Origin of the sequence: Serratia sp. AKBS12 (assembly GCF_024793895.1) — a bacterium.
Lineage (GTDB): Bacteria > Pseudomonadota > Gammaproteobacteria > Enterobacterales > Enterobacteriaceae > Serratia_F.
On the sequence record NZ_JANUSB010000013.1, the window covers coordinates 1 to 56340 of the forward strand.

The window sequence follows — 56340 nt, forward strand, 5'->3', positions numbered from 1 at the left end:
AGCGCGGTGGTCCCACCTGACCCCATGCCGAACTCAGAAGTGAAACGCCGTAGCGCCGATGGTAGTGTGGGGTCTCCTCATGCGAGAGTAGGACACTGCCAGGCATCAAACAAAGTAAAAAGCCCTGAACATGCGTTCAGGGCTTTTTACTTTGTCTGTTATCTGCTGTGCTGCTCGAGCATGGGCATGCGACCCATCCGTCGGGAACGGATGGGAACGCCGCTGGCGGCGGCCCCTCAGGGGTGAGTCTCAGGATGAGACGAATATTGCAGGACACTGCCAGGCATCAAATAAAGTAAAAAGCCCTGAACGCATGTTCAGGGCTTTTTGCATTGGAAAAAACCGTTCCCTGCTGTAAATTTTGGCCGAACTTTACATTAATTTTTTATTGTCATCACAATCATGCGGTTTTCAGAACCACGATGTTTATTTTCTTCGCCTGCTAACTTTATTGTTGTTAACTTATAACCAACAATAAAGTCACAATTAACGGCAGGATGCCTTTTGACCTCATTTGGCTTGGAGAATATGCGATGACAGAAACAACCTCAGATGTAGCGGACAATACGGTAGCGGAGGCGCACGATAAGAAACGGCGCATTTTTGCCATTGTGGGGGCTTCATCAGGCAATCTGGTGGAGTGGTTCGATTTCTACGTTTACTCCTTCTGTTCGATTTACTTTGCTTCATCCTTTTTCCCTGCGGGTAACAGCACCACCCAGTTATTGCAAACCGCCGGCATATTCGCCGCTGGCTTTTTCATGCGTCCGATCGGTGGCTGGCTGTTTGGTTATATTGCTGACAAACATGGTCGTAAGAATTCGATGATGATTTCAGTATGTATGATGTGCGCAGGATCGTTGGCCATTGCCTGTTTACCGGGCTATGCCACGATTGGTTATTGGGCGCCGGTGTTGCTGCTGGTCGCACGGCTGTTTCAGGGACTGTCGGTGGGAGGCGAGTACGGAACCAGCGCCACCTATATGAGTGAGGTAGCGATTGCCGGTCGTCGCGGTTTTTTGGCTTCTTTCCAATATGTTACCCTGATTGGCGGTCAGTTGCTGGCGTTATTGGTTCTGGTGGCGTTGCAACAGGTGCTGTCTGCCGATGAATTGAAGGCTTGGGGCTGGCGCATCCCGTTTGCGCTCGGCGCGGTGTTGGCGATTGTCGCGCTGTTTCTGCGTCGCGCGTTGAACGAAACCTCTGATGCCAAAACCCGTAATCATAAGGACGCGGGGTCGTTAGCCGGGCTGTGGAAGAATCGTCGCGCCTTTTTGATGGTATTGGGTTTTACCGCCGGCGGCTCGCTGAGTTTCTATACCTTTACCACCTATATGCAAAAATATCTGGTCAATACCGCGGGCATGGACGCCAAGCTGGCCAGCGGGATCATGACCGCCGCCTTATTTGTCTTTATGCTGCTGCAACCGGTGATTGGTGGTCTGTCTGATCGTATTGGTCGCCGCAATTCAATGCTGACCTTTGCCACCCTGGCAACGCTGCTGACGGTTCCTATCCTGTTTACGCTAAAAAGCGTCACCAACCCGTATCTGGCGTTTGGCTTGATCGTCGTGGCATTGCTGATCGTCAGTTTTTATACCGCCATCAGTGGGCTGCTGAAGGCCGAGATGTTCCCACCGGAGGTGAGGGCACTTGGCGTGGGATTGTCTTATGCGGTAGCCAACGCCATGTTTGGCGGCTCGGCCGAATACGTGGCGCTGTCGTTGAAGTCGTTTGGTATCGAAAATGCCTTCTTTTGGTATGTGTCCGGCATGTGTCTGTTGGCGTTGATAGTCTCACTGCGGCTGCATGCCAAAGGTAAAGAGATCCAGCTCTAGCTTAACGTGTGGCGTGGTAGAGACTATAGCCGGTTGCGGCACCTGCCACGTCCCAGGCGAAGTCCTTCCAGCTCCAGCCGGAACCGCCTGCGCGACTGTCATACAGCTCTTTGGCGGCGCCTAGCCCGATGGAAAACGCCAGGCCGACGCTGCGGCTGTGAGGTTCACTCCAGCCCTGGCGATCGCCATAGGCGCTGCCGGCGGCGGCAAAGGCAGCGGAGGCGATGAAATGTTGTGCCTTGTCTTTCCCCGTCCACTCATCGTTGGCCCAATGGCTACAGCCAGTGAGCAGCAACAGGGGAAGCAGAACAGCCGATCGCAGCGAACGCATAATGAAAACATCCTGTTGTCATGGCGCATAAAAAACCCCAGCCTCGCCGGGGTCGATTAAAACAAGTATAGCTGGATTAAAGTATACGACTTATCAATCGGTCAATGCGGATCCGACGCAAACGGCGGATTAGCTTGCGCACTTTGATCGGATACTGCTGAATACTTTGCAGTTCCTGGAAGTGGCTCACCACGGTGGTATGGGTGCGGATGCATGCCAACTCTCTGTGGCGCTGCTCGCGCATTTCCTGCTTGGGATCGTGGATCAGGATGGCATTTTCCAGATCGAGGCGCCAGGCGCGCGGATTCAGGTTATTGCCGGTGATCAGCTGCCATTCATCATCAACCCACATGCCTTTTAAATGGTAGCTGTTCTCTCCGTCTTTCCACAGGCGAACAATCAGTTGCCCAGTATCGATATAACGCTGCAAGCGCGTCAGAAAGCGGCGCAGGTTGATTTCGTACAGATATGGCAGCGCGCCGATGATCTTGAACGGCTGGTCTTCCGGGATATAAAAATCGTTGGCGGTTTTATCACCGACGATAATTTCTACCTGTTTACCCTGGCGCAGCAGATAAATGATATTGCGCACCAGCAACGCCGGCAGGTTGAAGTACGGCGTGCACAGCGTCAGTTTTTGGTCGGCACAGGCCATCAGGTGATGAATGGTTTTGTTCAGTACGCTTTGCTTGCCCAGGCCCACCAGTGGCGTGACTGCCAGTTCATCATTACCTGCCTTGCCACGGAAGTGATAGCCCGCTCGGCGTAGCGCAAAGCGAAAGTTCCGCGTTTCGTTTTTGATCTCCGGGCTGGTGGGACGATCGCAGCGATCGAGGCGTTGCACGGCACCTGCGGTCAGCAAATGCTGTTTGATGTAATCGATCATGGTATCAGCCAGCACGTCGTTGGTAATCAACTGGTAACGATCGTAACGGTATTTTTCATGCTGATGCAGATACACGTCGTTAATGCTGGCACCGCTATAAATCACGGTGTCATCAATGACAAAACCCTTCAGGTGCAGTACGCCCATTGCTTCGCGGGTATTCACCGGCACGCCGTATACCGGGACCGGTGCGTCAGGGTGCTGGTCTGCCATTGAACAGTACCAATCGGCATTGGTATTGGTCGCCTCGGCGCCAATGCGTCCACGTTGTGCGCGGTGCCAGTCGACCAGCACGCAAACTTCCAGTTCAGGGCGGTTTTGCTTGGCAAGATACAGCGCGTTCAGAATATCGCGGCCGGCATCATCGTGTTCCAGATACAGGGCTACCAGATAAATGCGTTGCGTCGCGTTGGCGATAGCATTGAGCAGGGTGGCGCGATAATCAGACGGCGTGTATAGAGTACGGACATCGGCCACCGTCTGGGGGAGTTTTGGCAATTGTGCAAGGTGTTGTTGATGTTTGCTACGTTTAAATTTTGACAACATCACAGTGCGCTTCTTCTCTCATAATTAGATGGCCGGAACGCCACATGCATTAAAACATTAAAATAAATAATCGGGCGATAATACCACTAGTTGCCTCGATTGTGCGTATGTTTTGGCGTTAAGTAATGGATTCGTAGCGCATTGCGACGCCGGTCACTTCTCCGTGCCAGTCCGTAGCGGCAGGGTCAAATTGACGATGCCGTCTTCAAGCTGCACGTCAACCGTAAAGCCCAGCTTTTCGGCCAACGCCACCATACCGCGATTATTCGGCATGGTGATGCCGGTAAGGCGCAGCAGGCCGTGACTGTGCGCGTAACCGATCAGCTTTTCCAACAGCTGACGACCCAACCCCAACCCCTTGAGGTCAGAACGCACCAGGACGGCGAATTCGGCATCGGTGTTGTCGGGGTCAGACATCGCGCGCGTTACGCCGATAATTTCGTCCCCCTGGCGAACGGCAACAAAAGCCATCTCCCGATCGTAGTCGATCTGCGTCATGTTAGCCAAATCGTCATGAGTGAACTCGTTGATCTCGCTGAAATAGCGATAATAAAGATCTTCTTTGGTGACGCGATCGATAAAGTGTTTCAACGCCGGCTCGTCTTCCGGCAGGATCGGCCGGAACAGACAGTGCGATCCGTCTTTCAGCGTGATGGTTTCTTCCAGTTCATGCGGGTAGGGGCGTATCGCCAGTCGGGCCTGCGGATCGCCGCTAAACGGTGCCAGCTGCATGGAAACGTCGAGTAAGGTGAATTCGTCGCCAGCGGCCAGCACCGGGTGAATATCCAGCCGAGTAATTTCCGGGCAGTCGAGGATCAGGTTGGAAACCTGCACCAATAGTCGGCTGAGGCCGGGGATATCCAACGGGCGCAAGGCGCTGCGACCACGGATCTTGCCGCCTTTCACCGCCTGCAACACCAGATAGCGCGCCAATGCCATGTTGAGCGGCGGCAGGGCAACCGCCACCTGATTTTCCTGACGCCATTCGAGGCCGCCTTCGCCCAGCATAATCAGTGGACCGAAGATCGGATCCTGCTCCACCGCGATACGCAACTCTTGCGCTCCGGCGCGATTCGCCATGCTCTGCACCAACAGGCCGTGGATCCTGGCCTGCGGGTAGGTACGTTTCACTCGATCGAGGATGGCGTCTGCGGCGCGCTGCACTTCAACCGCCGTACGCAGATAGAGCATTACGCCCTGAACCTCCGACTTGTGCGGGATATCAGGCGAACGCAGCTTCAATGCGACCGGATAGCCAATCTGCTCGGCGATATGCACCGCTTCGGCGCTATCACCGGCAATCCAGGTGGGCAACGTGCTGAGACCATAGGCTTGCAGGATCGGCTGTACCTCATGCGTATCGAGCTGGCTGGCGCCCTCCGCCAGCGCCTGGTGAATCAGCTGATGTGCTTCGGCAGCGTTGGCCGTCAGGCCGATGGGTAGCGCGGGCGTTTCCTTCAACTGCTTCTGATTGCGGCGATACTCCACCATATGCATAAATGCCGTCACCGCCCCTTCCGGAGTGCGGTAGGTGGGAATGCCAGCTTCGGTAAACAGCCGCCGTGCCTCCTGTGAAGAATACTCGCCGCACCAGTTGGTTAACAGTGTAATGCGTTTGCCACGTGGATGGCGGCGGATGGCATCAATCAGCGTCTCGGCGGTGTCGGTGCCCGGTGCGGCGGCGCTGGGGGCATGGATCAGCAGCAATGCATCGTAATCCGTACTGTCGAGCAGGGCTTCGAGTGCAGCCAGATAACGGGCCGGCGTCGCGTCGTCTCGCAGATCGAGCGGGTTGCCGAGGTGGCTAAACTCCGGCAGCGCTTTGCCGATTGTTGTCTGGGTGGCCTCGCCCGGAACCGCCAGTTTGCCATTGCGGCGCAGCAGTTCATCCAGCGCCATTGCCGCCGGCGCTGCGCCGTTACTGACAATCATCAGGCGTTCGCCACGCAGCGGGTGCATGTGGCTCAGGGTTTCCACCGCAGAAAACAGCTCGTGGGTGTCCTGTACCCGCAACAGCCCGGCGCGTTGTATTGCCGCATCGTAGGCTGCGTCCAATCCTTGCTGGCTATTGAGCAGGCGCTGTGCCTGCTGGCTACGGCCACTCTTGATCACCAGAATGGGTTTATTGCGTGAGGCGCTGCGCGATGCCGACAAAAAGCGGCGGGCATCGTTGATATTTTCCAGATACAGCAAAATGGCGCTGGTTTTACCGTCGCGTGCCAAAAAGTCCAGCAGATCGTCAACGTCGATATCCAGGCTATCGCCGAGTGCGATGAAATAAGAGAAACCGACTTCACGCTGCTGCGCCCAGTCAAGAATGGTGTTGGCCACCGCGGCGGATTGTGAAATAAACGCCAGTTTGCCTTTTTGGATTGGTACCGGCGAGAAACTGGCGTTGATGCCTTGCCACGGCGCCAGCAACCCCAGGCTATTGGGGCCGAGCAGACGCATGGCGTAACGCTGTGCACAGGCTTTCAGTTGCGGGAACTGCTCCGGCGGTGACGACAGCACAATGGCAGTTTTGCAGCCGCGTTCGCCGAGCGCTTCAAGGATCTCCAGATTACGGCGAGCGTGGGTGCAGAGTACGGCGAGGTCGGGCGTTAACGGCAGGCTGGCGACGTCAGGATAGGCCATTACGCCACATACTGCGTGATAACGCGGTGTGACCGGTAATACCGGGCCGCTGAAGCCGCCGTTCAACAGATTGCGCATCATCAGGAATCCGGCACGTCCAGGCTGTTGAGATGCGCCAACCACGGTAATCGATTTTGGACGCAAAAGCGCTTCCAGGCCTCGCTGGCTCATAACCTCACTCCTTAGCGGAAACGTTGTTGCCTGATTCTATACCCTTCATTCCCTGCGCTGTATCTTTGTTGGTCACCTTTGCTCGCTCCGGTCACAGAGTTGACGTCGTTTTGCTGACGTGCCCGGTTTCGCGCGGTGGTTCAGTTCAGCAAGGAGCGCTTTGCGATGCTGGTCGGGTTGGTTTACCAGCCAGATATTGCTGGCGGAAATAACTGAAGTGTTGACTGAGACCCAGCGCCGCGGCGCTGTCGCCCGCCTGGAACAGCAAGGCTGCGGCTACTTCGGCGGTACAATGCTGTTCTGCGCGGCTGGCTTCGCGCAGTTGGTAGTCGGAGGCGGCGGCGACGTTCAGTGAAAACACCGGGAAGCGATCGAGATACGGGCTTTTGCGAAACATTTTGCGCGCCTCGGCCCAGGTACCGTCGAGCATGATAAACAGCGGCGGTTTGCCGTTGGCGGGCAATTCGCTGCATACCGGGCGTTGAGGATCGGCGTAGGATGCCGGGAACACCACATAGGGCTGACGCTCAGGATCGTTGATCGCAGCCAGCAGCGCAGGATCGATGTCGGTGCGGGACCAGAGAAACGCCTGGGTTTCCGGCAGAATATCGGCGATTAGCCGGCCGGTGTTACTGGGTTTTAACGGTTCGGCGCCAAACATGACCAGGCAGAAGCGGCTGGTGGCCTGCTGCGGGGTGATGGTATCGCAAAGGCAGTTCTTTTGCGGCAACAGGCAGCCCTGACAACGCGCCACGCGGCAGCCGCGCGCCAGAAACGGGCGGGTGGAACGGTCCAAACGGAATTGTCGCAGGCGAAGTACGGCGTTGTCGGTCATAGCAGTCCTGAATAAAACCGCCATTGTAGCGTAGAAAAAAGCCCGGCGGGAGAGTGCGCGGGCTTAAGTTCGCCTGGCCGCCGTACATAAATGGGCGGCGGCGTGCAGGGGTTTTTTGCGTTAGACTAGCTCATTGAGCCAATTGTCAAATGGCGCTTTGGGCAGGGCACCGTTGAGCATGTCGACCATCTTCCCGTCACGGAAGAGCATAATGGTCGGAATGCTGCGGATGCGGAAATGGGCACTCAGCTCTGGTTCGGCTTCGGTGTTGATCTTGACGAAACGGACTTTGCCGGCGCGTTCTTCGGCCGCGTCTTCGAAAATCGGCGCAAAGTTGCGACACGGCCCACACCACGGCGCCCAGAAATCGACCACGATCGGCAGATCGTCTTTTAATAGTTGATCAAAGGTCGCGCTGGTGGCGTTGATGACCTCACCGTCGAATAATTCATGGCCACAGCGACCGCACTTGGCGCCGTCAGCCAGACGATCTTCCGGGACGCGATTGGTGGCATTACACGCTGCACAAACTGTATTCATGGTTACCTCGGATACGCAAGCTGGCATACCGCCCCGGCAGGGCGCAGGTATGTTTCTTTAATGGTATTTATTATCGTTAAAATGACGTGATAGAACAAAGCGGTTTGTTCAATGAATTTAATAGTCGGGGGCTTTTATAGCCGTCATACTGCGCATGTATCTCGGTCGGCGCCGATGGCTAGGCTCGGCAAGGGATCCTGCCCCGTGCGGGCAGGGATACGCGCGGGTGCTGCGGCGATGCGGCGTGAATTATGGCGCATGGTGCAAGTTAGTGGCTAAGTGTACCGACATCAGGTAATCTTCGCGCCCTGCGCGTTGGTGGAGAAGACAATGAACGATTCATTTAGTGGCAAGAACGGTAAAGTTAAAGTGATGTACGTCCGCAGTGACGACGACAACGGCGACGACCGTAACAAAAACAAACGTCCGGCAGGCAAGGGCCGTCCGGCAGACAATGCGCGCGGCGCCCGTAGCGGCCAGGATAAACCGCGTGGCGGCAACGATCGTCGCACCAGCGATTCGCGCCGCAGTGATGGCGATCGTCCTCGTCGCCCGGCGCGCAGCGAAGAGCGCGGTGGCCATGATTCACCGTGGAAAACCGTGTCCCGCGCCCCGGACGACGAAGCGGCGTTCGATCACGGTGGTATCAGCGGCAAAAGTTTTATCGATCCGGAGCAGCTGCGCCGCCAACGCGCGGAAGAAACGCGCGTCTACGGTGAAAATGCCTGTCAGGCCCTGTTCGCCAGCCGTCCGGACGCCATCGTGCGTGCCTGGTTCGTGCAGTCGGTCACGCCGCGTTTCCGTGAAGCGCTGCGCTGGATGGCGGCCAACCGCAAGGCTTACCACGTGGTGGATGAAGAAGAGCTGGCGAAGGCGTCCGGTACCGAACACCACGGCGGCGTGTGCTTCCTGATCAAAAAGCGTCAGGGGCTGGATGCGCAGACCTATCTGCAAAGCGCGCCGGCAAAAGACTGCGTGCTGGCGCTGGAAGAGGTCGGCAATCCGCACAACCTGGGCGCTATCGTGCGTTCATGCGCACATTTCGGTGTGAACGGCGTATTGTTGCAGGATCCGGCGCTGCTGGAGTCTGGCGCAGCGGTGCGTACTGCCGAAGGTGGTGCGGAGCACATCAAGGCGATCAATGCGGATGATTTCCTGTCGGTGCTGGATACCTTCCGTAAGGCTGGCTATACCATCGTCACTACCTCCAGCCATAAGGGTACCACGCTGGCGCAGGCCAAGCTGCCGGCCAAAATGGTACTGGTGCTGGGTCAGGAGCGCGACGGTCTGAGCGACAGCGCATGGCAGCAGGGCGACATGAGCATCTCCATCGGGGGGACCGGCAAGGTGGAAAGCCTCAACGTATCGGTGGCAACCGGCATTCTGCTGGCCGACTGGTGGCGTCAGAACCAGGCATAATTGCGGTTTTCGCATAAAGAAACGGGCGCTCTTGAGCGCCCGTTTTATTTGGTTTGCGATCAGTGCGCGCCACCGCCACCGCCGCCGGAACTGAATGGCGGTTTGGCGAACCACACCAGCGCCAGCAGGATCAGGAAGACCCCTGCGGCGAGCCAGAAGATCTCGTTAGCCGAGATAATCAGCCCCTGCGCGGTGATTTCGTTGGCGATGTAGGCCGACGACTGCTGCTGGCTCATGCCGAGCTGCTCCAGTTTGTGGTACATCTCCTGCGACTGCGGATTGTAAGGGTTTACAAACTCCGCCAACTGCGAATGGTGTTGCGATTCACGCTGTGTCCACAGCGTGGTGGTGATCGAGGTACCAATCGAGCCGGCCAGCGTACGCACAAAGTTCGACAGGCTGGATGCTGCCGCCATACGTTCCGGCGGCAACCCTGACAGCGTGATGGTGGTCAGCGGCATAAAGAAGCAGGCAATGGCGAAGCCCTGGACAAACTGCGGCCAGGCCGACGCGCCAAAGTCCATGCCCGGTTCAAAGGTGTAGGCGCGCCAATAGAAGCACACGGCATACATAATAAAGCTGAACGTCACCAGGCGACGCATATCCAGCCGGTTACCGAACTTGCCGATGATCGGCGACAGCAACACTGGAATCAACCCGATAGGTGCCGACGCCAGCCCGGCCCAGGTGGCGGTGTAGCCATATACCTCCTGTAACAGCTGCGGCAACAGCACGATGGCGCCGAAGTACAGCATATACGCCAGGCTGATACAGAGCACGCCGATGGTAAAGTTGCGCGACTTGAACAGCGACAGGTCCACCACCGGATGATCATCCGTCAGCTCCCATACCACCAGGAACAGCAGCGCCACTACCGCGACCACCGTCAGGGTGATGATCTCGGTCGAATTGAACCAGTCCAGTTCCTTGCCCTGATCGAGCATCACCTGCAGCGAACCGATACCGACCACCAGCAGAATCAGGCCGACGGTATCGATAGGCTTGATCTCGGTTTTGGTTTCCCGCCCTTTCAGCGTCGCCATGGCGGCCAAAATCACGAACAACCCGATCGGGATGTTGATGAAGAAGATCCAGCCCCAGTGATAGTTGTCACTGATATAACCGCCGAGGATCGGCCCGAAAATCGGCGCGACGATCACCGTCATCGACCATAGCGCCAGGGCCATGGCCCTTTTGGCCGGCGGATAGTTGTTCAGCAACAGGCTCTGCGACAGTGGAATTAACGGCCCGGCCACCAGACCCTGCACCACGCGGAAGAAGATCAGCATGCCCAGACTGTTGGAGATGCCGCATAGCCACGAGGCGAGGGCGAACAGCGCCGTTGACCACAGGAACAGGCGTACTTCGCCGAAACGCTTCGCCAGCCAGCCGGTGATCGGAATGGAAATGGCGTTGGCCACCCCAAACGAGGTGATTACCCAGGTGCCCTGGGAGTTGGATGATCCCAGATTACCGGCGATGGTCGGTATCGCAACGTTGGCAATGGTGGAGTCCAGTACCTGCATAAAGGTCGCCATGGCAAGCGCGATCGTCATCCAGGTTAGCTGGGCGCCCTCAAGCGGTTTTTGTGCCAAGGTAGCCTCCCGCGCGCTTAACCGGCGTTCGCATGAATGACATCGGCGATCAGCTGGTCAACCGGCGCCAGGTTCAGAGCCAGCGCATCGCTCTGATAGCGTGGCTTGTCGCGCACCACGTCAGACAGTACACGACCGTCGAGATCGGTGGTGTCGACCGTCACCAGCGTAGACAAACCGATACGCAATGGGTGATCGGCTACCTGCTTGGCGTCCAGTTCGATACGTACCGGCAGGCGCTGAACCACCTTGATCCAGTTGCCGGTGGCATTTTGCGCTGGCAGCAGCGAGAACGCGCTGCCGGTGCCCATATCGATGCCGGCCACTTTACCGTGGTAGACCACGTCGTCGCCGTAGACATCGCTGACCACGGTAGCCGATTGACCGATGCGCATATTGGCGATCTGGGTTTCTTTAAAGTTGGCGTCAACCCAGACGTGATCGGCCGGTACCACCGCCATCAACGGCGAACCGGCGGCGATTTGCGCGCCAACCTGCACGCTGCGGCGCGATACGTAGCCGGTGATCGGGCTGATGATCCTGGTACGTTGCAGCGCCAGCCAGGCATCACGCATTTGCGCTGCCGCCTGTTTGATCGCCGGCTGTTGTTCCAGCGGCGTATCCAGCACCATCGCCTGATTGGCGTTGTACTGTTGCACCGCCACGTCGAGCGCGGCCTTGGCACTGGCGACTGCATCACGCGCGTGTTGCAGTTCTTCGCGGCCGATGGCGCCGGCGTTACCCAGTATCACACGGCGCTTGAGGTCATTTTCCGCCTTGCTCAGGTCAGATTTGCGCAGGGCAATATTGGCCTGATACTGTTTGTTGTTGATGATCAGCTGGTGGGTTTGGCGCACGCTGTTGGCCAGCGCGGTTTGTGCCCGCTCGAACGCCTGTTGGGCATCGGTCGGATCGAGCGTAACCAGCACATCTCCCTGCTTGACGTAATCGGTGTTATCGAAATTAACACGGTTTACGCTGCCAGAGACCTGAGCCATGATCTGGACCTGGTTGCCGGCAACGTAGGCATCATCGGTTTCCTGATGGTGACGCAGCACCAGGAACCAATACACTAAATAAGCCACCCCAATAACAATGAAAATAACCGTCAGCAGCAGCAGCCAGAATTTACGCTGCTTCTTTTTGCCTTTCGGTTGTTGCGGGGTTTGAGTCTCCGCGCTTACGCTCATGGTGTTCTCCACGCTCTAATTCCCTTGAAGGGATATCTATTATTATGCTTTCGAATCCGCATTGGTTGGGGCCTGATAGCCACCGCCCAGGGCGCGGATCAATCCTATCTTCGCCTGCATCATATTGCTGCTGGCGACAACTTCCGCCTGTTGCTGCTGAATCAGCTGCGTCTGGCTGGATAACAGCTCGTCGCGCCCGATAATCCCTGCCTGGTATCGAGCGTTTGCGACACGGTACACCTGCTGCATCGATTGGGACGCTGATGCCGCCTGCTGCAACTGCTGGGCAGTGCTTTGCTGAACGGTAATGGCATCGGCGGTTTCCTGTACGGCATTCAGGATAGTCTGGTTGTAGCCTTCTACCGCCTGATCGTACAGAGCGGACTCTTCGCCCAGTTTGCTGCGCAGCGCGCCCGCGTGGAAGATCGGCAGCGAAAGGGCCGGTGCGATATTCCAGGCCTGGCTGGCGGCTTCAAACAGATTCGGACTGGTACTACTGGAGTTGGTGGTGGTCAGGCCGGCGAAGGCGGAAATGGTCAGACTGGGGTAAAACTCTTTGCGTGCGGCAGAAACGCGCTGGCTATATGACTCGACCAGCTGGCGCTGCGCCGCAATATCCGGACGTTTACCCAACAGATCGGCGGTCAGTTCCCCTTTCGGCGCCAGCAGGCTGTCTGCCGGCAGGCTCACTGGACGCAGTTGCTGCATGGCGTTCGGCCCGTGACCGGTCAGGGCAGCCAACTGGTGCTTGAGCTGTTCTATCTGCGATTGCAGTTGCAGAATCTGTTGCTTGACGCCGTCAGACTGCGCCTTGGTTTGTTGTGGCACGTCCACGCCGGACAAGCCGGCCTGATATTGCTGCTGGCGCAGCTGGGTCAGGCGGTCATTGTTATTGACTTCCTGCTGGAGCAGTTTTTCCTGTGCATAGTTGCTTTGCAACAGATAATAGGCCGAAGCCACCGAACTGGTCAGCGTGAGTGCGGCCTGTTCCTGCTCGGCGCGTGCGGCGTCAACCTGGGCTTTGGCAGCGTTGACCTGGTTGCGGTATTTCCCCCACCAGTCAAACTCATAGGCCAGATTCAGCCCCAGTGAGTTGGAGCTTTCATAGATCGGCCTGTGCGGATAACCCAGTCCCATATTGACGTTCTGTGGAATACGCTGACGGGTGATGCCGGCGTTAAGGTCCAGATTCGGCCCGTTGGCGGCGCTGGCTTCACCCATCACGCTCTGGGCTTCGCGCACGCGTGCGGCGGCCTGTCTCAGCGAGGGGGAGCTTTGCAGCGCCTGGGTCATCAACCTATCCAGTTGGGGATCGTTGAGTGAGCGCCACCATTGTGGGCTGATGGCCAGCGAGCTGACTTTCGGCTGTGCCAATTGCAGCTGCTGCGTATCCATCAAGGTCGATTGGGGAGCTATATTGTCGGTAGATGCACAACCCGCCAGCAGTAATACTGCGAACAGCGGGGTGAATCTCCAGTTAAATGGGGATCGCATAAGTTGGTTACCTGAACAGAAATTGAGGATTAGGTTAACTGTTCTGTGACTTCCATTTGATCCAGACGTGCCAGCAGCTTGCGCGTCAATTGCTCAAGCTGTTGCTGTTCATCGTTATTCAAGGTGGACCAAAGGAAATGCAGACATTGGTGCTGTGGCGGCAGCAGTTGAGCCAGGAATTCTTCCCCTTGCGGCGTCAAATGCAGATGCAGACAGCGGCGGTCATTGTCGCTTTCCCGGCGTTCAATCCACCCGCGTTTTTCCAGTTCGTCGGCGATGCGCGTAGCATTGGTGCGCGACGAGCCGAGCGCCGAGCTGAGCTCGGAAGGCTGGATGCTATGGTTTTCCTGCGCATCCAGGGTAATCAGTGCCATAAACAGAGTTTCGTTAATCCCTTGCGCCTTCAGCATTTTATTGCGGTTTTCCAGCAATTTGCTTTGCATATGCATGCAAAGGCGCGTCAGCAGAATTTCCTGATAGGGGAAGTTTTTCTGACGTTTTGCACGGCAATTCAGCATGTTTTCAATGGGAGTAAACGAGCTTTCCATAGTTTTTGGCCTCATTAATTTCGTTCGGTATAGTAACGGTAGTGATTAATAATGTAAATGTTCAGCGCGGTGAATAATTTAGCAATTAGTGTTATTTGTAAGCCGTCTGTAAATGTTCAGTAGTGGAAACGGCAAGTTTTTGGGAGCTGGCGCACGTAATTGCTCATCACCTTAACTGAAAATCATAAGTATCTTTAATGTAACACCAAACAGGAGCGCACCAACCAAGGTGGAGAAAATGATGCTTTTGCTGCGATAGAAGCAGAGGCTTAATGCGGCAAAACCCACCAGCGTTGGCAGCAGCTTGTCAGGTTCGCGCATCACCACCGGGGCGCTGGAGACGACCAGTAGCGCACAGATCGACGCGATGCCGATGCTGTCGAGCAGCAGCGCCGTTTTGCCCCGTTTCAGGCCGGGCTGTTGCTGGCGAGCAGAGGACAGGCGCAATGGCAGATAACGGAACAGATAATTGGCTGCGCCCACTAACAGACTGATGACGATCACTTCAGTTTTCATCGGCGATCTCCACCTGCGTCGGCTGCAGTAGCGCTGCCAGGCAGCCGCAACCGATGCCGGCCAGAATGGCCACCGGAATCGAGAAAAACACCAGACCGAGCAGGGCGCCGGTCAGTGACAGGGTGATAATCAAACTTTGCGGTCGTGTGAACGCCGCCAGCAAAAAACTGAGAAACAGCGCCGGCAGCATAAAGGAAAGGGACGCTTCGATAACCGGGAACTGCTCCAGCGGGCCGTTGCCAAACACTGCGCCAAGCGCGGTGCCGGCCACCCAGGACAGCCAGGAGCATAGCGCAATGCCGAGCATCCAGTTTTCGCTCCAGCTGCGGTTGTTGCGTATCAGTTTGGCAGTGGCGGCAGCGAATACTTCGTCGGTCAGGCCAAAGGCCCAAAGCGCAGTTTTGCCGCGTGACATGCGTGAAACAATGCGGTGGCGTAGCGCCGGGCCATACAGAATATGACGAATGTCCATCGCCATTACCGTCAGGGCGGCGACCCACAGCGACATGCCGGCGCTTAACAGCGCGGTAATCACGAACTGGCTGGCACCGGCGTAAATGATGCAGGAAAACAGCAGACTTTCCAGCGGGGTGAAGCCAAGTTTGACGGCACTGAGGCCAAACGCGAAAGCGACCGGGATATAACCAACCACGATCGGCAGGCTATCGACCACGCCATTGGCGAAGGTGGAACGAGCGGCTGGGGGAAGCAAATTCTCTGCGGCTTGGCTTTGCATGTTATCGGACACAGGGTAGATAGGAGGTCAATAGTTTATCTCCAGAACATTACCAGAGTGGGCGTAATGTTTATACCCTGTGTCGCTAATAAATTTCTGCTGTGATTGTTCGCTTGCTAATCAGATGCTGGCGGTGTCTGGTGCCTCATGGCGTTTACCGCGCCACCAGGTCAGCAGGTTCAATACGCACAGTACGCCGCCCGCCGCCGCCACGCCGTTCCAGCCGGCATGTTGATAGGCAAAGGCCGACAGCAGCGAGCCCAGCGCCCCACCGATAAAATAGCTGGTCATGTAGCCGGCCGTCAGCCGGTTACGGGCTTCGGGCATGATACGGTAAATCACGCTCTGATTGGTCACGTGAACCGCCTGCACTGCCAGATCCAACACCACAATGCCGAGTAATAGTGACCACAGTGATTGTTTAGCCATGGCTATGGGTATCCACGACAGCAGCAGCAAAATCAAGCCGACGGTGGTGGTCAGCCCACCTTTGCCTTTATCAACCAGGTGCCCGGCGCGCGTGGCGGCCAATGCCCCTGCTGCACCCACCAGGCCGAACAGGCCGATGGTCGCTTCGGAATAGCCAAACGGCGGGGCTGCCAGCAGAAAGGCCATCGAGGTCCACAGCACGCTGAAGTTGGCGAACGACAGTGCACCTAGCAGCGCTCGGGTACGCAGCAGCGGCGTACCGCCGAACAGGGCAAAAATCGACTTCAGCAGTTGCGGATAATTCAAACCGCTATGCTGCTTGTAGCGTGGCAGGGCACGCCACAGGATCAGCGCCATGGCAAACATCAGCACGCTGGCTACCCAGTAAATGGTTCGCCAGCCGCCGAGGGTGGCCAAGGCGCCGGCGACGGTACGCGCCAGCAAAATGCCCAGCAGCAGCCCGCTCATGATGATGCCGACGGTTTTGCCGCGTTTTTCCGGATGGGCCAGCGTGGCGGCCAACGGCACCAGAATTTGCGCTACCACGGAAAACAGGCCAGTCAGCGCGGTGCCCAGGATCATGATCGGCAGGGTGGTAGAACTGGCGGTAATCAGCATGCCGCCGGCAGCCAGCAGTGTCATGAAGACGATCAGCCCGCGTCGTTCGAACATGTCTCCGAGCGGCACCAGCAACAGCAGACCGACCGCATAGCCCAACTGGGCGGCGGTGACGATAAAACCGGCCTGATTGACCGACAGGTTGAAATGCTGCGCGATGGTTTCCAGCAACGGCTGGGCATAGTAGTTGCTGGCGACGGCCAGACCGGTGGCGACGGCAATCAGGGCGATCAGCACCGGGCTCAGGCCCGGCTGTGAAGGTTGTTGGTTCATAAGATATCAATCAAGGAAAAAAGTTAGCCGAAGTATCAGGCAGGACGGCGTGCGAAACCAATGTATAATTTTCATTTGATCAATCTCATTTTGCGATAAATGCCATGAACCTGAAACAGATCCGCTTTGCGCTGGCAGTGGCCGAAGAGCAGAGCTTTACCCGAGCGGCACAACGCTGCCATACGGTGCAATCGGCTCTGAGCCATCAGATTGCCAAACTGGAGGAAGAACTGGGATGTGCATTGTTCGAGCGTACTTCGCGGCGGGTCACGCTGACCACCGCCGGACAGGCGTTTATTCAACCGGCGCAACGGCTGCTGGCGGCGAAACAGACGCTGGTCGAGGAGGTGGTTGCGGCCAGCGGCACGGTGTCTGGCACTTTGACCATAGGCACCATATCAACCATAAACGCGATTGATCTGACCGAGAAACTGGGTAATTTCCACCGCCATTATCCGGCGGTGAATATCCGGCTGTACGTGGGGATGAGCGAAGCGCTGCTGGAAGATGTCCGCCAGCAAAAAACCGACGTGGCGTTTGTTGGTATCTGGCCGGGAGATATTGACATGCTGCCGGTGTCGCATCGGCGGTTGACCGATGAGCCGCTGGTAGCATTGGTGGCGGCGCAGCATCCGTTGGCCAGCTGTCAGCAGGTCAATCTGCACACCCTGTCACAAGTGCCGCTGGTGGACTTTTACAGCGGTACCGGCGCCAGGCGGCAGACCGACCGCGCATTTCAGGCGGCGGGTATCAAGCGACATGTCAGTTTTGAAATCGACCATATCGAATGGCTGGAGAATTTGGTGCGGCGAGGACTGGCGGCGGGCATTGTACCGATCTCGACGGCGCAGCGCCTGAAGTCGCTGGTGTCGATTCCAATTGAGGATGGACCGCGGCGGCAGGTGTATTGCGTGTGGCCGCAACCGCAGTCCAGAACCGCCGAGCGCTTTTTACAGTTCAGCGGGATAGATATGGCGCAATAGCGTTGGGGGCGCAGCAACCTGCGCGCCCCGCGGTGATTATTGTTTCGCGGCCTGTTCCGCCGTTTTTACCCAGCCATCAAAGGTGGCCTGGTGCGCCTTGATCCAGCCATTGACGTGGTTTTCGATATCCGCTTCGGACGACTGGCCTTCGTGCATCCGCAGGTTTTGCGCATTCACGTCGGCAATCGGCAGTTTCATGATGGCAAACAGTTTGGCGGCAGCCGGGTTGGCCTGTGCCCATTGCTTGTTGGCGGCGATACGCATGGTGTTCACCGGGAAGCCGTAGTTGGCGCCGTTAGGCAGCTTGGTATCGACGTTTTTCTGTTCGCCAGGCAGAGAGGAGAACGGCACCTGCAGCCATACCACATCGCGGCCCGGCACCAGCACGTCGCTGACCCAGTACGGAGTCCAGGTGTAGTACAGGATCGGCTTGCCTTCTTTGTAGCGGGTGATGGTATCGGCGATCATCGCCGCGTAGTTGCCCTGATTGTGCTCAACGGTGTTGCTCAGGTCATAGGCTTTCAGATGGTGATTGATTACCGCCTCACAGCCCCAGCCCGGCGTACAGCCGGTCAGATCGGCCTTGCCGTTGCCGTTTGAGTCGAACAGCTTGGCGATTTTCGGATCCTTTAACTGCTCGACGTTGGTGATGTGATATTTTTCGGCGGTTTTCTTGTCGATCAGATAGCCCTGCGCTGCGCCGTCGACATAAACGCCTTCACGGTAGAACTTGGCGTCGCCGCCTGCCGCCTTGTACTGGTCGGCATGCAGCGGATCCCAGTTTACTGCCAGGAAGGTGGCGTCGCCGGAAGCGATCGAGGTATAGGCGACGTTGTAATCCACTTCACGCGGTGCTTTGACGTCGTAACCCAGCTTTTCCAGCGCTTTGCTGACCAGCAGCGTCTGGAAGGTTTCTTCAGAGATGGTGCTTTGTACCGGCTGTACGCTGACGCCCTTGCCGGGCAGATCGGCGGCGTAGGTAAACTGTGAACCGATAAGTGTGGTGAGGGCCACGGCCCATATTCCTGTCTTGCGCATAGTGAAATACCTTTAATAATGATGTTAAGCCGGGATTTCCGGCGCGTAAGGGTTATTTCGCTGCCGCAGCAGCCGTACTGATCCAGCCGTCAAAGGTGGCCTGATGGGCCTTGATCCAGCCATCTACGTGGCGTTGAATATCGTCGGCGCCGTTTTCCCCGTTATGCATCCGCAGATTTTGCGCGTTCACGTCCGCCAGCGGCAGCTGCATGATGGCGAACAGTTTGGCTGCTGCCGGGTTGGCCTGTGCCCACTGTTTATTGGCAACGATATGCTCATTGTTGACCGGGAAGCCGTAGTTCTTGCCGTTCGGCAGCGCGGTATCCAGATCCTTCAGCGAGCCGGGATTGGCCGAAAACGGCACCGTCAGCCATACCACGTCGCGGCCGGGAACCAGCTCGTCGCTGACCCAGTAGGGGGTCCAGGTGAAGTACAGCACCGGTTTGCCCTGCTTAAAGCGCGACAGGGTATCGGCAATGATGGCGGAATAGTTGCCCTGATTCTGCGTGACGGTGGCGCTCAGGCCGTAGGACTTGATTTGCGTGTCAATCACCCGGCCACATACCCAACCCGGCTCGCAGCCGGCCAGGTCGGCCTTGCCGTCGCCGTCGGCATCGAACAGCTGTGCCAGCTTGGGATCCTTCAATTGCGAAATGTCGGTAATGTGGTATTTGTCGGCGGTTTTTTTATCGATCAGATAGCCCTGTGCCGCACTAGTGATATATGCGCCTTGACGGTAAAACTTTTGCTCGCCGCCGGCGTTGTTGAACATGTCGGTCTGCAACGGATCCCAGTTCACCGCCATGTAGGTGGCGTCACCGGAGGCTATCGAGGTATAGGCGACGTTGTAATCCACTTCGCCGGTTGGCTGGACGTCATAGCCCAGTTTTTCCAACGCGCGATTGACCAGTTCGGTTTGAAAACTTTCTTCGGCAATGGTGCTTTGCAGTGGTTTCACCGTGACGCCTTTGCCGGGGAGATCGGCGGCGAACGCCTGTGTGCCTAGCAATGAAGTCAGGGCAAAGGCCCAAATTCCTGTCGAGCGCATAGTGGTTCCTCACGTTTTAACGATGCTGCCGCTGCCCCCGGGGCTAATGCCGGCCGGGGGCAGAGCCGGTCAAGACTTTTTGATGAAGGGGCGGCTGAGCAAGCCGATTGGACCATGAGCGTACCAGCGGCTCATGCCCTTGGAGCGGCGATCGCGCCCCAGCGACTGGGTGAGGCGATCGAGAATGATTGCCAGAATGACGATACCAACACCGCCAACCGCCGCCAGACCCATATCCAGGCGGCCAATCCCCCGCAGCACCATCTGGCCCAGACCACCGACGGCAATCATCGAGGCGATCACCACCATCGACAGCGCCAGCATCAGCGTTTGGTTGACGCCGGCCATGATGGTCGGCATCGCCAACGGCAACTGGACTTTGAACAGCAGCTGCCGCGGGCTGGAACCAAAGGATTCTGCCGCTTCGATCAGATCTGCCGGCACCTGGTTGATCCCCAGAATGGTCAGACGCACGATCGGCGGCAGCGCAAAGATAATGGTCACCACTACGCCCGGTACGTTACCGATACCAAACAGCATGACTATCGGCACCAGGTAGACGAACGCCGGGGTGGTTTGCATGGCGTCGAGCAACGGTCTTATCACTTTGGCCGCATGCCGACTGCGAGCCAGCCATATCCCCAACGGCAGGCCGATAATGATACAGAAGAACAGGGCGGTCAGTACCAGCGCCAGCGTCACCATGGCCTGCGACCAGGCGCCAATCGCACCGATGGCGATCAGCGACACCAGCGTTGCCGCCCCCATGCCGAGGCTCGACAGCTGCCAGGCGATCAGCGAGAACACCAGGATGGCAATCGGAGCCGGCATGCCAAGCAGCAACTGCTGAAAGCCGCTGAGAATGAAATCGACCGGGACGCGAATGCCCTGGAACAGCGGGCGGAAATGCAGCACCAGCCAGTCGATGCCGTGCGTAACCCAGGAGTCCAGCGGCAGCCAGGTTTTATGGAACGGATCGAGCAGATTAAAGTGTTCCGGCTGAGCCGGCGCGCTGTTGAGCCAATCTGCCCCCTGCGCCGCAGGGTGGCCGGCATCCGGCGTCGCCGGCGGCGGGTTGGATGACCAGGCATCGGCACCGCCGCTGGTGGCGGGAGTTTGCGCCGGCGCGTCGGCCGCGGCGGCATTTGACCAGGGATCGCTATTGGTGGCGGCAGGCGCAGCCTGAGCCGCGGCATCCTGGGTTGGGGCGGCGGAAGTGGCCGCCCAGGGATCTTGGGTAGTATCACTCATTCGCTGGGCCCTCTTTATCTAAAGCCTGCAACAGCTTGGCTTTGGAAATGATTCCGATATAGTTGTTTTCGTCGTCGACTACCGGCACGGCGCAGGGCGCCTGTGCAACCAGCGAAATCAGTTCGCTGAGCGGCATATCGGCCGGTACCGGCGCGGGGGCATCCAGCAACGCGTCGTCGAGCTTTTTGTTCTCCGACAGTGCCTTTTTCAGCGAGTCTATCGACACCACGCCGATAAACCGCTTGCCGCGTTCGAGAACGTAACCATAATCGCGGTCTTCGTCGCGCAGCAGCTGCAAGGCCGAGCGCGGCCCAAAGCCGGGGGTTTTGCGAATCAGGGTGACCGGGCGACGCTGGGCGATATCTTTTGCGCTGAACACGTGGCTGATATCGACGCCGCGGAAGAAGGTGCGGACATAGTCGTTGGCCGGATTGTTCAGTATTTCATCCGGCGTACCGACCTGAATCACCTCGCCGCCCTGCATAATGGCAATACGGTCGCCAATACGCATCGCTTCGTCCAGATCGTGGGAAATAAACACGATAGTGCGCTGATGTTTGGCCTGCAGTTTTACCAGCTCATCCTGCATTTCGGTACGGATCAACGGATCGAGCGCCGAAAAGGCTTCATCCATCAACAGAATATCCGGGTCATTGGCCATGGCGCGGGCCAGGCCGACGCGCTGCCGCATACCGCCGGAAAGCTCGTCAGGATATGAATGGGCGTAGTTGTCCAGCCCCACCTGGCGCAATGCTTCCAGCGCTTTTTCCTGCCGCTCCTGCTGCGGCACGCCGGCTAATTCCATACCGAACGCGGTGTTATTGAGCACGTTCATGTGCGGCATCAGCGCGAATGACTGGAATACCATGCTGATCTTATTTCTGCGTACGGTACGCAGCGCGGAGTCCGATATTTTGGCAATATCCTCTCCGTCAATCAGCACCTCACCTCGAGTGGGTTCTATCAGACGATTGAGAAGGCGTACCAGGGTGGATTTTCCGGAACCGGAAAGGCCCATGATGACAAATATTTCGCCTTCTTCAATGGCCAGATTGGCATTTTTAACGCCGAGCGATAATCCGGTTTTTTCAAATAGCTGGTCTTTATTGAGACCTTTGTCTATCAGTTTAAATGCCCGTTCCGGATGCTCGCCGAATATTTTATATAAGTTCTTTACTTCGAGTTTAATTGCCATGCAATTTGCTGTTTCCTCTGGTGTATTTCAAACGATAAAAAACTTCCTAGTAGAAAATAATAGTGCCCTATACCCTATCACAGTGAGTATCTGAGACAAGTCTCAATATCCCGCAAATGTGTCGAACGGTGGTTTACATCAAACTTTTCATTAGTTATGGTAATGTGGCGAGCAATCAAAATTATCGCGCTTCATCGGGTGGAATAATGGACGTGAAGCGGCGGTTTTTTAACGAAAATAATTGTGCGGCCCACAAAGGATATTTCGCCATTTCTCCGACGTTACAGGCAATAAAAAACCCGGCAAACGGCCGGGCAAAATTCATCAGTATTCAACGACAGATAGCGACACCGGGGAGATATCGCGGCACCGATGCTAACAGGCCAATATGACAGTCAGATGTCACCTCACGCCTTACGATATAATCGCCTCGGATGACCAATATTACCGTATACCATTTCCACTCGGACAAATTGCGTATTGGCGCAATATTCCAGATAGCGCCGGGCGGTGGTCTTGCTGATCCCTGCCTGCTCGACGATATCCTCCACCGCCAGGGCGCGGCTCGGCTGATTAACAAACAGCGTCTGTACCCGTTCCAGCGTATTGGGTTCGATGCCCTTGGCACTGGGCTCGTTGGAGAATTGCTTGGACTGCAGGTTATACAGCGCGTCGACGCTGCTTTGGTCGATCACCTTGAAACTGCGCTGGGTCTGCACGAATTGCATAAAACGCTCCAGGGAATTGCGCAGCCGCTTATAGGACACCGGTTTGATGATGTAGTCGAAGGCGCCGTTGCGGATAGCCTGGCTACAGGTATGCATGTCGCTGGCGGCGGTGATGAAAATCACCGAACAGCCGGGCGTTTTCACCGCTGGCTGTTCCATCAGTTCTATGCCCTGGCCATCAGGCAGATAGTTGTCCAACAGGATCAGACGCGGTTGATGGCTGATGACCCGGCTTTTTGCTTCCGCCAGGGTGGCCGCGTAGGCCACTACGCGCAGGTTAAAATTATTTTCGATAAATTCTGCGTGCAGCGTTGCCAGCTGTGGCTCGTCTTCGACGATCAGAACGTCGAGTGCTTGATGATGCATCATTCATTCTTCCAAATGTTCAGGCTTTCGGGATAAACAACGAAAAAATGGCCCCGTGCGGATCGTTGTCCGACACTTCTATGCTGCCATGGGCCTGCGCCACATGGCTGGCTACCAGGTGCAGGCCGATGCCATGATCGCCTTTTTCCTTGGTGGTGACGCCGTGTTCAAACAGGGTTTCACGGATCTCCGGTGCCAGACCGCTGCCGTGATCCGCCACTTCAATCACCAGTTCATTACCATTGTCATTGATATAAAGTTCTACCGCGTCATGCGGCGCGGCGCAACGCAAGGTTGCTTCCACCGCGTTGTCCAGCAGGTTGCCGACGATCGACATCAGTTCGGTTTCGTTCAGCGCCGCCGGGATGTGCTGCAGTTGACAGGCGGGGTCAAATCGCAGTTCTACCCCTTTTTCGCGTGCGGCGGCATACTTGCCCAGCAACAGCCCCGACAACGCCGAGGAATTGAAGCGCTGCGAGATAAAGTCGAGTACCTCCTGGGCACCTTCCGACTGTGCCTCGACGTAGCGAATTGCCTCGTCGTAACGCTGCATATGCAACAGACCGGCCAGGGTTGCTGTCCAGTTCAGCTGTTCATGACGCAGTATGCGCAGAGTATCGGCATAGCGTTTAACCTGGCTGAGCTGGCTGCTGAGGGTATTGATGTCGTTTTTATCGCGGAAACTGATCACCCAACCCTGCAAGCTGTCGGCTTCCATGATGCGCACCCGGCTGGCGATCACCCGGATACCGTTGAAGCGGCACGCCTCATCGTGGGTATCGTGGCCAAGCTGCGCGGCAGCAAGAAAATCCGGCTGTGCCTGAATCACTTCGCCGATGCTACGGCCGATCGGGTCGCCATCCGAGTGGCGAAAATTCAATAATTCGCGCGCCGCACGGTTGATGGTAATAATGCGCAGCTGTGGATCGATGGCAATTACACCTTCGTAAATCGCCTCCAGCAGCGCTTTTTGCTGGCGTACCAGCAGCGCAATTTCTTTTGGCTCCAGCCAGAACATTTGCCGCTTCAGGTTTTTTGACAGCAGCCAGGAAAAAATAAACAACGCAACCAGCAGCAGGGCGATAGCGCCGACAATTTGTGTCAGGGTGCGAGCATTTACGTTGTCGATATGGGATTTAAGGTAGCCGACGGAAACAATGCCGATCACCTGATTATTTTCGTCCATAATAGGTGCTTTACTACGTAACGATATTCCTATGCCACCTTTGCGAATCGAAATAATACTTTTTCCTGCCAGGACGTCTTTATTATCCCCGCCGATCATCGGCGTGCCGAGACGATCCTGATACTGCGAATGGTATAAATGTCGTGCCTGTCGATCGCCAATGACAATATAACTGGCATCGCTGCGGGCGCGGATTTTTTTCATCAGCGTATCGATGGCAATAATATCGTGCCGTTGCACCGCCGCGCTTAGGCTCGGGATCAGCGCGATTTCCCGCGCCTGTACCTGGGCACGGGCACCCAGCTCGCGGTGCAACTGGGCATCCAGCCGATAGTAGCTATAGGCGCCAATCAGCGTCAACAGCAGGCTGGAGAACGCTACCAGGCAAATAAATAGCTTGATCTGAAAGGACAAATTTAAACGCATGTCGGCCGTTCACCCTCAAGAGCGCCAAGAGACTGGCAGGCATGATACACGCCTGAGGCAACGTTGAGGGCGATCAAATTGCGTTTGTGCGTGCTGCGTTATACTGAGCATGCGTCGCAGTCTGCGACGCGTTAATAAACCTGCAATATTTACGTTATCCGTAGCATTAACGCCATAGAAACCGCGCTGTATTTTACATAACAAGAATAAACACCATACAATCCATTAACACCATTAAAAACCCTTTTTAACTTTGAACAGCATCACAATCGATGATCCTTGCCTTTTCTTATGATGGCCGCACAAACCAATAAGAGGCCGGAATATGAGCACAACCGATGATTCTTATCTCGTCGCCAAGGATAAAACCGCAGAGGTTCCCCTGCGCGAAAAGTGGTGGCGGGCGTTGGATAATTACAAGATAGGCATCATTCCGTTGCCGTTCTTTATTCTGGCTGGCGCACTTATTTTACTCGATTGCCTGGCCGGGAAACTGCCGAGCGATATTGTGGTTATGGTCGCTACGCTGGCATTTTTTGGCTTTGCCTGCGGTGAGTTTGGCAAGCGCCTGCCGCTGGTTGGCAAGATGGGAGCAGCGGCGATTTGTGCCACCTTTATCCCGTCGGCGCTAGTGCATTATGGCCTGCTGCCGGACGTGGTGGTGCAATCGACCACGCTGTTCTACAAATCGACCAACATCCTGTATCTGTACATTTGCTGCATCATCGTCGGTAGCATCATGAGCATGAATCGTCAGGTATTGATCCAGGGTTTCCTGCGTATCTTCGTGCCGATGTTGTGCGGTGAGGTGGTGGGCATGCTGGTGGGCATGGGGGTCGGTATGGCGCTGGGGCTGGAGCCGTTCCAGATCTTCTTCTTCCTGGTATTGCCGATCATGGCCGGCGGGGTAGGCGAGGGCGCGATCCCGCTGTCGATGGGTTACGCGGCGATCTTGCATATGGAACAGGGCGTGGCGCTGGGGCGCATATTGCCCATCGTGATGCTCGGTAGTCTGACGGCGATTGTGATTGCCGGCCTGCTCAACCAACTGGGTAAGCGTTATCCCCACCTGACCGGCGAAGGCAGCCTGATGCCAAGTAAAACCGCAGACGAGGTGGCGTCGGCCACCGATAAAACCAGTGGTAATGTCGATGTCAGCACCCTGGCCTGCGGTGCGCTGCTGGCGATACTGCTGTATATGGTCGGCATGTTGTTGCACCGAATGATTGGGCTGCCAGCGCCGGTCGGCATGCTGTTTGCCGCAGTGGCGGTAAAATTGGCGCACGGCGTTTCGCCGCGTATTCAGGAAGGTTCGCAGGTGGTGTATAAATTTTTCCGCACCGCGGTTACCTACCCGATTCTGTTTGCCGTCGGCGTGGCGATTACCCCGTGGCAGGAACTGGTGGATGCGTTCACCCTGCAAAACCTGGCGGTGATTGTCTGTACCGTCGGCGCGCTGGTGGGAACCGGTTTTATGGTGGGTAAAAAGATCGGTATGCATCCCATTGATGTGGCGATTGTTTCTTGCTGCCAAAGCGGTCAGGGCGGTACCGGCGACGTCGCCATTCTCACGGCGGGCAACCGGATGTCGCTGATGCCGTTCGCCCAGATAGCTACCCGTATCGGCGGGGCTATCAACGTCTCGCTGGCATTACTGGCACTGTCGCACTTCTTCTAGCCAACCTTTTCTTTGCCTTGCCTCGCCCCCGCGGGGCTTTTTTATGTCTGATTGCGCGCGGCAAACGCCTGGCTGAACCAGTCGATAAATACGCGCACCCGCGGCGACAGCTGGCGGTTACGCGGATACAGCAACGACACCGGCATCGGCGTTGGCGGGTATTGCTCCAGCAGCGGTATCAGCGAGCCGCGAGCCAGATCGTGCTGCAAGTGGTAACGTGGCACCTGAATGATCCCCAATCCCAGCCGCGCCGCCGTCACCATACTGTCGCCGCTGCTGACGGTCAGCGTGGTTGGCAGCGTGATAGAGCGTGGCTGGCCATCGACCAGAAACTCCAGCGGCATCAAACTGCCGGTGACGGAAGAGCGGAAGCCGATCATCCGGTGATTGGCCAACGCCTCAAGTGAATCCGGTACGCCGAAACGCTGCAGATAGTCCGGCGAGGCGCAGGTAGTTTCGCTCAGGGCGCCGATATGACGCGCCACCATATCGCTATCCTTCAGCTTGCCGACGCGCACCACGCAGTCGACCCCTTCACGCAATGGGTCGATCAGCCGATCGCCTTCGCTCATAAACAGCTCGATGTCCGGATAGCGGGCTAAAAAGTCCGGCAGTCCCGGCAGAAGAAAATGACGCGCCAGCGTACCGTGCACGTCAATACGTAACAGGCCGCGCGGTTTGGCGCCGGCAAACGCCATTTCGGCGTCCTCGATATCCGCCAGAATGCGCAGGCAGCGCTGATAGTACGCTTCGCCATCCAGCGTAGCGCTGACGTGGCGCGTGGTGCGTTGCAGCAGTCGTACCTTGAGCCGGGCTTCCAGCTGTTTGATGGCATCGGTAACGGTCGAACGGGGCAGCGCCAGATCCTGCGCCGCCTGCGTGAAACTGCGTTGTTCCACCACCCGGGTGAAAAGCCGCATTGCATCGATTCTGTCCATCGCCATTGTTCGCAGATTTCGGATAGTGATAACGAATATTAGGAGATTATCCGCCAGGCAGAAAGAGGCATGATGTTTCTAACGCAGTAAACCCCGTTAACTCACCACCAGGAGCATTCAATGAACAGCCCACAGCAACAGGTCGCTATCGTCACCGGCGCATCGCGCGGCATTGGCGCGGCCATCGCCGAACGACTGGCCGCCGATGGTTTTACCGTGATTATCAACTATGCCGGCAGTCAGACGCTGGCCGACGAGCTGGTACGCAAGATTGAACAGGGAGGCGGGCGGGCGTTGAGCGTTCAGGCCGACGTCAGCGATGCGGCGGCGGTGGCACGGATGTTTGAGCGTGCCGAACAGGCCTTCGGCGGCGTCGATGTGCTGGTAAACAACGCCGGTGTGATTGCGCTGGCCCCCCTGGCGGAGATTGATGCCGCCGAGGTTGACCGGGTGATCGACATCAACCTGAAGGGCACCGTCAACACGTTGCGCGAGGCCGCCAAACGTCTGCATGACAATGGCCGCATCATCAACTTTTCGTCCAGCGTGGTGGGGTTATTGCAACCCACATACGGCGTATATGCCGCCAGCAAGGCGGCGGTTGAAGCGCTGACCAGCGTGCTGGCGAAAGAGCTTCGCGGGCGCAATATCACCGTCAACGCCATCGCGCCGGGACCTACGGCAACCGATTTGTTCCTGGAAGGCAAAACGCCGCAACTGATCGAACGGCTGGCGAAGATGGCACCGCTGGAACGGCTGGGCGAACCGCAGGACATCGCCGCCACGGTGGCCTTCCTGGCCGGGCCTGACGGCGCCTGGGTCAATGGTCAGACTCTGCGGGTCAACGGCGGTATTATCTGAACGGATGCCGCACCCGCGTGGCGGCGCTGGTTTGGCCACCACGCGGGCCGTCGGCAGTCATTGCCCGTCTGGCGGCAGCCGAGCGCTCAGAAATCCCAGTCTTCGTCTTCGGTGTTGACCGCTTTGCCCATCACATAGGACGAACCGGAGCCGGAGAAGAAATCATGATTTTCATCGGCATTGGGTGACAGCGCCGACAGGATGGCCGGATTGACCTCAGCCATCGACGGCGGGAACAGCGCCTCGTAACCCAGGTTCATCAACGCCTTGTTGGCGTTGTAATGCAGGAAGGTTTTTACGTCCTCGCTCCAGCCAACCTCATCGTACAGCTCTTCGGTGTAGCGCACTTCGTTATCGTACAGATCCTGCAGCAGATCGAAGGCAAAGCTTTTCACCTGCTGGCGTCGCGTTGCGCTCACCTGTTCCAACCCCTTTTGGAACTTGTAGCCGATGTAGTAACCGTGCACCGCTTCGTCACGAATGATCAGGCGGATCAGATCTGCGGTGTTGGTCAGTTTGGCGCGGCTTGACCAGTACATTGGCAGATAAAAGCCGGAATAAAACAGGAACGATTCTAGGAATACGCTGGCGACTTTCTTTAACAGCGGATCGTCGCTGCGGTAGTGTGCCAATATGATGTCGGCCTTTTTCTGCAACGCACGGTTTTCTTCGCTCCAGCGGTAGGCATCGTCCACGTCGCGGGTCTGGCATAGCGTCGAGAAAATGGAGCTGTACGAGCGTGCGTGTACCGCCTCCATAAAACTGATGTTCGAATATACCGCTTCCTCATGCGGCGTGATGGCGTCGTCAATCAGCGTCGGCGCGCCGACGGTGTTCTGAATGGTGTCCAGCAGCGTCAGTCCGGTAAATACGCGAATGGTCAACTGCTGTTCCTTGGCGGTCAGCGTCGCCCATGACGGGATATCGTTCGACAGCGGCACCTTTTCCGGCAGCCAGAAATTGGCGGTCAGTCGGTTCCATACCTCCAGATCCTTGTCGTCTTCGATTCTGTTCCAGTTGATCGCCTGGATGCGTTGCATTTTCATAAGATCCCTCACAGCGCGCAGGACACACAGCCCTGAACTTCGGTGCCTTCCAGCGCCATCTGGCGCAGGCGGATGTAATAAATGGTCTTGATCCCCTGACGCCAGGCGTAAATCTGCGCGCGGTTGATGTCGCGGGTGGTGGCGGTATCGCGGAAGAACAGCGTCAGCGACAGCCCCTGATCGACGTGTTGGGTGGCGGCGGCATAGGTGTCAATGATCTTTTCCGGCCCGATCTCGTAGGCATCCTGGTAATAATCCAGGTTGTCGTTGGTCATATAGGGGGCAGGGTAGTAAACGCGACCGATTTTGCCCTCTTTGCGGATCTCGACTCGCGAGACGATCGGGTGAATGCTGGAGGTCGAATTGTTGATGTACGAAATCGATCCGGTTGGCGGCACCGCCTGCAGATTTTGATTGTACAAGCCGTGCAGCATCACCGACTGGCGCAGCGCTAGCCACTGTTCCTGCGTCGGGATCTCTACGCCTGCCTCGGCAAACAGCGTCCGCACCCGTTCGGTTTGCGGCAGCCACTGGCGATCGACATATTTGGCGAAATAGTCGCCGCTGGCATAGGCCGAGTGTTCAAAACCGCCAAAGGCGCTACCACGTTCCATCGCCAGCTGATTGGACGCGCGGATGGCGTGATAGGCCACGGTGTAGAAATAGATATTGGTGAAATCGATGCCTTCGGCGGAACCGTAGTAGATGCGCTCACGCGCCAGATAGCCGTGCAGGTTCATTTGGCCAAGGCCGATGGCGCGTGAGGTGCGGTTGCCTTCGGCGATTGACGGTACCGAGCGGATATCGCTCATCTCCGCCACGGCGGTCAGAGCACGGATGGCGGTGTTGACCGCTTTGCCAAAGTCGGCGGCGTCCATGGTTTTCGCAATGTTCAGCGAACCGAGGTTGCAGGAGATATCCTTGCCGACCTGCGCGTAGCCGAGGTCGTCATGATACTCGCTGGCGCGATTGACCTGGAGAATTTCCGAGCACAGATTGCTCATGTTGATGCGACCGGCAATCGGATTTGCGCGGTTCACCGTATCTTCAAACATCATGTACGGATAACCGGATTCAAACTGGATCTCCGCCAGCACCTGGAAGAAATCGCGCGCGTTGATGCGTGACTTGCGGATGCGCTTGTCATCAACCATCTGACGGTATTTTTCGCTGACGCTGATTTCTGAAAACGGCATGCCGTAAACCCGTTCTACGTCGTACGGCGAAAACAGGTACATCTCTTCGTTGTTTTTTGCCAGTTCGAAGGTAATGTCCGGGATCACTACCCCCAGCGACAGCGTTTTGATGCGGATCTTCTCGTCGGCGTTTTCACGCTTGGTGTCGAGGAAGCGCAAAATATCCGGGTGATGGGCGTTGAGGTACACCGCGCCGGCGCCCTGGCGTGCACCCAGCTGGTTGGCATATGAAAACGCGTCTTCCAGCATTTTCATGATCGGAATAACGCCGGAGGACTGGTTTTCGATGCGCTTTATCGGCGCGCCGACTTCGCGAATATTGCTCAGCAGAAACGCGACGCCGCCGCCGCGCTTGGACAGCTGCAGCGCCGAATTGACCGCGCGGCCGATGGATTCCATGTTGTCTTCAATACGCAGCAGGAAGCAGGATACCAGTTCGCCGCGCTGGCGTTTGCCGCAGTTGAGGAAGGTCGGCGTCGCCGGTTGGAAACGCCCGGAAATCATCTCTTCCACCAGATCTTGCGCCAGTTGGCGATCGCCGGCCGCCAGCGTCAAGGCCACCATGCAAATCCGATCTTCGTAACGCTCCAGATAGCGTTTTCCGTCGAAGGTCTTCAAGGTGTAGCTGGTGTAATACTTGAAGGCGCCAAGGAAGGTTTCAAAGCGGAACTTCTTCGCATAGGCCTGCTTGAACAACTGCTTGATGAAGGGGAAGTCGTACTGCGCCAGCACCTGCGGCTCGTAGTAGCCTTCCTCCACCAGATAACGCAGCTTTTCTTCCAGGTTATGGAAGAACACCGTGTTCTGATTGACGTGCTGGAGGAAGTAATGCCGCGCCGCCAGTCGATCCTTGTCGAACTGGATGCGACCTTCGGCATCGTAAAGATTGAGCATCGCGTTAAGCGAATGGTAATCCAGCGCGCTGGTCGCTGGGGTCAGTTCTGTCGTTGCCAAAATGCGATTACTCCCTGTCGAACGTTTGCAACGTCTTGTGCGGTGCCAAACAGCTCAAAGCGATATAAAAAAGGCACCTGGCATTTTTTGGCGATGATATCGCCGGCAATGCCATACGCTGCGCCGAAGTTGGTATTCCCGGCGGCAATCACGCCGCGCAGAAAACTGCGGTTCTGTGGCTGGTTAAGAAAACGGATCACCTGGGTGGGCACCGCGCCGGTGCTGCCACCGCCGCCATAGCTCGGCACAATCAGAATATAGGGCTGAGCCATCAGCAGCGGGCTGCGGCTGCCGGCGATCGCAATACGCATCGCCGGCAGGCCGAGTTTCTCAACAAAGCGGTGGGTGTTCTCCGAACTGCTGGAGAAATAGACCAGCGGATTCATGATCACACCTCACGATGCGGTGGCGTGAGCCAGTGCGCCTATTTTATCCGGGCGGAATCCCGACCAATGATCGTCACCGGCGATAATCACTGGAACCTGTTGGTATCCTAATGATTTTACATGGGTCAACGCCTGCTGATCCTGCGTGAGATCGACCACCTGATAGTCAAGTCCCTGTTTATCGAACGCGCGATAGGTCGCGTTGCACTGGACACAGTCAGGTTTACTGTAAATAATAATCATCATGATTCGCATTTACCTTTTGTGTTGAAGGAAAGGCGGAAAAGCCAGAAACGGATCGTTCAAACGCTAATTTCTGACGGCATAATCAACCGGCAAGCATCCCTGTGGTTGATGCTTTAAATACTATATATTGATCCTTATTTTATCAACCGTGCTATATATGGTGTTTTGTGGCGATTTGACGGCAGGGCGCAGCAGGACTGGATTTGGGTGGGGAAATTTATTTTTGTCAGCCAGTGAGCCGGCAACGCCGGCCCGGTAACATTACTTTTTCATACTGATTGCCAGGCGATTGAAGGCGTTCATGATGCAGATAGCGAACGTCAGATCGCTGATCTCGGCCGCACTGAAATGCTGCTCAAGCGGTTTAAAGACGCTGTCCGGCGCATGGCTGGCGGCGATCAACGTCACCGATTCTGCCCATTCCAGCGCCGCGCGCTCACGCTCGCTGAACGCATTGCTGACTCGCCAGCCGGCCAGCATGTCCACTTTGCCGTGGCTGGCGCCACTTTCCCTCAGCGCCTTACCATGCATCTCCAGGCAATAGGCGCAGCCGTTAAGCTGTGAAACGCGCATGAATATCAGCTCGAGCAACGGTTTTTCCAGCGGGCCTTGATCCAGGGCGAGCAGGGCGCTGACCAGGCTTTTATACGGCGCAGGCGACAGTTCGACATAGTTTAAACGCGGCGTAATCATCGGGGTTCTCTTCTCGGTTAGGTGTCGGCAGCCACTTTAACTACGATATGGACTATGCTATAGAGCCATAAAATGATTATTTAACCAGGCCATAATGCGACAATTTTTTGCTTCCCTGCGGCTGGATAGCCAACTGGCTGAACCGCTGTATCGGCAGATTTACCTGCGTATCAAACAGGCAATCGGCCAGGGTGCGCTGCCGGCAGGCAGTCGTTTGCCGTCGGTGCGTGGTTTGGCGAGCGATCTGGGGGTAGCGCGCGCGACGGTGGAAAGTGCTTATGCGCAGCTGGTTGCCGAAGGCTTTTTACAAAGTCGCGGCCAGGCGGGGACCTATGTCTCGGCGCAATTACCGCCGGTAGCGCGGCAATCGACGCTGGCGGAGGCAAAGTCGATGCCGGCGGCAAAACCGCCTGCGTCGCCGTTCAGCCCGGATGGCACATCGCTGGCACCGTTCCAACTGGGATTGCCGGCGCTGGATGCTTTTCCACGCGCGGTATGGCAACGGATCGTTGCGCAGCAGCTACGTGCCACCACGGCGCTGTCGTTGGCGCATCCGCCGGCCAGCGGTTTGAGCGCCTTGCGTGAGGCAATTAGCCACTATCTGGCGCTGTCGCGCGGCATTCATTGTAGTCCGGCTCAGATCTTTATTTGCAGCGGCTATCAGGCTCAACTGGATCTGATCGTCAATACGCTGTTGCAGCCGGGCGATGCGGTGTGGCTGGAAGATCCCGGTTACCCGATTACGCGACCGCTGCTGCACGCCGCCGGCATGCAGACGATATCCGTACCGGTTGACCCGCAGGGCATGAATATTGACGTCGGTATGGCCCGGCGGCCAGACGCCCGCATGGCGGTATTGACGCCGACCCACCAAAGCCCGTTAGGCGTGTCGCTCAGTCTGGCACGGCGTATGGCGCTGCTTGAGTGGGCGCAGCAACGGCAGGCGTGGATTGTCGAGGATGACTATGACAGCGAGTTTCGCTATGTCGGCCGCCCGCTGCCGCCGTTAAAGAGCCTTGATGGCCAGCAGCGGGTGCTGTACGCCGGTTCGTTTAGCAAAACGCTGTTCCCGTCGTTGCGACTGTCTTATCTGGTGGTGCCGGCAGCACAGGTGGCGGCGTTTGAGCAGGTTGCCCGCCAGCGTTTGTGTGGCAGTCCTCCGCTGATACAGGCCAGCGTGGCGGCATTTATCAGCCAGGGGCATTTTTACCGGCATCTCAAGCGCATGCGGCCGCTATACCGTCAACGCCGGCAATGGTTGGCCGACGCGTTGCAGCAGCAGTTAGGCAGCGTTTTGCGCGTGGCGGCGCAGGCGGGGGGAATTCAATTGCTGGCGCGATTGACAACCGGCAGCGACAGCGCGCTGGCAGCGGCGGCATGGCGCGGTGGGTTGGCGGTGCAGGCGCTGTCCGACTGGCAACTGACGGCCTGGCAGCAACAGGGCATCTTGTTGGGTTTTACCAATTTTACCCAGCAGTGGGAGGCAGAACAGGCGGTGGCTCGGTTGGCGGCGGCGTTGGCCAGCCTCAATTAAACGGCCCGCGGTTTCCCGCGGGCCAGACGCACATTTGTCTTATCTTTATGATGACTGCAAGGGGTGTTAACGCCGGGCTAGCAGTACGCCGAGTACGATGCCAACAGCAGCTCCGATACCTACGCCCTGCCAAGGTTTGTCATGCACATAATCGTCAGCGTGGCCGACCGCATCGCGTGCGTGCTGTGTCAAACTGCTGGAGCCATTGAAACGCGCGCGGGCGTCGCGTAATACGCCTTTGGCTTTATTGTGCAGCTCACTCAGTTCCTCTTTGGTCTTGTCGCCTGAAGCTTTTAATACTTCGTCCAGCGTATCGGCCAACAGGGTAACGTCCTGATCGATGTCTCGTTCAACTTTTTCTGTTTTCTTAAACATTCGACTCTCCGTTTGGACACATGTCCTATAAGTGTAGACCATTTCTTAAAAAGTGTCGGCAATCGCACAAAATACCGAATTTTATTTTGAGGCCTGGCGCGCCCCCGTGGAGTTGTACATTTGGTTACTCGGCGAAACCAATCACTCACTGAACGGCAACATAGCTTGCACTAGTATCTGCTGCAACGGCCCCACCGGGGCTTGCCGAAAACACTCTGAGGAAACAAAGATGAAAAAAGTATTAGCACTGGTTGTTGCCGCCACTATGGGTCTGTCTTCTATGGCTTTCGCTGCCGAAACCACCGCGGCGCCAGCTAGCACACCGGCTGCGACCACCACCAGCGCAGCTGCCGTGAGCAAGACGCCGGCGAAAACCACCCACAAGAAGTCCAGCAAGAAAGCCGCAGAGCAAAAAGCTCAGGCCGCCAAAGCCAAGAAACACAGCAAAAAAGCACCTGCTCAAAAAGCACAGGCAGCCAAAAAGCAGCATAAGAAAGCCACCAAGAAAGCCGCAGCACCTGCGGCTTAATCTCTCGGTCCCAACGACGCCGTCAGGGCGTCGTCTGACATAGCCCGATGCCAACACCCGGCCCCCTCCGGGTGTTTTTTATTGGAGCCTCTTGATGATAAACCGCTATCTGTTCGAGCTGGTGTTTAGCGCGGTGGCGCTGTGCGGCGCGATCGTCGCCTGGCCGCTGTTTGCCGAGAATTTTCTATAATTATCCCACCAGCGGTGTTTCGTGCAGATGTCGCCAGCGAATCTGCGCGTCAAGCCGGGTAAATAGCACGGTAGAATAACGCAGCGTAGACGCCTGGCCAGGCAGCGTTTGCCGTTCCCGGTAGTTTACCACCGCGCCGTCAGGCCATTGTGCCAGCAGCGTCATGTCTTCAATGGCGATGCGCAAGCCCCGCTTGGCCGCGCGATGTGCCTGGAAAAAACCACGCAGCGCTGGAAAATCCAGCTTGCTGCCGTTGAGCGCAATCAGGGTAAATTCGGCATCAAATCGCGCCAGCAGCGCGTCGAGCTGGCCTTCGCCTTGCCCCAGCCAGTTTTCGATCGCCACGTGGGCGTCCAGCACTTCGTTAAAATAACGGTTCATGATACCTCCTGTTGCAGATGGATATGGCGCACCACCGCCCGATTGGCGATGCGCAGGCACGCCAGCAACGGGATCAGCGTTGCTGCGGCGGCCAGATAAAAACTGGTTTGATAAGCGTTAACGCCGGGCGCATAGCGTTGCAGCAGGTTGAGCGCCAGGCTCAGCAGCGCCACGCCAAAGCAGAAACTGAGCTGGCGATTGATATTCCATAGTGCGCTGGCGTCGGCCAGATGCGCGTCGTCAAGGGTCAGGAAGGCGCTGCTCTGCGCGGTACTGCTGCATAAACTGCCGCCAAATCCCATCATCGCAAAGGCGGCCAGTTGCCATGCGAGCTGGTCGGCGGCGCTGATGTGCGCCAGCGTCAGGATCCCCAGCCCCTGCATGACGCAACCGAGGATAAACAGCGGGCGTGGTCCAAGGTGGTTGAAGCTTTTCCCGGTCAGCGTAATCGCCAGCAAAGAGGCCAGTGACCAGGGGATCATCAGCGCGCCCACCGCGGCGGCCGACATCGCCAACTGATTTTGCAGGTACAACATGGCGAGCAGATTGACGCCGAGAAACAGTCCGGGAATGGTCTGATAAACCAGCATCGAAATACGCAGCAGCGGGTTTTGCATCAGGCGCAGATCGAGCAGTGGTTGCGAATGGCGCAAACTATGGCGCAGATAGATAGCCAACGCCACGCCGGCGCCGACCAGCAGCAGCGCCGCCGAGCGTTGCGTCTGCGGTTCGCCCAACCGGCTCAGGCCAAGCAGCAATAAACCGAGCGTGGCGCAGGCGCTGAGTAAACCCCATGTATCCAACGGCGAACGCTGCGGCGATGGTACATCACGGCGTAGCCACAGGGCTGACAGCAGTAACGCCAGTAGCGCCAGCGGCAGATTGGCGAAGAATACCCAGCGCCAATCCAGGCGATCGACGATGAGCCCCCCCAGCAATGGGGACAGCGCTGGCGCCAGCAGACCCACCAGCATGATGGCGGCGGACAGCCGGGCGCGTTCATGACTGCGATACAACTGATAGGCCAGCGTCTGACCGATCGGGATCAGCAGGCCGCCACCGATGCCCTGCAACACTCGCCAGCCAATCAGCGTGCCAATAGCGTCGGCAAAACCGGCGGCGACCGTGGCGAGGATAAATACGATCAACGACAGCAGGAACACCCGTCGTGTGCCGATGCGCTGTGCCAGCCAGGCGCTGAGGGGAATGACCAGCGTCAGGCCGAGAATATAGCCGGTGCTGACCCAGGCAAGTTGGTTGACGCTGGCGTGCAACGCGCGGCCAATCGCCGGGTAGGCGATATTGGCAATGAACATATTGATCAGATCGACAAAAAAACCAAGCAGATAGACGAGTGCGACACGGGTACGATACGGCATAGGGCCTCCGGTTGAAGGCGTGCAGTGTAGCGGGGGGAAAGCAGCGGATAAATCGGCGTCAGGCGGTTACACTGTCAAAAAAATTTTGACAGTTATCGAGGATTCCATGCTCAATTTACAGCGGTTGGCTATTTTTGTTGCCGTGGTCGAGGCCGGTAATTTCACCGCGGCGGCAAACACGCTAGGGCAAAGCAAAGCGGTGGTCAGCTTTAATATCAAACAGTTGGAAAGCGAGCTTGGCGTATCGCTGCTGGCGCGCAGCACGCGGAAACTGTCGTTGACCGATGCCGGCGAACGGTTTTATCAGCGCAGCCTGCGCCTGCTGCAAGAGGCAGAAAACGTCTTGGATGACGTGCGGCGCGACCACCATGGCCTGAGCGGCACCCTGCGCATTACCAGTACGCCGGAGTATGGCGCGCACGCGGTGGTGCCGGCACTGGCGGCTTTTGCCCAACTGCATCCACGGTTACGCATCCAGCATGTTTCTTCTTCTCACCATGCGGATTTGATTGCCGAGCGCTTTGACGTGGCGATTCGTCTGGGGCGCATGGCAGATTCAAACCATCGTGCGGCGCGTCTTGGTGATTTCGCCATTTTGCCGGTAGCGTCGCCGGCCTATCTGGCGCGACGGCAGATCGTTTCGCTGGCGCAACTGGCGCAGGCGCAGTGGATTGTCCACAGCCGATTATCGTCTCCGCTCAGTTGGCAGGTGGAAACGCCGCAACGGCAGCCGGTGTTGTTCGACGTTGAAACCCCTGCCACGCTGACAGCCGACAGTGCGACGGCGCTGCTGGCATTTGCCTTGCACGGCGCCGGCGTTGCCCTGCTGCCGGACTGGCTGGTACGTCCGGCACTGCAGCACGGGCAATTACGCCAGCTGTTGCCGGATCACCGCTTCCCGACGCAAAGTATTTATGCGCTTTACCCCAATACGCGCCACGTGCCGGAGAAGGTGCGGGCATTTATCGATTTCCTGCGGGCCTGGTTTGCCACCGCTTGAGGGCGAGGGGGATTCCCGCTGGCGGGTAGCCAGCGCTGTCGTTGCCAACAAAGCGTTGCCTGCGCAATCCTCGCTCCCATCGGCGGGATGACCGTATATCGTTAGCGGCCTGCGGTGGGTGAAACAGCCACGCCAGCCTTGGCTCAAGCACATGATTAAGGATTATTCCGAAACCCGGGGGCACTCTGAGAAATTTATTGTTTCAGCCAATGATTCCGGTAAGGTCGCACTGCGGTTCGCAATGAGAGGAGGAGTCGATGTATTTACGGCCGGATGAAGTGGCTAGAGTGTTGGAGAGTACCGGTTTCGAACGTGATTATGTCACCGATCAAGCCTACGGTTACCGCAAGGGCGATCACTATGTGTATGTTAATCGCGAAGCGCGCATGGGCAGAACTGCGTTGGTGATCCACCCTGCGTTGAAAGAGCGCAGCGTGCACTTTGCGACCCCGACGTCGCCAGTGCGTACCAGCGAACAATATACTGAATTCCCATTGGATCTCACCGGCGACACGCCAAACCTGCGTTACGGCATTCCGCACGGCTTTAGCTCGCGCGAAGCGCTGTCCCGCTATCTTTACAGTATGTTCCTGTAACCAGGGAGCGCAGTTCGCTGCGCCCATGGCTCACCCGTTGACGATGGCATCCAGATTGAAGCGTTCGTTATAGGCGCGGCGAAACTGCGCCAGTTCAAACGCATCCAAATCCAGTTCAGCAAAGTAAAATAGCGCCGACTCGGTGTGTTCGGCGTGCAACTGCGGCGACAGACCCGCGCGGATCAGGGTTTCGCGCCACTGGCCTATCTGCGCATCGTCCGCCTGTTTGATAAAGGTGACATAAATAAACAGCAGGTAGGCCGCGCGGTGCATTTCTTCGGTGTAGCCGTTGTTCAGCATCCGGATGAACCGCTGGCCGTTGTGCCCGCCCATTTCCTGCACCATCGATTCAACCAGTATCGGCTTGACCTTCAGCCAGTTAGCCAGAGAATCAATGGCCTTGCGGGTATCGGAGGTCAGCAGGCGGTAACCGACAATAAAGACCACGATCAGGGCGGCGATAATAATCCACGTCATTGGGGTGTCTTGTACTCGTTAGTTGCCAGCAACTGGCCAGGGGCGCCGCTGACGGCGCCGGTGATGTCAGTGTTGTTCGCCGCTGAAATTGTCTGCTGCCCGCGGTGGCTGATTATGTACACGGTGGTTGAAGGTGGCTGCGTCCTTGGCCAGCGCGTCCAGATGGGCGCCGAGCATTTTGATTTGCTTCACCAGCGCATGCTGTTCCGGCACCGAGCTGGCGGTGCTCAGTTTCCGCGCCAGCTGTTCATTCTGTGCATGAAGGGCAGCTTCGCGTTGTTGAGCTTCCAGCAATTGTTGTTGCAGTGCGTGATAGCGTTGTTGCCATTCGCGGTGCTGCTTTTCGAAGCTGGCCTGCAACTCATTCATTGCATTCTGAAACTGGATTTCCAGTTCGCGCATTGTCATGGGCTCGATCCTTTGCGGCACTCAATATTGGCTGGCAGTATAACGAAAACTACGCGCAAGCTCACCCGCTGGTGACAAAAGCAGACAATCCCCAGCGATAAATCGTGGCTTGCAACCTCGCCATGGCGTCTTACAATCAAGCTCATCCCCCGCGATACAGCAACTTCGGTTATTTTCGGTATTAACTTCCAGGTGAGTGGCAGCGAGATGAACATCGAAGAAAAAGATTTTTTTGAGCAGGCAATGGCCGACGTTACCCCTTTATCCGGGCGGCAACAGACGCTGTATCTAAAGGCCGACCATCGGCAGGACCAGCGTGCGCACCGCGCTGCGCTGGCGCTGCAACTGGAAAATCCGCTCAGTAGCGATGTGCTGGACATTATTCCCTGCGATGTGCCGCTCGAATACCGGGGAGAGGGTATTCAGCAAGGGGTGCTGGAGAAGCTGCGCCATGGCCGTTATGCGCCACAGGCCAGCCTGAACCTGCTGAAACGCCCGGTGGAAAGCTGCCGTCAGGAGCTGTTCCGCTTTATTGTACTGGCGCAGCAGGAAAATCTGCGTTCGCTGCTGGTGGTACATGGCCGTGGTCGCGAAGATGAAAGTCACGCCAACATTGTGCGCAGTTACCTGGCCAAATGGCTGGCGCAGCTGGAACCGGTGCAGGCGTTTTGTCGCGCGCTGCCGCGCGACGGCGGCGATGGAGCCTGTTACGTGACGCTGCGTAAATCGGCGCAGGCCAAAGCGGACAACTTTGAGCGCCACGCCAAGCGCAGCCGCTAAGCTGGCGACCGGCTTCAGGCCGGTAGCAGATTGGCTATTTCAAGCAGGTTGTTGTCCGGATCGCGCAGGTAGATCGAGACGATCGGCCCGTTGGCGCCGGTACGTTCTATCGGGCCTTCTTCGATAATCACCCCCAGATCGTCCAGCTCCTCCATTACCAGCGCCAGCGGGGTGGCGGCAATAAAGCACAGATCTGCCGAGCCGGGCGTTGGACGATAGGCCTTTGGGTCGAACTCGGTACCGACCTGATGCAGATTGATCTTTTGCTGACCAAAGGCCAGCGCCTTGCGTTCGTCGGCGAAAGTGATGATATCGAATCCCAATACCTGTTGGTAAAAGCGGCAACTACGTTCAATGTCCGCCACGGTTAACACCAGGTGGTCCAGTTTATCTATCTTCATGGTCAATACATGTCGTCGTTGAGGTGGATTAAATCGGCCAATAGCCTGGTCGGCTATTGGCCGTGGCTAATTATTTATCAAACAGTTTATGATCCAGGGAATAACGCCCGGCACCGGTAACCGACAGTAGCAGCAGGCCGCCAATGATGCTGATATTTTTAAAGAAGTTTATTTCATTGCCCATCATTTCTGCGCCGGTCATATTCCAGAACGGGTGGCCGATAAACGCCGTACCCAAAACATACAGGGCAAAAATAATCGCGATAGGTCGCGTAAAAATGCCGACGATCAACGCGATGCCGAAAATAAATTCGACCACCACGGCAATAATCGCGGCAAAATACGGCATTGGCGCGCCGTAGCCTTCCATTGCCGTTACCGTGCCGCCAAAATTGGTCAGTTTCATCCAGCCGAAAATAATGAACAGGATCATCAGCAGTATTCTGGAGAGCAGAATAACGCCGTCTTTTGAGCTATCACCCATGTTGAACTCCTTAGCCACTGCTGAAAATTAGTGTTGTACTGCTGATTAAAGCGTAGACCAGTTAGCCGGTTTTTCTAGGGATAGCAGGGGATTGCGCACGTTTTTACGCCGCCGACGAAGCCGCGAATTTGTTGGCTATACTTTAACGAATTAAACATTGGGCAAACGCGCCCAGCCGACAGGATCTTTTAAACTGCGAGATGAAAATATGGACTTGGAAATATTGCAAGAAGACACTCGTTTCTTTATTAATGACCAGCAGGGTAACACCATTGCCGAGATTTCTTTTGTGCCCAGCGGCGACAGATTAACCATTATCGATCATACCTGGGTGGACGAAACGCTAAAAGGGCAGGGGGTGGGGAAAGAGCTGGTGGCGCGGGTGGTGAAAAAAATGCGCCAGGAAGGTCGCAAGATTATTCCGCTGTGCCCATTTGCCAAACATGAGTTCGACACCACACCAGCTTATCAGGATATTCGCGCATAAATTTGCCAAGACGGCGAGCATTGGGGCAGTCAGCCTCCCCAATAATGGATGTGTTAACGGTATTTAGCGTATGGCGGGATTACTATTACTGAGCAGGTTTCTGCACGGCTAGAATAAATATCATCGGGCGTTCCTTTTCTTCATCCAGCGCCGGGTTGTCGAGGATTTGCCGTGCTGAAGGCCCCCATTCATTCAGGTAAGTAATAGTAAATCCTTGCTGTATCAGCATATTGACGTAGCTGCCCAACATGCGATGCTGCTTGATTACCCCTTCCGCCAGCCAGTTGGAGATACGCTCGCCTTCCTGCTGATAGCTATTGACCGGCCATGATCGTTGCCCATCTTCGGCGACCAGCCAGCCCTGTTGCCTGGGGGCGCTATAAATCGGGTGCTCGGCAGTGAAAATAAACTGCCCGCCCGGCACCAGCGACTGAAATACCGCGGCGAACAGTTTTTGCAGGTTGACGATGTAATGCAGCGTTAGCGAACTGTAGGCCAGATCAAAACGTTTTACCGGCAGTTGCAGCGCCTCCAAATCCTGTTGGCGATAGACAATCGCCGTGTCGTTGGTCATTTCCCGCGCTTTATTCAGCATTTTCTGCGACAGATCGATCCCCAGCACGCTGGCGGCGCCCTGCGCGCGTGCGCTACGGCAGAACCAGCCATAGCCGCAGCCAAGATCGACCACCTGCTTGCCGCGCAGGCTCGGCAGAATACTGCGAATGGTTGGCCATTCCGGTGCGCCGTCGAGGCCATTGACCGAACGATCAAGTTGGGCGTAGCCGTCAAAGAAGCGCTGATTATCATAGATATTTTGCGACATAGAGACTCCTTATTTACCGTGCCACTTGCTGCGGCAGCAGCCAGAGAATACGCGTTGGCATCCTGGTTCTCAATCCTGCCGGCAGGGGAGCGTTCCGATTAAGTTGTGCCAGTGCTGGCAGGTCGGCTAGGGCTGGTTTGTTATTCCGCTGGCACGTTACCTTATTCGGGCGTTAACGGATTACGTATCAATACATGATGGGAGAACGAGATGCGACTTTATATTTATCTATTGCTGGCGGGGTGCTTGTCATTATCTGGCTGTGTCGCCGCGTATTATCGCTAAGGAGCAAGGATGCGTCATTTTTTATTATTGTGCCTGGTGCTGTCATTAACGGCCTGCGCCTCGCTTTATTACCGGTGAACGAATGAAAAAAATCATACTGCTTGCCGCGTTGGGGCTAAACGGCTGCGTTTGCGTGTATGGCCCGACCAAAAGCGGTAACGTGCCGCAGCCTGGTGAGAGTACTTCCCCGGCGGTGGCGCCAGTTGATGCGGCAACGCTGGTTGGCAACCGGCGGCCGGACGAACTGTTCAGCAAGGCGGAAGCATGGTTTGCCAGTAAAGGGATCACGCCGATGGTCAGCAATGAACAGAGCGGCATCATTGCCACGATTGGCGACACCCCGGCGCTGGCGGATAGCTATCTCGATTGCTCGGTATTAGGACAATCGCAACCGCTGCAACGGCAATATCGGCTGGTGGTACAGACGTACAGCGCCGGGGAAGGCAGCCGAGTCAGCGCACAGGCCAGCGGAACGGCACGGCTAACCGCTGCTGACGGTAACGACAAGGTTAAACCGGCCGAATGTCGCTCAAGCGGCAATTTTGAAAAGGATATGCTGGAGGTGCTGCGAAAATAACCTGAATTTTGCAAGGATTTTTTCGCATTGACGAGGTCATGGCTAACTGATATTACGTCTCATTAGCATTTTTGTCGGGGTTCCCCCGAATGAATCGTACCGATCGGGAAATTTTATGTCGTTGTTTTGTTGTCGTTTTAAGTTGTTGGTCAGCACCTTGCTGTTAGGGACGTTATTACCGGTGATGGTCATGGCCAAGCCCGATCTGCAGCGCAAGATTGGCGTGACCGTGGCGGATACCGGTTCGCACGATTACCGCTTTAGCGATCTGCGCCTGGACTCGGCAGACGGCAAGCGCCACTATCGCATTCGTATCGCCAAGCCGAATCAGGCACCGCCGGCGCAAGGGTATCCGGTGGTGTATTTTCTGGATGGTAACGCGGTATTAATGGAGTTAAATACCAAGCTGTTATCCCGCCTGGCGGCTGGGACGCATCCGCCGCTGTTGGTAATGCTGGGCTACGACAATGACTTGCGTATTGATGCACCGAGCCGGGCGTACGATTACACGCCGAAACCCCCGCAGCAAGCGCAGCAAAAGCCTGTGCCGATGCCGCATTGGCCCAACGGCGGCGCCGATGAGTTCCTGCAATTGATTGAACAGAAAATAAAACCGGCGGTAGCTGCGCAGGTGGCGGTCGATCCTCAACGACAGACGCTGTGGGGCCATTCGTATGGCGGCGTTTTTGTGTTGCACACGCTGTTCAATCAACCACAGGCATTCCAGCGCTATATCGCCGTGGAGCCGTCGCTGTGGTGGGGGAATGGTTTTATCCTCAAAGAGGCGCAGGCCTTTATGCAACAGCAGCCGGGGCTACGGGCGCAATTGGCCTTATGGGAGGGGCGCCGGCACCAGCAGGAAAGGGCGAGCGGAGATGCGCCTCCCGCGGTAGGAAACGCCTCGGCGACCGAGGGGACACACCAGCTGGCGCAGCGGCTGGCGGCGCTCAACGGGTTACGGGTGGATTATCACGCATGGCCACAGCAGGGGCATGGTGGCATGCTGGGAGCGGCAGTCGCACCGGCGTTGCTGGAGACGTCAGGCAGTGAGTAATAAAAGGCGTTAGACACAAACAAGCCTGCAAACCATAGGAATGCGGGCTTGTTTATGCCTGCAATCTGGCCTCCTGTGCATCAGCCTGCGTTTTTCAGTTCCGCATTTATAAATCTTCGCCAACAAAATCGATCGCCAGGGTAATGAGCCGCCAGTGCAGAATAATCCAAAATAAATCAATTCATTAGATGCGAAAACGGCACTGCAACGCCCCTGCCTGCAAGTTTGGGAGCAGGAAATTATTTGGGTTTTATTTTTCTACCAAGTAATCTGCCTGGCTACGTCATGTCTTGGACTTTGTGGTTAATCCCAAACTGAAAACATTGAAAAGTATGTCATAAATTTTCAGTTTCTGGCGAACGCAGCATTCTTGGGATTTTTGTTAATTAATTGAAAAATAAAATAAATGTTCGTTAAGTCAACCCCGAGGCATGTGGAATGGAGCGCACGAATTGCTGGTAGAACGTGGCGAGGCAAATGCTGCAAGGGGAGCGGGTAGATTAACATTCTAGGCAACAGAAATATTTGAATACCAGGATTTGATATAAAAATTGTAAAAGTTTCAGTTAGACTTAATCAGAGAAAAAATTAGTGTGAGCAGCAGATAGCAGATAGCAGATAGCATTTTGTTACTTGGCGAAGAGTGCATAAAATGAAAAGCGGAATGAATTTTAGGATGGTGGTGATCGTGTTATTGGCTATTCTTTTTGTAGAATCATGCTTTTATTTTCCAAGGATTCTAGCACGGGATAGTAAAAATCCGGTAATTCTTCGTTACATTAAAGAACCGGAAAGTGTGTATAAAGTTTTTAGTGAGTGTAAAAAAAATGTAATTGAGGTGGATAGATGCTATATGGCTTACAGTGCCGCTGTTTTGATAGCAGACTCAAAGGATTGCAGTAAGTATGGAATTAAAGTAAAAAGGAGATTTAAATTATTATTAGAAAACAATAAGTTAAATAATATTGATGAGGAAATTGCTCGAGAGTGTGCTAGTGATAAGGTGTAATAATAAAGTTACACCTTACCACAATGGCATTCTTAATTATGTAATTCTGTTTCGTTGCTTCTTAATCAAGGGCATTATGACAATTTTCAATTATCTTATCTACTTTATTAACTAAATCAACATCTTCCTTGTTGTAAAATATATCCACGGTTGAGCTGTTATTAGTACTGCTCATGTCTACCCACGCAAGAGTTTCTGATTGATCTTTAAGATAAAATTTTCTTTCACCTGAAGATAATTGAGTATCCTCTTCTAGTGTCAGATTGTTGCGAGTAGCCTCATCATCAAGACATACATAGGTATCATGACTATCGGCATTAAAATAAACTTGCTTTACAGATGGATTACTGCCAACAGCTCCAAGATCAACGCATCCAGCTAGCATAAGACAAAAAGCGGTAAAAATGATTGCTTTTAGCATGTGATTTCCTTTAATGAGTATAGTAAAACAGTATCGAAGATATTAGATTTTGTGTCAAAAAATGTATGAATTCTACCTATGCTAGGATATTGGATGCATGGATCGGTTTCATTGTATGTCTTTTAACGTTTCCATTAATTTCCTTAACTATGATCTTAACTTTTTGTTTTTTAGGAAATCTATAGCTATCAAATTATTAATAGATATAACCATATTAAAAACCAGGCATGTGCTGGTTTTTCGCAATGAAAATATAACGGGGTCCATTGTTATCTGAGCTAAAGAGTCGCTGGCTTATCAAGGAATAGTTACCAAATGTGATAACACTAAGCTACTTACTCATAAGTATAGTAAATATTTTTAATATTTAATCAACCTTAAATTAATGGCTTGACCGGTTCCTCGTTGATTAATACACCGCGATGTTAGTCATGTCTTGATTAGCAAAGTAGGGACATCACCATGAAGAAGCTTTTTCTGACGATCGGCTCATCCGTATTCTCCGCGAGGCTGAAGCCGGGGTTTCTGCCCGGGAGCTTTGCCAGAAAAACGCTATCGCCGACGCTTCTTTCTATCCATGGGGTAAGGCGGTATGGAGATGCCGGAGGTTAAGCGGCTTAAGTCGCTTGAAGAGGATAATGCCCGACCCAAGCAGCTGCTCGCGAAGCCATGCTTGATAATTCAGGTAGCTCTGGGCCGAAAGCTCTGACGACAGACCAGAAGCGGGAAGCCATGGAAGTTATGTGTAAGGCAACGGGTCTGTCCCTGTCGACCTGCCGCTATGAGGCTTAGCGTCCCGCGGCTGATGCGCATTTATCAGGGCGCATCACTGAACCGGCGCTCGAACGTCGGAGATTTGGTTACAGACGTATCTGGCAGTTTCTGCGACGTAAAGGTTTTTACTTTAATTAAATGCGGGTCTACCGCATTTATCATCTTAACGATCTGAGCGTAAAACGTAGACGGCGTCGTAAAGGACTGGCGACCGAGCGGCTTTCGCTTCTGCGCCTGGGAGCACCGAACGTGGCTTTGTTAATGGATTTTGTCATGGATGCACTTGCCAGCCGCCGGATTAAATGCCTGATCTGTTTGGGGGATATTACGAAGATGCGCCTGACGCTCACCGCCGCATCCGGGGTTTCAGGTGGATAGGTATCATTACTAACTGACAGTTGTATCTAATGCTTGGGACAAGGTCAGACTCTGGGTAAGTTGTATTATTAGGCGGTCTTAATAGTTACTCAATGAAAGGAATCAGACGATGGGATTTGAAGAAAGGAGGAAAAAGGCAATAGCCCTGATGGAGGATAAAGGGATGTGGCGGAGCAATTATGCGCCACCGATCTTGCGCCTGTTTTGGAAAATGGGAGGTAAAATGCCACCTCCACCGTTTGCCCCATTCTGGCTGAATACGTTGTTCTTCGCTGTTTGGTTTGGCCCGTTATGGGGCATTTCTATGTGGTTTACTATCTGGAAGAATCAAGGCTTCAGCGTATTGTTTGCGATGTTCACCGCTCTTTTTACTGGTTTGTTGTTTGGTTTATTCATGGCGTTATTCCACTATTGGCGCAAGTGGGCCAACAAACTGCCTGACTGGAAGAGTCTCTAGCAAGGCAATGATGTAAACGCCAGAAAGCAAGATTTATAGAAAAACTGGTCAATTGGTATTCGCTTATGGCATCTATTTTAACTTATACCAATAACCCTCGGATTTAGCTGATGTTCTCGGAGAACAGCAGACACAAAAAAGCCCGCAAACCTTAGGGAAGCGGGCTTTTTCGTTATTGCCACCGGGTCTATCTGGTATCACTGGTGGCCTATTTGGTGGGTTGGCTGAGAGCGACACCAAATACTAACTGTCTGATTCTTTAAGCAATGTAGCTGGAATCAATGTCACAGAAGTATGGCACAGTTGAACAATGAAGAAAATAGTATGGCTCAAACAAACAGTTTGTTCATGTCAACGTCATAACCAGCTTGCTTTAATTCTTGAGCAAGAGCTAAGCGCCATCCACCAGCCTCATCCATCTTTGTATAAACAACACCGCTAATATCATTGGGTAACTCAACATCGCCATCCACTAGAGCTGTGACACAAGGTCTGCCAAGTTTGCCAATCAGATAACCATGTTCGAATACAACATTTTGCCGTGCCCGAAGGTTCAATTGTTCTGACTTGCCTTTTTGATTACCAATGTCGTCTGGTGTATACAGCACTACAGCAAAGCCGACATCTGAATATTGCTCAATCTTCTCTATGATTGTTCTGCCAGAGCTAACTTGCTCATGCAGGATTACTGCTTTGAAACCAAGCTGTTCTATGAATCTCGCTGCTTTGATTTTTGCATTCTCATCATGACCATGAACAATGAACACCTTGGTTACGTCATGATTACGAACCTTTTTTGAAACTTGGGAGCTTGTAGCTTGTTTTTTATGTCCGGCGGGGCCGGTTATAAATTCATCAGTGACGTCTTTAGCTCGGGAAACGGCTCTTACCATATAGGATGGTCCGCCAATTACTGATACTGAGGAGCGCTGGTCTTCCATCTTTATGGCGGGAATGTAAGATTCGATCGTGTTTTCGCTAGCCCGTACGACTATCCGTTCGATTTCAGAAGGTAGAATAGTCATTCCATTTACCGTGATGGGATTGCCTTGTTCATACGGCTCAATGAAACGTGCTATCAACTGCTCTTTAGTTAAATCTGTTTTATGTTCACCATAGTAACGCTTTTCTTTGTTTTTCTCTTTTATAACAACATGATAAAGCATATTAAGGTTCCTTTGCTGACCATCTTTATATTGTGCCATAGTACCAAAAGTCGAAGGGCATCGCCCTTGATGTATGATAAGTGATCTATTGGAACAACAGGAAATCAAAGGGAATTCAACTCCCGCACTGGCAGTTGAATTCGTTAAGATCGCTACAGGGAAAGAATCGAACCAATGATTCGTTGTCGTAACAACAAAATCACCGAATAGCAGTAAGTTACCTTTATGCTTCGGTTTTGAATGTGTCACTAATTTGTAACATGAACATACTCATTTCCTTACCGAAGTTGCAGCCGATCAGCAAAATTTGCTGACGAGTTCATCGACGTGTTCGCGGGCTTCACGACATCTTTCTCTTACGACATTTATGACTTCACCGTTTGGCATCTCGTAGTGCGTCTGTGCAGGTAGTTTAAAAAGCGGAATTCCTAAGCTCGCTGAAACCTTACCTGAAGTGTGGAAGTCTTTTATTTCGGAAAGAAACTCCCGCTCCCAGCATCACCACCAAGAATGATTGCTCGCGTATTCTGCAAGGATTTGACCTTGGCTTGTGCCACCATACGAGCAATGACCTGGTAATCGTAATCACTGAGAGTAGCTTTAAGGTGTGGCAGTTCGTCCAGAACGGTACTTGCTTCGGCTCGGTGCAGAGATGGTTTATCATCGTAAGCGATGCGTTCTTTCAAATCAGAGACAACCATATCTAGTGTCTCAAGATAATCGTTAAGATCGCCTTCATTACGTTTAGAGCCGCAGAACCAATGTTCTGTTTCCTCGGCTGTCCATTCGGCAATTTTTGCTCGAAGTTTTGCTCTGATTTGCTCTTGTGCTGATTTTTCCATCACGCCATTCTTCAGTTTTTTTGGGACCCTCAAAGAAGCAACCATCTGGTTGCAAAGTGTTTGTAAACGCAGGGCAAGAAGACGAGCACGCTGAAAGCTTGCTGTTTGCAGGCTCAGTCTGTATTCGATTGCATTGCCCTGAGCGACGAAACGCTTCCTGAACCACCAGACATGGTTACGCTTGTAGAGGTAATGAGGGATGCTGTTTGATGGCATATGGTACACTCCTGAGTCACAGTTGTGCCACACGCCCAAAGAAAAACGGCCTGAAACTCTAAGAGAATCAGGCCGTTATGTTTGGGCTGGCGGAATCTGAATAAATTTCTCAATGTATTAAATATAAAGGATTTTTACTTATTCAACTTTCAGTTGTATACCTAAACGTGTATCAATTATGAAATGTCATAGTAATACGCTCCCTCTTTAAAAATGTGTCATCTTTTTCATGTGGTCTTCTTTCTTAAACAATAAGCACAGAAAAAAAGTTTTTTTGCATTTAACTGTTCACACTGTTCACCTTTTCTTTTTTATCAATAATTTCATATTGATACAGGGTGAATATACGGTGAAGGGTGAACAGTGGATTGTTCACCCTGTGGCAATTGCCGGAAAGAAAAAGACCGGCTGTAGCCGGTCTGGAGTGGGTTATGTCGCTGCGGGTTCATCGCATTTCGGCAGCCAGTCGCCGTAGCTTTCCTCTTTCAGCGACAGGTTGGTCTGTATTCCCTGCTTTGTGTGCCGCTTTTCATAATTCAGGCCGTACTCTTTCAGCATCATGGGCAGCCCCAGCCCGAACATTTTCAGGCTGAGCACATTCCTGTACCCGTTAGCCTCCATATAGGCCAGATACGCGTGATAAAGATATTTACGGTAATTATCGTCAAAGCGGAAACGGTCAGAGCCGCCGCACACCGGACAGGCCTGATGCCGGTTTTTCATGACCTTCACACCCAGCGCCGGGAGAATGCGCGGCCAATGGCCGCACGCCTGTTTTACGGTTTCCGTTACGTTCATTTTTATCGTTATTTTCTCCCTCAGTGCATAACAGGCGATGTGATATGACGGGCGCAGAGTTCATCCATCACGGCGAGCCCGAGAAAAGACAGCGACGGCGCGGCCTTGAGCGGTCCGGCTTCCATTAAATCTTCCAGCAGCGCACAGGCAATCTGGCGGCCTTTTTCCTCGCCGTGCTGACGCAGGTAGAAGCCCTCCAGCTCGGCGGCAATGGCGCTTTCCAGCGCGTCGAGGGTGAGGTGCGGGTAAGCACGGCCAGTCATCAGGAGAAACATACGTGACCACACTGACGTTACAGAAAGCCTTTGAGGCCTGTCAGGCAAACAAATCCGCCTGGCTGCAACGCAGGGAAGAACTGACGCAGGCCGAACAGGCATACCGCGAACAGCTTGCCAGCAGAGGCCACAGCGGCCGGAGCCTGCAAACGCTGCGTGAGATTATCGACGTGAAAAAATGGGAAATTAATCAGGCTGCCGGTCGCTACATCCGCTCGCATGAGGAGGTGCAGCGCATCAGCATCCGTAACCGTCTGAATGATTTTATGCAGGCGCATGGCGCGGAGCTGGCCGCCGCCCTTGCCCCGGAGCTGATGAATTATTCCGGGCAGCATTCCGCCGTTCAGCGCTGCGCCATGCAGCACTCAGTCGACTATCTTCGTGAGGCGTTACAGGTCTGGCTGACCGCTGGTGAAAAAATTAATTATTCGGTGCAGGATAATGACATTTTAACGGCCATCGGATTCAGGCCTGAAGCGGCCTCGCGCGATGATATGCGTGAAAAATTCACACCTGCACAGAACCTGAATTACACCCGCCGACGCGCAGAGCTGGCCGCGCAGTAGTCCTTTCAAAAATTCCCGAAAATCCCTCTATTTTCCCGTAAAAAAGCCATGCATGCATAAGGTGCATGGTTTTGCATGCGTTTTGCCGACACTGGATCCCCCGACAGCGCCAGCACTGGCGCACCCTGAGGCCGTTCATGCACCTGCATTAAAAGCGACCCCTTAAGCGGGCAGGCGTGGCGGGGAGAGCATTGCGCGCTTAAGGGGGTAAAGCAAAAAAATTTTGGGGTAGTAAATATGTGCAAGACGCTGGTTTCTGAAACTCGAGGTTGATATCTTACTTGTCAAAAGGATATGAGATAAGGAGTGTATAAATGGCTAGACCGTTACCACTGAATAAAGATTTGATAGTTTGTGTACCTGGTAATTATTCTAATACCTTGAGAGGGAAGTTTTTCGAGAATTTTTGCGCTGATATTCTCCGCCGGCAATCGTATAGGATTGATGGTATGGAAGTCAGAAAGTCTGGTATGGAAATTGATATTCAGGCTACTCATACACCATCAAATGAAAAACTGTATGTAGAATGTAAATTCATGCAGCAAAAAGTTGATTCATCCGTGGTTGATTTGGCATTTTCTCAAGCATTTAGGTTGAGAGTTAAAAAAATCGCACTTTTTTCAATTTCTGATTTGGGTAAAGATGCTCAGTCAACACTTGAGGATTTTAGACTTGATGATCGTATAGACTATTCTTTCTTCGATAAAAAAGAGATTCTTACATCTATACTTGCAACAGGTAAGGTTGAAGATATTCCAACAGATGATATCCCGGCAAAATATACTAGTGCAACTCTTTTAGTTCATCCTGAAATAGAAATGACTTGGCTTTTGCAAGAAGTTGAAAATGGTAGCCCTATAAGAGTGGTACCGTTTGCTGTAAACAAAAATAGTAAAATGCCAAATGTCAGTCGCATAAGTGAAATAATAAAGGAGCAAGGGCTTTTTGAGGGGTTGGAAGTAACAGGATTTTATATATTATCTGAACCGGAACAAGCTGTTTCGTCTTCAAAGTTATCTGAAAACTACGAGAGGGAAATAGTAAGTGAAATAATTCTTGCTGACGATTTTATGGATTATAAACCATGTCAGCCGAAAGATTTTGTTGGTCGAGAATATATACAGAAAGAAGTTTGGGATTATCTTGAGAATGTTAGAGGAAATAGTTCTCAAAGTAGAGTCCTGTCACTTATAGGCGGTTCAGGAAATGGAAAGTCATCTTTAATAGCAAGGCTATCCTCAAGATTTAAAAATCAAAAATGGAAAAATAAATTCTTCCTTACACCCGTCGATGTGCGTTCTGCTAGAGGCGGACGTTTTGTTGCAGAAGCTGTCGTTAAAGCTTTCACTAGTGCGATCAAAGAAGGTTTTATTGAATATGAAAAACCATTTCTGATTGAAAGTGTTACGGATATCATAGGTTCTGAGAGCGTTCAGGAATGTTTAAAATACCTTTCCGAACATGATAAGGTAATGACTATTTTCTTTGACCAGTTCGAAGAAGTTTTTATGAAAGAGGAACTATTCGGATTATTTAAAGAATTTGAACGATTCGCACTCGATGTCTCTGCATTACAAAGCAATTTAGTTGTAGGGTTCTCATGGAGAACCGGTATTACTCTAGGGGATGAAAACCCAGCATACTCAATGTGGAATCGGCTAAAAGATTATAGAGTTGAAAAGAAACTAGAGCCTTTTGATTTAAAAGATTCATCTAAATTAATTAGCAGTTTCGAGCTAAATACAGGGTTTAAATTGAATAAACCTTTACGCACACGTCTTATTCAGCAAGCTCAAGGTTATCCATGGCTATTGAAGAAGCTTTGTATTCATGTATTCAAAAAACTAAAAGGAGGTATATCACAGGATCAAATGTTGGTTAGCCAACTACAGATCTCAAATTTATTTCATGAAGATTTAGATAGACCTGAAAAACAAAATTCGTGTTTAAAGTTTGTGGCAAAAAACTCTCCGATTAGTCAATATGAAGTTACTAAAGAATTTGGGAGTGATACCGTTTTAGAGCTAATTTCAAATAGAATGATAATTAAAACAGGTGAAAAACTATCAGTCTATTGGGATGTTTTTCGAGATTATCTTAAAGGAAATGATCTTCCAGTTATACCATGGTCATATATGCCATCAACATCACCGAAAATGGTTTTGTTAATTCTTGAAATTGTAAACTCGTTCAAAACTATTAGCTTGGATGAACTGCAAACTAAACTCAATTATAGTCGGGGAACATTAATAAATGTATTAATGGATTTACAATATTTCGTTCTCATAGACAGGGATCTAAATGGGAATATAGTCTGCAAACAGTCCATTACAAATGTCCCTGAGTTTCTTCGTGAGCATTTTAAGAGTCATAGTGTGTTGTTAGAATTGGCAGAGAATATTATTGATGCCGATTTAAGAAGAGTTCCTATCGATAGGTATGAATCTATAATTGCCCGCACCTATAAGAATAAAGACGGTGGTTATCCTAAGTCTTATAGTTCACGATTATTGGCTTGGTTACAATTTACGGGACTGATAGCGGTAATCGGGAATTTCGTGGTTATATATGATGGTGAGTTGTTTTCGCCGGCGTTTGGGGCAATTGACTTAGATAAAAGGGGAGCTCGTAATAGAAGGGGATCACTTTTCTTAGCTGCTACTTCGCCAGAAAAAACACTCGAAGTTGCCGAATATCTGCGTACCAATAAAAAAATGAGCCATTCATTTATTCAGGAGAATAAACATAGGAATGCAGTGCAGGATTTAATTTCTCTAGGGTTTTGTTCTCGACAAGATGATGGTGTAGTGATAAATAATAAAATAGAAATTATATTAGAAAGCATCAATCTTAAAAGGGCTTTAGCAAGGTTAGTCACTGAATCCCCAGCTATCAAAATATTAAATGCTTATGTAAATAAATTCGGCGATGATGATAAGAAAATGATGGGGGCCGCATTTGCAAAAGAACTCGAGAGAACGTGGACACCTGCATCTACTACGAGATATATTTATGCATTAATGCGATATCGGAATTTCGCATTGGAAACTTTATAATAGTTAGATCATAGGGCGAAAGCCCTATGATTTTACTTTCACACCCCACCATGACATCATTTCTCTGCGTTGTTCTAAATAAACAGAACGATTATAAGCCCGCCGTACTTCATTTTTATCTATATGCGCTAAAGCTGATTCTATAACATCTGAATTAAAACCAGCCTCGTTCAACGCTGTGCTAGCGATAGAACGAAGTCCATGAGCAACGAGTTTACCTCCATAACCAATACGTTTAAGTGCTGCATTAGAAGTCTGGCTATTCATAGCTTGCTTAGGATCATTCCTGCTCGGGAAAACATGTTCACGATGAGAACTAATAGGCTTCATTACTTCTAGAATATCTAACGCCTGAGGTGATAACGGAACAATGTGTTCCCGCTTAGCTTTCATCCTTTCGGCTGGAATAGTCCAGAGCTTTGACTCAAGATCGATTTCGTCCCATCGAGCACCGGAAGCCTCAGAAGGACGCACCAGAGTCAGTAATTGCCATTCAATAAGGCAACGAGTAGGAACTGATAAGTTTGACATAACCAAAGAGCGCATGAGTTTTGGCAATTCTTCTGGTCGAAGCGTCGGCATGTTCTGCTTTTTCGGTTTCTCGAATGCCATCCCAACACCCGATGCTGGATTTGCATCGATCAGACCAGTGTTAACTTCGTAGATCATGATTTCGTTAATACGTTGCACCAGGCGGCGAACCGTCTCTAATGCACCACGCGCTTTGATTGGCTCCAATGCTTCAACAATCGTTCTGGCCTTAATCTCCTGAACAGATATCGCGCCTATTGCGGGGAACACGTCCTTATCTAAAGAGCGCCAAATATCTTTCGCATAGTCTTCAGTGACGCTTTTGCTCTTCATTTTGAACCAGTTGGCGGCCACAGTTGAGAAAATGCTATCTAGCTCAATCTGACGCTGTTCTGATGCCTGCTCTTGTTGCTGTTGCGGATCCATACCTTGTGCGAGCGCGGTTAAGTGCTGATCGCGTATCTGACGAGCGGCTGCGAGAGTAAGAGCAGGGTATGAGCCGAGACTCAAATTGGTTCGGCTGCCACTGACCGGACGTTGATAGCGTAAGCGCCAGAGTTTTTTACCGGTGGTTTTGACGAGCAAGAACAGGCCGTCACCATCATGAAGAGTGAAGTCTTTTCCCGAGATTTGGCTTTAAGGATTTCGTTGTTAGTGAGGGGGCGTGTGATGCGCGCCATGTCTGGATCCCTTCCATAATTGGTACACGTTTAATGGACCACAGTATAGCGTGTACCTAAACGTGTACCAATTTTCTCTGGATTTAGCCGGATGTTCTCGGATAACGACAGACACAAAAAAGCCCGCAAACCATAGGAAAGCGGGCTTTTTCGTTATTGCCACCGGGTCTATCTGGTATCACTGGTGGCCTATTTGGGCTGGCGTCCCTGTAACTACAGTTTTAATATATTGATTTATATGTATATTTTATGTTTTTCTTCAATTGAGGGTTCAATTATGGAACCATTAAGCGAAATTGCTGAACGTTTGACGTCAAACTATGCCGAAAGATAATACATGCAACAGTTCAGCTACCAACTGGAAGTTGAACTCAGATCATCCGTGTCAGCTTTTCTTCCTTTAACCAGCCGAATGCGTTAGCGTCATTGAAACAGTTTCTCATGGTCATTGATGGAGAAGGTATGAAGGATAGGATCGTCGAAATACTACAATACACCCTGAAAAAAGATTCTGGTGAGGAGTTTCATCAGATCATGCATGAAGTCAGTGTTCCACTTCATACCCGGAACGGTATCGATGTGGTTGCGTACGG

Annotated in this window: 54 protein-coding genes, 1 rRNA gene and 4 pseudogenes (1 of these 59 only partly in view); 20 read left to right on the forward strand and 39 right to left on the reverse strand. The window is 53.8% G+C overall.

The features are described from left to right. Together rrf and NYE85_RS09510 are read left to right on the forward strand one after the other, a co-directional pair. Positions 1–104, forward strand: a 5S ribosomal RNA gene (gene rrf / locus NYE85_RS09505); the annotation flags it as partial. 429 nt (positions 105–533) lie between these two features. After that, on the forward strand, positions 534–1838 hold the full coding sequence (locus NYE85_RS09510; RefSeq protein ID WP_259004483.1) for an MFS family transporter: 1305 nt from the start codon (positions 534–536) through the stop codon (positions 1836–1838). A 1-nt stretch (position 1839) separates the two neighbouring features. Here NYE85_RS09510 and NYE85_RS09515 read toward each other — a convergent pair whose 3' ends face one another. The 5 genes from NYE85_RS09515 to trxC all read right to left on the reverse strand — a co-directional run bounded on the left by NYE85_RS09515 (position 1840) and on the right by trxC (position 7781). Beyond that, positions 1840–2169, reverse strand: coding sequence for a YfiM family lipoprotein (locus NYE85_RS09515; protein ID WP_259004484.1), 330 nt, complete (start codon positions 2167–2169; stop codon positions 1840–1842). Between the two features lie 76 nt (positions 2170–2245). After that, the gene (gene pssA, locus NYE85_RS09520) at positions 2246–3601 is read right to left on the reverse strand and encodes a CDP-diacylglycerol--serine O-phosphatidyltransferase (RefSeq protein WP_259004485.1); all 1356 of its coding nucleotides are present in this window, start codon (positions 3599–3601) and stop codon (positions 2246–2248) included. Between the two features lie 153 nt (positions 3602–3754). Then, positions 3755–6406: a bifunctional acetate--CoA ligase family protein/GNAT family N-acetyltransferase gene (locus NYE85_RS09525; RefSeq protein ID WP_259004486.1), complete on the reverse strand. Its 2652-nt coding sequence runs from the start codon at positions 6404–6406 to the stop codon at positions 3755–3757. 145 nt (positions 6407–6551) lie between these two features. Continuing rightward, positions 6552–7241 carry a tRNA-uridine aminocarboxypropyltransferase gene (locus NYE85_RS09530; RefSeq protein ID WP_259004487.1) on the reverse strand — a complete coding sequence of 230 codons (690 nt, stop codon included), beginning with the start codon at positions 7239–7241 and terminating at the stop codon, positions 6552–6554. Between the two features lie 120 nt (positions 7242–7361). Continuing rightward, positions 7362–7781: a thioredoxin TrxC gene (trxC, locus tag NYE85_RS09535; protein WP_259004488.1), complete on the reverse strand. Its 420-nt coding sequence runs from the start codon at positions 7779–7781 to the stop codon at positions 7362–7364. A 330-nt stretch (positions 7782–8111) separates the two neighbouring features. On the opposite strand from trxC, the gene NYE85_RS09540 reads away from it, so the two are divergent. Then, positions 8112–9200 carry a tRNA/rRNA methyltransferase gene (locus NYE85_RS09540; protein WP_259004489.1) on the forward strand — a complete coding sequence of 363 codons (1089 nt, stop codon included), beginning with the start codon at positions 8112–8114 and terminating at the stop codon, positions 9198–9200. Positions 9201–9259: 59 nt separating this feature from the next. Here the strand turns inward: NYE85_RS09540 and emrB are convergent, their stop codons facing one another. The 7 genes from emrB to NYE85_RS09575 form a co-directional block, all read right to left on the reverse strand. Beyond that, positions 9260–10795: a multidrug efflux MFS transporter permease subunit EmrB gene (emrB, locus tag NYE85_RS09545; protein WP_039991823.1), complete on the reverse strand. Its 1536-nt coding sequence runs from the start codon at positions 10793–10795 to the stop codon at positions 9260–9262. 17 nt (positions 10796–10812) lie between these two features. Then, positions 10813–11985 (reverse strand): multidrug efflux MFS transporter periplasmic adaptor subunit EmrA, encoded by a 1173-nt coding sequence (gene emrA, locus NYE85_RS09550; protein ID WP_259004490.1) that lies wholly within the window; start codon positions 11983–11985, stop codon positions 10813–10815. Positions 11986–12027: 42 nt separating this feature from the next. Further along, positions 12028–13479 (reverse strand): efflux transporter outer membrane subunit, encoded by a 1452-nt coding sequence (locus tag NYE85_RS09555; RefSeq protein WP_259004491.1) that lies wholly within the window; start codon positions 13477–13479, stop codon positions 12028–12030. A gap of 29 nt (positions 13480–13508) precedes the next feature. Continuing rightward, a complete protein-coding gene (gene mprA, locus NYE85_RS09560) occupies positions 13509–14027 on the reverse strand; it encodes a transcriptional repressor MprA (protein WP_259004492.1) in 519 nt (172 codons plus the stop codon). Between the two features lie 171 nt (positions 14028–14198). Continuing rightward, positions 14199–14543 carry an L-valine transporter subunit YgaH gene (ygaH, locus tag NYE85_RS09565; RefSeq protein ID WP_259004493.1) on the reverse strand — a complete coding sequence of 115 codons (345 nt, stop codon included), beginning with the start codon at positions 14541–14543 and terminating at the stop codon, positions 14199–14201. Continuing rightward, entirely contained in the window at positions 14533–15279 is a 747-nt protein-coding gene (locus NYE85_RS09570) for an AzlC family ABC transporter permease (RefSeq protein ID WP_259004494.1), read from the reverse strand. Before NYE85_RS09570 ends, ygaH begins: the two co-directional genes overlap by 11 nt. 120 nt (positions 15280–15399) lie before the next feature. Beyond that, positions 15400–16599, reverse strand: coding sequence for an MFS transporter (locus tag NYE85_RS09575; RefSeq protein WP_259004495.1), 1200 nt, complete (start codon positions 16597–16599; stop codon positions 15400–15402). A gap of 104 nt (positions 16600–16703) precedes the next feature. On the opposite strand from NYE85_RS09575, the gene NYE85_RS09580 reads away from it, so the two are divergent. Next, positions 16704–17582 carry a LysR family transcriptional regulator gene (locus NYE85_RS09580; RefSeq protein WP_259004496.1) on the forward strand — a complete coding sequence of 293 codons (879 nt, stop codon included), beginning with the start codon at positions 16704–16706 and terminating at the stop codon, positions 17580–17582. A 36-nt stretch (positions 17583–17618) separates the two neighbouring features. Here the strand turns inward: NYE85_RS09580 and proX (NYE85_RS09585) are convergent, their stop codons facing one another. The 6 genes from proX (NYE85_RS09585) to NYE85_RS09610 all read right to left on the reverse strand — a co-directional run bounded on the left by proX (NYE85_RS09585) (position 17619) and on the right by NYE85_RS09610 (position 24820). Beyond that, positions 17619–18620 (reverse strand): glycine betaine/L-proline ABC transporter substrate-binding protein ProX, encoded by a 1002-nt coding sequence (gene proX / locus NYE85_RS09585; protein ID WP_259004497.1) that lies wholly within the window; start codon positions 18618–18620, stop codon positions 17619–17621. A gap of 52 nt (positions 18621–18672) precedes the next feature. Beyond that, positions 18673–19668, reverse strand: a complete 996-nt coding sequence (proX, locus tag NYE85_RS09590) for a glycine betaine/L-proline ABC transporter substrate-binding protein ProX (RefSeq protein WP_259004498.1) — start codon at positions 19666–19668, stop codon at positions 18673–18675. 69 nt (positions 19669–19737) lie between these two features. Further along, positions 19738–20919 carry a glycine betaine/L-proline ABC transporter permease ProW gene (proW, locus tag NYE85_RS09595; RefSeq protein ID WP_259004499.1) on the reverse strand — a complete coding sequence of 394 codons (1182 nt, stop codon included), beginning with the start codon at positions 20917–20919 and terminating at the stop codon, positions 19738–19740. Next, entirely contained in the window at positions 20912–22114 is a 1203-nt protein-coding gene (proV, locus tag NYE85_RS09600) for a glycine betaine/L-proline ABC transporter ATP-binding protein ProV (RefSeq protein WP_259004500.1), read from the reverse strand. Before proV ends, proW begins: the two co-directional genes overlap by 8 nt. A gap of 407 nt (positions 22115–22521) precedes the next feature. Further along, entirely contained in the window at positions 22522–23208 is a 687-nt protein-coding gene (locus tag NYE85_RS09605; RefSeq protein ID WP_259004536.1) for a response regulator, read from the reverse strand. 19 nt (positions 23209–23227) lie between these two features. Continuing rightward, positions 23228–24820 carry a sensor histidine kinase gene (locus NYE85_RS09610; RefSeq protein WP_259004501.1) on the reverse strand — a complete coding sequence of 531 codons (1593 nt, stop codon included), beginning with the start codon at positions 24818–24820 and terminating at the stop codon, positions 23228–23230. 325 nt (positions 24821–25145) lie between these two features. Here NYE85_RS09610 and NYE85_RS09615 point away from each other — a divergent pair, with 325 nt between their 5' ends. Continuing rightward, on the forward strand, positions 25146–26498 hold the full coding sequence (locus tag NYE85_RS09615) for a 2-hydroxycarboxylate transporter family protein (RefSeq protein ID WP_259004502.1): 1353 nt from the start codon (positions 25146–25148) through the stop codon (positions 26496–26498). Between the two features lie 41 nt (positions 26499–26539). On the opposite strand, the gene NYE85_RS09620 is transcribed toward NYE85_RS09615, so the two are convergent. Further along, positions 26540–27436 (reverse strand): LysR family transcriptional regulator, encoded by an 897-nt coding sequence (locus NYE85_RS09620; RefSeq protein ID WP_259004503.1) that lies wholly within the window; start codon positions 27434–27436, stop codon positions 26540–26542. 120 nt (positions 27437–27556) lie between these two features. Between NYE85_RS09620 and NYE85_RS09625 the strand changes: the two genes are divergently transcribed. Then, on the forward strand, positions 27557–28297 hold the full coding sequence (locus NYE85_RS09625) for an SDR family oxidoreductase (RefSeq protein WP_259004504.1): 741 nt from the start codon (positions 27557–27559) through the stop codon (positions 28295–28297). Between the two features lie 86 nt (positions 28298–28383). Here NYE85_RS09625 and nrdF read toward each other — a convergent pair whose 3' ends face one another. The 5 genes from nrdF to NYE85_RS09650 all read right to left on the reverse strand — a co-directional run bounded on the left by nrdF (position 28384) and on the right by NYE85_RS09650 (position 32818). Beyond that, entirely contained in the window at positions 28384–29343 is a 960-nt protein-coding gene (nrdF, locus tag NYE85_RS09630) for a class 1b ribonucleoside-diphosphate reductase subunit beta (protein ID WP_259004505.1), read from the reverse strand. Positions 29344–29351: 8 nt separating this feature from the next. Further along, positions 29352–31493 carry a class 1b ribonucleoside-diphosphate reductase subunit alpha gene (gene nrdE / locus NYE85_RS09635; RefSeq protein WP_259004506.1) on the reverse strand — a complete coding sequence of 714 codons (2142 nt, stop codon included), beginning with the start codon at positions 31491–31493 and terminating at the stop codon, positions 29352–29354. Then, positions 31475–31879 carry a class Ib ribonucleoside-diphosphate reductase assembly flavoprotein NrdI gene (gene nrdI, locus NYE85_RS09640; RefSeq protein WP_259004507.1) on the reverse strand — a complete coding sequence of 135 codons (405 nt, stop codon included), beginning with the start codon at positions 31877–31879 and terminating at the stop codon, positions 31475–31477. The genes nrdE and nrdI overlap by 19 nt, the downstream gene beginning before the upstream one ends. 9 nt (positions 31880–31888) lie before the next feature. Then, complete coding sequence (nrdH, locus tag NYE85_RS09645) at positions 31889–32125, reverse strand: glutaredoxin-like protein NrdH (RefSeq protein ID WP_004959397.1); 237 nt, start codon at positions 32123–32125, stop codon at positions 31889–31891. 261 nt (positions 32126–32386) lie between these two features. Continuing rightward, positions 32387–32818 (reverse strand): carboxymuconolactone decarboxylase family protein, encoded by a 432-nt coding sequence (locus tag NYE85_RS09650; RefSeq protein ID WP_259004508.1) that lies wholly within the window; start codon positions 32816–32818, stop codon positions 32387–32389. A 91-nt stretch (positions 32819–32909) separates the two neighbouring features. On the opposite strand from NYE85_RS09650, the gene NYE85_RS09655 reads away from it, so the two are divergent. After that, a complete protein-coding gene (locus NYE85_RS09655; RefSeq protein ID WP_405050659.1) occupies positions 32910–34352 on the forward strand; it encodes a PLP-dependent aminotransferase family protein in 1443 nt (480 codons plus the stop codon). A gap of 66 nt (positions 34353–34418) precedes the next feature. On the opposite strand, the gene NYE85_RS09660 is transcribed toward NYE85_RS09655, so the two are convergent. Next, positions 34419–34727 carry a YqjD family protein gene (locus NYE85_RS09660; protein WP_259004510.1) on the reverse strand — a complete coding sequence of 103 codons (309 nt, stop codon included), beginning with the start codon at positions 34725–34727 and terminating at the stop codon, positions 34419–34421. 229 nt (positions 34728–34956) lie between these two features. Here NYE85_RS09660 and asr point away from each other — a divergent pair, with 229 nt between their 5' ends. Further along, entirely contained in the window at positions 34957–35256 is a 300-nt protein-coding gene (gene asr / locus NYE85_RS09665) for an acid resistance repetitive basic protein Asr (RefSeq protein WP_259004511.1), read from the forward strand. Between the two features lie 190 nt (positions 35257–35446). Here the strand turns inward: asr and NYE85_RS09670 are convergent, their stop codons facing one another. Both NYE85_RS09670 and NYE85_RS09675 read right to left on the reverse strand, forming a co-directional pair. Continuing rightward, on the reverse strand, positions 35447–35827 hold the full coding sequence (locus NYE85_RS09670) for a DUF4440 domain-containing protein (protein WP_259004512.1): 381 nt from the start codon (positions 35825–35827) through the stop codon (positions 35447–35449). Next, complete coding sequence (locus tag NYE85_RS09675; RefSeq protein ID WP_259004513.1) at positions 35824–37206, reverse strand: DHA2 family efflux MFS transporter permease subunit; 1383 nt, start codon at positions 37204–37206, stop codon at positions 35824–35826. Before NYE85_RS09675 ends, NYE85_RS09670 begins: the two co-directional genes overlap by 4 nt. A gap of 106 nt (positions 37207–37312) precedes the next feature. On the opposite strand from NYE85_RS09675, the gene NYE85_RS09680 reads away from it, so the two are divergent. Beyond that, a complete protein-coding gene (locus NYE85_RS09680; RefSeq protein ID WP_259004514.1) occupies positions 37313–38206 on the forward strand; it encodes a LysR family transcriptional regulator in 894 nt (297 codons plus the stop codon). 257 nt (positions 38207–38463) lie between these two features. Continuing rightward, positions 38464–38802 carry a DUF2002 family protein gene (locus NYE85_RS09685; RefSeq protein ID WP_004959435.1) on the forward strand — a complete coding sequence of 113 codons (339 nt, stop codon included), beginning with the start codon at positions 38464–38466 and terminating at the stop codon, positions 38800–38802. 30 nt (positions 38803–38832) lie between these two features. On the opposite strand, the gene NYE85_RS09690 is transcribed toward NYE85_RS09685, so the two are convergent. After that, entirely contained in the window at positions 38833–39279 is a 447-nt protein-coding gene (locus NYE85_RS09690; protein ID WP_259004515.1) for a DUF1198 domain-containing protein, read from the reverse strand. Between the two features lie 66 nt (positions 39280–39345). Further along, positions 39346–39687 carry an MbeD family mobilization/exclusion protein gene (locus NYE85_RS09695; RefSeq protein WP_259004516.1) on the reverse strand — a complete coding sequence of 114 codons (342 nt, stop codon included), beginning with the start codon at positions 39685–39687 and terminating at the stop codon, positions 39346–39348. 207 nt (positions 39688–39894) lie between these two features. On the opposite strand from NYE85_RS09695, the gene smrA reads away from it, so the two are divergent. Further along, positions 39895–40467 (forward strand): DNA endonuclease SmrA, encoded by a 573-nt coding sequence (gene smrA / locus NYE85_RS09700; protein WP_259004517.1) that lies wholly within the window; start codon positions 39895–39897, stop codon positions 40465–40467. A 14-nt stretch (positions 40468–40481) separates the two neighbouring features. On the opposite strand, the gene NYE85_RS09705 is transcribed toward smrA, so the two are convergent. Together NYE85_RS09705 and NYE85_RS09710 are read right to left on the reverse strand one after the other, a co-directional pair. Then, positions 40482–40868 carry a VOC family protein gene (locus NYE85_RS09705; protein ID WP_259004518.1) on the reverse strand — a complete coding sequence of 129 codons (387 nt, stop codon included), beginning with the start codon at positions 40866–40868 and terminating at the stop codon, positions 40482–40484. 70 nt (positions 40869–40938) lie between these two features. Next, complete coding sequence (locus NYE85_RS09710) at positions 40939–41352, reverse strand: DoxX family protein (protein ID WP_259004520.1); 414 nt, start codon at positions 41350–41352, stop codon at positions 40939–40941. A gap of 208 nt (positions 41353–41560) precedes the next feature. Between NYE85_RS09710 and NYE85_RS09715 the strand changes: the two genes are divergently transcribed. After that, on the forward strand, positions 41561–41839 hold the full coding sequence (locus NYE85_RS09715; protein WP_309600863.1) for a GNAT family N-acetyltransferase: 279 nt from the start codon (positions 41561–41563) through the stop codon (positions 41837–41839). Between the two features lie 85 nt (positions 41840–41924). Here NYE85_RS09715 and NYE85_RS09720 read toward each other — a convergent pair whose 3' ends face one another. Beyond that, the gene (locus tag NYE85_RS09720; protein ID WP_259004521.1) at positions 41925–42662 is read right to left on the reverse strand and encodes a bifunctional 2-polyprenyl-6-hydroxyphenol methylase/3-demethylubiquinol 3-O-methyltransferase UbiG; all 738 of its coding nucleotides are present in this window, start codon (positions 42660–42662) and stop codon (positions 41925–41927) included. A 367-nt stretch (positions 42663–43029) separates the two neighbouring features. Here NYE85_RS09720 and NYE85_RS09725 point away from each other — a divergent pair, with 367 nt between their 5' ends. From NYE85_RS09725 to NYE85_RS09735, 3 genes are all read left to right on the forward strand, one after another. After that, the gene (locus tag NYE85_RS09725; protein ID WP_259004522.1) at positions 43030–43524 is read left to right on the forward strand and encodes a hypothetical protein; all 495 of its coding nucleotides are present in this window, start codon (positions 43030–43032) and stop codon (positions 43522–43524) included. Between the two features lie 115 nt (positions 43525–43639). Next, positions 43640–44578: an alpha/beta hydrolase gene (locus tag NYE85_RS09730; RefSeq protein ID WP_259004524.1), complete on the forward strand. Its 939-nt coding sequence runs from the start codon at positions 43640–43642 to the stop codon at positions 44576–44578. A 652-nt stretch (positions 44579–45230) separates the two neighbouring features. Then, on the forward strand, positions 45231–45587 hold the full coding sequence (locus NYE85_RS09735) for a hypothetical protein (RefSeq protein WP_259004526.1): 357 nt from the start codon (positions 45231–45233) through the stop codon (positions 45585–45587). A 61-nt stretch (positions 45588–45648) separates the two neighbouring features. On the opposite strand, the gene NYE85_RS09740 is transcribed toward NYE85_RS09735, so the two are convergent. After that, positions 45649–46008, reverse strand: a complete 360-nt coding sequence (locus NYE85_RS09740; RefSeq protein ID WP_259004528.1) for a hypothetical protein — start codon at positions 46006–46008, stop codon at positions 45649–45651. 491 nt (positions 46009–46499) lie between these two features. On the opposite strand from NYE85_RS09740, the pseudogene NYE85_RS09745 reads away from it, so the two are divergent. Together NYE85_RS09745 and NYE85_RS09750 are read left to right on the forward strand one after the other, a co-directional pair. Further along, a pseudogene (locus NYE85_RS09745) lies at positions 46500–47154 on the forward strand (IS3 family transposase); the annotation flags it as partial. Between the two features lie 115 nt (positions 47155–47269). Further along, on the forward strand, positions 47270–47617 hold the full coding sequence (locus NYE85_RS09750; RefSeq protein WP_259004529.1) for a DUF6404 family protein: 348 nt from the start codon (positions 47270–47272) through the stop codon (positions 47615–47617). 329 nt (positions 47618–47946) lie between these two features. Here NYE85_RS09750 and NYE85_RS09755 read toward each other — a convergent pair whose 3' ends face one another. From NYE85_RS09755 to NYE85_RS09775, 5 genes and pseudogenes are all read right to left on the reverse strand, one after another. Further along, positions 47947–48783, reverse strand: a complete 837-nt coding sequence (locus NYE85_RS09755) for a TIR domain-containing protein (RefSeq protein WP_101139872.1) — start codon at positions 48781–48783, stop codon at positions 47947–47949. 467 nt (positions 48784–49250) lie between these two features. Then, positions 49251–49841, reverse strand: coding sequence for a hypothetical protein (locus NYE85_RS09760; protein WP_259004530.1), 591 nt, complete (start codon positions 49839–49841; stop codon positions 49251–49253). Positions 49842–50270: 429 nt separating this feature from the next. Continuing rightward, a pseudogene (locus NYE85_RS09765) lies at positions 50271–50501 on the reverse strand (winged helix-turn-helix domain-containing protein); the annotation flags it as partial. Further along, positions 50502–50645: pseudogene (locus tag NYE85_RS22740) on the reverse strand (primase-helicase zinc-binding domain-containing protein); the annotation flags it as partial. 14 nt (positions 50646–50659) lie between these two features. Continuing rightward, on the reverse strand, positions 50660–50914 hold the full coding sequence (locus NYE85_RS09775) for a DUF5375 domain-containing protein (protein WP_259004531.1): 255 nt from the start codon (positions 50912–50914) through the stop codon (positions 50660–50662). Positions 50915–50916: 2 nt separating this feature from the next. Here NYE85_RS09775 and NYE85_RS09780 point away from each other — a divergent pair, with 2 nt between their 5' ends. Continuing rightward, positions 50917–51480 (forward strand): phage polarity suppression protein, encoded by a 564-nt coding sequence (locus tag NYE85_RS09780; RefSeq protein ID WP_259004532.1) that lies wholly within the window; start codon positions 50917–50919, stop codon positions 51478–51480. A gap of 314 nt (positions 51481–51794) precedes the next feature. Further along, on the forward strand, positions 51795–54536 hold the full coding sequence (locus NYE85_RS09785; RefSeq protein WP_259004533.1) for a restriction endonuclease: 2742 nt from the start codon (positions 51795–51797) through the stop codon (positions 54534–54536). A 24-nt stretch (positions 54537–54560) separates the two neighbouring features. Here the strand turns inward: NYE85_RS09785 and NYE85_RS09790 are convergent. Next, a pseudogene (locus NYE85_RS09790) lies at positions 54561–55747 on the reverse strand (integrase domain-containing protein). Between the two features lie 462 nt (positions 55748–56209). On the opposite strand from NYE85_RS09790, the gene NYE85_RS09795 reads away from it, so the two are divergent. After that, positions 56210–56340: the start of an NIPSNAP family containing protein gene (locus NYE85_RS09795; RefSeq protein WP_021535618.1), read on the forward strand. 199 nt of this gene lie beyond the right edge of the window; 131 of the gene's 330 nt are visible here — the first part of the coding sequence; the start codon lies at positions 56210–56212; its stop codon lies beyond the right edge, outside the window.

Coding starts and splice junctions, on each gene's coding strand:
- NYE85_RS09510 (WP_259004483.1), top strand. CDS start 534: ATGACAGAAACAACCTCAGATGTAGCGGACAATACGGTAGCGGAGGCG.
- NYE85_RS09515 (WP_259004484.1), bottom strand. CDS start 2,169: ATGCGTTCGCTGCGATCGGCTGTTCTGCTTCCCCTGTTGCTGCTCACT.
- pssA (WP_259004485.1), bottom strand. CDS start 3,601: ATGTTGTCAAAATTTAAACGTAGCAAACATCAACAACACCTTGCACAA.
- NYE85_RS09525 (WP_259004486.1), bottom strand. CDS start 6,406: ATGAGCCAGCGAGGCCTGGAAGCGCTTTTGCGTCCAAAATCGATTACC.
- NYE85_RS09530 (WP_259004487.1), bottom strand. CDS start 7,241: ATGACCGACAACGCCGTACTTCGCCTGCGACAATTCCGTTTGGACCGT.
- trxC (WP_259004488.1), bottom strand. CDS start 7,781: ATGAATACAGTTTGTGCAGCGTGTAATGCCACCAATCGCGTCCCGGAA.
- NYE85_RS09540 (WP_259004489.1), top strand. CDS start 8,112: ATGAACGATTCATTTAGTGGCAAGAACGGTAAAGTTAAAGTGATGTAC.
- emrA (WP_259004490.1), bottom strand. CDS start 11,985: ATGAGCGTAAGCGCGGAGACTCAAACCCCGCAACAACCGAAAGGCAAA.
- NYE85_RS09555 (WP_259004491.1), bottom strand. CDS start 13,479: ATGCGATCCCCATTTAACTGGAGATTCACCCCGCTGTTCGCAGTATTA.
- mprA (WP_259004492.1), bottom strand. CDS start 14,027: ATGGAAAGCTCGTTTACTCCCATTGAAAACATGCTGAATTGCCGTGCA.
- ygaH (WP_259004493.1), bottom strand. CDS start 14,543: ATGAAAACTGAAGTGATCGTCATCAGTCTGTTAGTGGGCGCAGCCAAT.
- NYE85_RS09570 (WP_259004494.1), bottom strand. CDS start 15,279: ATGCAAAGCCAAGCCGCAGAGAATTTGCTTCCCCCAGCCGCTCGTTCC.
- NYE85_RS09575 (WP_259004495.1), bottom strand. CDS start 16,599: ATGAACCAACAACCTTCACAGCCGGGCCTGAGCCCGGTGCTGATCGCC.
- NYE85_RS09580 (WP_259004496.1), top strand. CDS start 16,704: ATGAACCTGAAACAGATCCGCTTTGCGCTGGCAGTGGCCGAAGAGCAG.
- proX (WP_259004497.1), bottom strand. CDS start 18,620: ATGCGCAAGACAGGAATATGGGCCGTGGCCCTCACCACACTTATCGGT.
- proX (WP_259004498.1), bottom strand. CDS start 19,668: ATGCGCTCGACAGGAATTTGGGCCTTTGCCCTGACTTCATTGCTAGGC.
- proW (WP_259004499.1), bottom strand. CDS start 20,919: ATGAGTGATACTACCCAAGATCCCTGGGCGGCCACTTCCGCCGCCCCA.
- proV (WP_259004500.1), bottom strand. CDS start 22,114: ATGGCAATTAAACTCGAAGTAAAGAACTTATATAAAATATTCGGCGAG.
- NYE85_RS09605 (WP_259004536.1), bottom strand. CDS start 23,208: ATGCATCATCAAGCACTCGACGTTCTGATCGTCGAAGACGAGCCACAG.
- NYE85_RS09610 (WP_259004501.1), bottom strand. CDS start 24,820: ATGCGTTTAAATTTGTCCTTTCAGATCAAGCTATTTATTTGCCTGGTA.
- NYE85_RS09615 (WP_259004502.1), top strand. CDS start 25,146: ATGAGCACAACCGATGATTCTTATCTCGTCGCCAAGGATAAAACCGCA.
- NYE85_RS09620 (WP_259004503.1), bottom strand. CDS start 27,436: ATGGACAGAATCGATGCAATGCGGCTTTTCACCCGGGTGGTGGAACAA.
- NYE85_RS09625 (WP_259004504.1), top strand. CDS start 27,557: ATGAACAGCCCACAGCAACAGGTCGCTATCGTCACCGGCGCATCGCGC.
- nrdF (WP_259004505.1), bottom strand. CDS start 29,343: ATGAAAATGCAACGCATCCAGGCGATCAACTGGAACAGAATCGAAGAC.
- nrdI (WP_259004507.1), bottom strand. CDS start 31,879: ATGAATCCGCTGGTCTATTTCTCCAGCAGTTCGGAGAACACCCACCGC.
- nrdH (WP_004959397.1), bottom strand. CDS start 32,125: ATGATGATTATTATTTACAGTAAACCTGACTGTGTCCAGTGCAACGCG.
- NYE85_RS09650 (WP_259004508.1), bottom strand. CDS start 32,818: ATGATTACGCCGCGTTTAAACTATGTCGAACTGTCGCCTGCGCCGTAT.
- NYE85_RS09660 (WP_259004510.1), bottom strand. CDS start 34,727: ATGTTTAAGAAAACAGAAAAAGTTGAACGAGACATCGATCAGGACGTT.
- asr (WP_259004511.1), top strand. CDS start 34,957: ATGAAAAAAGTATTAGCACTGGTTGTTGCCGCCACTATGGGTCTGTCT.
- NYE85_RS09670 (WP_259004512.1), bottom strand. CDS start 35,827: ATGAACCGTTATTTTAACGAAGTGCTGGACGCCCACGTGGCGATCGAA.
- NYE85_RS09675 (WP_259004513.1), bottom strand. CDS start 37,206: ATGCCGTATCGTACCCGTGTCGCACTCGTCTATCTGCTTGGTTTTTTT.
- NYE85_RS09680 (WP_259004514.1), top strand. CDS start 37,313: ATGCTCAATTTACAGCGGTTGGCTATTTTTGTTGCCGTGGTCGAGGCC.
- NYE85_RS09685 (WP_004959435.1), top strand. CDS start 38,464: ATGTATTTACGGCCGGATGAAGTGGCTAGAGTGTTGGAGAGTACCGGT.
- NYE85_RS09690 (WP_259004515.1), bottom strand. CDS start 39,279: ATGACGTGGATTATTATCGCCGCCCTGATCGTGGTCTTTATTGTCGGT.
- NYE85_RS09695 (WP_259004516.1), bottom strand. CDS start 39,687: ATGACAATGCGCGAACTGGAAATCCAGTTTCAGAATGCAATGAATGAG.
- smrA (WP_259004517.1), top strand. CDS start 39,895: ATGAACATCGAAGAAAAAGATTTTTTTGAGCAGGCAATGGCCGACGTT.
- NYE85_RS09705 (WP_259004518.1), bottom strand. CDS start 40,868: ATGAAGATAGATAAACTGGACCACCTGGTGTTAACCGTGGCGGACATT.
- NYE85_RS09710 (WP_259004520.1), bottom strand. CDS start 41,352: ATGGGTGATAGCTCAAAAGACGGCGTTATTCTGCTCTCCAGAATACTG.
- NYE85_RS09715 (WP_309600863.1), top strand. CDS start 41,561: ATGGACTTGGAAATATTGCAAGAAGACACTCGTTTCTTTATTAATGAC.
- NYE85_RS09720 (WP_259004521.1), bottom strand. CDS start 42,662: ATGTCGCAAAATATCTATGATAATCAGCGCTTCTTTGACGGCTACGCC.
- NYE85_RS09725 (WP_259004522.1), top strand. CDS start 43,030: ATGAAAAAAATCATACTGCTTGCCGCGTTGGGGCTAAACGGCTGCGTT.
- NYE85_RS09730 (WP_259004524.1), top strand. CDS start 43,640: ATGTCGTTGTTTTGTTGTCGTTTTAAGTTGTTGGTCAGCACCTTGCTG.
- NYE85_RS09735 (WP_259004526.1), top strand. CDS start 45,231: ATGAAAAGCGGAATGAATTTTAGGATGGTGGTGATCGTGTTATTGGCT.
- NYE85_RS09740 (WP_259004528.1), bottom strand. CDS start 46,008: ATGCTAAAAGCAATCATTTTTACCGCTTTTTGTCTTATGCTAGCTGGA.
- NYE85_RS09750 (WP_259004529.1), top strand. CDS start 47,270: ATGGGATTTGAAGAAAGGAGGAAAAAGGCAATAGCCCTGATGGAGGAT.
- NYE85_RS09755 (WP_101139872.1), bottom strand. CDS start 48,783: ATGCTTTATCATGTTGTTATAAAAGAGAAAAACAAAGAAAAGCGTTAC.
- NYE85_RS09760 (WP_259004530.1), bottom strand. CDS start 49,841: ATGCCATCAAACAGCATCCCTCATTACCTCTACAAGCGTAACCATGTC.
- NYE85_RS09775 (WP_259004531.1), bottom strand. CDS start 50,914: ATGTTTCTCCTGATGACTGGCCGTGCTTACCCGCACCTCACCCTCGAC.
- NYE85_RS09785 (WP_259004533.1), top strand. CDS start 51,795: ATGGCTAGACCGTTACCACTGAATAAAGATTTGATAGTTTGTGTACCT.